The sequence below is a fragment of the Kribbella caucasensis genome (assembly GCF_004361855.1).
In the GTDB taxonomy this organism is placed as follows: domain Bacteria; phylum Actinomycetota; class Actinomycetes; order Propionibacteriales; family Kribbellaceae; genus Kribbella; species Kribbella caucasensis.
In genome coordinates, this window is sequence record NZ_SNWQ01000006.1 from 228,248 (window position 1) to 283,043 (window position 54,796).

Below are 54,796 nucleotides of genomic sequence, written 5' to 3' on the forward strand. Positions count from 1 at the left end.
CATGCGTGAAGGTGGCGCCGGGGATCCCGCACGACGCTGTACCCGACGGGGTCGAGGCGGAGTGGGTCAGCGATGCCGGGGAGGTCAAGGAGGCCGCGTTGTGGTCCGGCAAGCTGTACGGCGGTGTCGCACGGCGGGCGACCTTGCTGCCGAGTGGAGCGACCGTGGACACGGCCCCGGAGGCTGACGCGGGCCCTGTCGCGCAGTACATCTACGAGCCCGACGGTGCTGTGGTCCGCGCGGGCCTGGTGACTGCGGTCGCCGCTGCGGTCGACGGGTGGCTGCTGGATCCGCGGATCGCCTACGTGACCAGTCCGGTCTTGGTGGGGACGCCGCTGGCCAGTGCGTACGAGGTGGTGGAAACCCTGCCCTACAAGGAGAAAGCACTGAAGGCCTGGGTACGCGCCGAAGGCATCGGGACCCTGGAGATCAAGAAGCGCGGCGTCGACATCGACCCCGCCGTACTGCGGAAGAAGCTGGCACCGAAGGGGTCCGCGAGCGCCACCCTCATCGTGACGAGGGTCGGCCGGGACGCGGTCGCCTACTCCTGCCGCCGAATCAACCGGTGAGGTCGAGGCCGGTGCCGTTGGCGGCGCGGAGACTGAGGCGGTTCGAGTCGATCGTGTAGCTGACCTCGCCCTTCAGTGTGTCAAGGATCGCCTTCTCCAATGCAGCCGCGTCACCGTCGCACGCACGCCGCGTAGTACCGAGCTCCCCGAAGGTCAGTTTGCCGGCAGCCCGCGCCACGACACCCTGGAAGTCGTTGCAGCCGGTCGATCCGGTGACGCGCTCGCCGCTGATCGTGAGATGGGCGTTCTGCCCGCCCGGCGTCGAGGACGCGACCTCGCCGGTGATCAGCGTGTCGACCGTCCACCGAGTGCCGTCCAGCGCCAGATCCGGTTCGGCGATCTCACGGTCCTGCAGAACGATTGTGGTGTCACCCGCGGCGAGGTTGAGCTTGCCCGCATCGAGCTTCCAGGTCGGCTCCTTCTGCAAAACGCCCGCGAGCCACTCGTCTTGCGCATGGCGCGGCCCGTCACAGCCCATCTCGGTCATCGCCAGGCCGTCGGACAGCTTGAGCTTCCCGCCACCCGTCGACACCTGGCCGCTCATCGAGTTGCAACCGGCATCGGCCAGCAGCCGCCCGTCGTCCATGAACCGCAACTGGATCCGCGTCTTCGGCGCCAACTGCTTCGGCTCTCCACCCTCGGTCACCGCGGTCGACAGGTACGTCTTCCCCTTCAGCGAGGAACCGCCCACCCTGGCCTCATCCCCGCACGCGCCCAGCAGTAACACGAGCAGCCCGGCCGCCAGCACAGCGATCGCCCGATTCGTCACAGTCACACCCTGAGGACGCCGTTCGGCCCGCTCCCGTTGCACCCGTAGGGTTCCGAATGTGAGCGGACCTGAACTGGTGATCTTCGACAACGACGGCGTACTGGTGGACTCGGAGCGGCTGGCGAACACGATCCTGGCCGAACTGCTGACCGAGGCCGGTCTCCCCTACACCTTCGAGGAGGCCGTCCGCGACTTCATGGGCGGCAGCATGGCATCGATGCGCCGGCAGGCCGAGGCCAAACTCGGCCGCCCGTTGCCCGCCGAGCTGGAGGATCGCTACCACCAGCGCCTGTTCGACGGATTCGCGAACCTGCAAGCGATCGACGGCGTCGCCGAGGTGCTGGACCACTTGGATGCCACCGGCACGCAATACTGTCTGGCCTCCTCGGGGACGCACCGTCGGATCCACACGGCGCTCACGACGGTCGGGTTCTGGACCCGGTTCGAGGGGCGGATCTTCAGCGCCGAGGACGTCGCCCACGGCAAGCCCGCACCGGACCTGTTCCTGTACGCCGCGAGCACGCTCGCCGTGAAGCCGGCCGACTGCGTCGTCGTGGAGGACAGCCCGCTCGGGGTTGCGGCGGCCAACGCGGCGGGTATGAAGGTATTCGGGTTCGCGGCGATGACCGATCCGGCGAAGCTGTCGGCGGCGGACGCGATCTTCCACCAGATGACCGCCCTGCCGAGCCTGATCGAGGCCGCCTGAGACACTGGTAAGGCCATGTCTGAACCACAGAAGCGCGCCGAGGCGATCGTCGACCTCGCCGCGATCCGTCACAACGTCGCCACGCTGCGAACACGCCTGTCCTCGGCCCAGCTGATGACCGTGGTGAAGGCCGACGGCTACGGCCACGGGATGGTGCCGGTCGCCCGGGCCGCGCGGCAGGCCGGCGCCGACTGGATCGGCGCGGCGGTGCTGGAGGAAGCCCTCGACCTGCGCGCCGCCGGCGACACCGGCCCGATCTTCTGCTGGCTGACCACCCCTGGCGAACCGCTGGAGCAGGCCATTGCCGCCGGCATCGACCTGTCCGCGGGAGCGCCGTGGGAGATCGACGAGCTCGCCGCCGGCGTGACCGATCGGCCGGCCCGGGTGCACCTGAAGATCGACACCGGCATGAGCCGCGGCGGCGCCGTACCGGAGGAGTGGCCGACGCTGGTCAAGGCCGCTCTGAAGGAGGTGCGGGCCGGGCGGATCGAGATCACCGGGATCTGGTCGCACTTGTCCTCGTCCGACGAGCCGAAGAGTGCGGCGAACGAGGCCCAGGTGGCCACGTTCGCGTCCGCGGTCGACGTGGCGGAGTCCCTCGGAGTGGCTCCGGCGTTGCGTCACCTGGCCAACTCGGGCGGCACGTTGGCGTTGCCGGAGACGCATTTCGATCTCGTCCGGCCCGGAATCGCGACGTACGGGCTGTCTCCGTTCGGGCATGCGTTGCCGTCGAGCGAGCTGGGGTTGCGGCCGGCCATGACGTTGCGGGCCCGGTTCGCGATGGTGAAGCGGGTCCCGGCCGGCGCAGGGGTGTCGTACGGGCTGACCTGGACCGCGCCGAAGCCGTCGACGCTGGGGCTGATCCCACTCGGGTACGGCGACGGCCTGCCCCGGCACGCGTCGAACGGCGCACCCGTCCAGGTCGCCGGCGAACGGCACACCATCGTCGGCCGGATCTGCATGGACCAGTGCATGGTGAATCTCGGTGACGACGAGGCCGCGGCCGGCGACGAGGTGATCCTGTTCGGTCCCGGCGACCACGGTGAGCCGACCGCCGACGACTGGGCCGACGCCGCGGGCACGATCAACTACGAGATCGTCACCCGGCTCGGCGCACGCGTCCCCCGCCGGTACGTGAACGAGGAGACCGGCTGATGTCCAAGGCAGGGCGGACCGCAGGCCTGATCGGTGCCGCGGTCGGTGTGCTGGCCGCGGGCGCCGCCGCCGGTGTCGCGGTCGAGCGCCAGGTGATCGGCCGCCGCTCCGGGCAACGCGCCCAGCTGGAGGCCGAGCCGTTCGGATCACTCCGCGGTACGCCGTACGTGTTCACCGCCGACGACGGCGTCGAGCTGTACGTCGAGATCGACGAGCTGAAGCGGTCCCGCCGGCCCGAACCGCAGCGTCGCCGGCTCCGCAAGAAGCCGGCCGTTCCCGGGGATCTGACGCTGATCTTCGTCCACGGCTACGGGCTGAACATGGACTGCTGGCATTTCGAGCGCCGGGAGCTGGCCGGGATCGGCAAGATGGTGTTCTACGACCAGCGGTCGCACGGGCGGTCCGGCCGGTCGGAGAAGGAGAACGTCAGCATCGACCAGCTCGGCCGCGACCTGTACGGCATCCTGACCGAGTACGCGCCGACCGGTCCGGTGATCCTGATCGGGCACTCGATGGGCGGCATGTCGATCATGGCGCTGGCCGAGCAGCACCCGGAGTTGTTCGGCGACCGGGTGATCGGGGTCGGGCTCTGCTCGACGAGTGCGGGCGGTCTTGACGAGGTCCCGATGGCGTTGCCGGGCTGGCCCGGCCGGATCGTCCGCCGGCTCGCCACGCCGACCGTCGCCGCGCTGGCCCGGATCCCCGACGTGGTCGAGCGCAGCCGCAAGGCCGGGACCGACATCAGCTACCTGCTGACCAGGCAGTACTCGTTCGGCTCGGAGGTGCCGCCGGCGTTCACCGAGTTCGTCAACGAGATGATCGCCGCGACGCCGATCTCGGTGATCGCGGAGTTCTACCCGATCTTCGCGCTGCACGACAAGTACGACGCCCTGGAGCCGTTGCAGAAGGTGGAATGCGTGGTGATCGGCGGCGACTCCGACCACCTGACCCCGTTCCCGCATTCCGAGGAGATCGTCCGGCACGTCCCGGGCGCGGAGCTGGTCGAGGTGAAGAACTGCGGGCACCTCGGCCTGATCGAGCACCACCGCGAGTTCACCGCCGCCCTGCTCGGGATGATCGAGCGGGCCGAACAATCATTGGGACACAGATGACCGACCTGCACGTGGTGGACGCCACGGCCGAGCACGTCGACCAGATCGTGAAGGTGATCCACCACGCGTTCTCGGCCCGCCGCGTGCTCGACCCGCCGTCGACCGCGTTGTCCGAGAACGCGACCACGGTCGCGGCCGCCGTCGTGGCGTACGGCGGGTTGCTGGCCACGATCGACGGCGAGGCGGCCGGCGCGATGCTCTTCGACGAGTCCGGCGACGTGCTGAACCTGCGCCGGGTCTCGGTGAACCCGCGGTTCCAGGGCCGCGGCGTCGCCTCCGCGATGGTGGGCTGCGCCGAGGAGAACGCGCGCCGTCGTGGCCTGTCGCGGGTCCGGCTGGTCGCGCGGGTGGAGCTGCCGGACACGGTGGAGTTCTGGCGCCGGCGCGGGTACTCGGTGGTGTCGCGGGAAGGCCAGAACCTCAACTATGCCAAGGCGATGACGATCGAGCTGACCGTACCGACCGCCGACGACATGCGGGCGGCCGGAGAGGAGCTCGCGGGGCAGCTGCGGGCGGGCGACGTACTGGTGTTGTCCGGTGATCTTGGTGCGGGGAAGACGACGTTCACGCAAGGTCTTGGTGCCGGGTTGAAGGTGCGCGGGAACATCACGTCGCCGACGTTCGTCATCTCACGGGTGCATCCGTCGCTGGTCGCTGGTCCTGCCTTGGTGCATGTGGATGCTTATCGACTTGGTGGGATCGCCGAGCTGGACGATCTCGACCTGGACGCCAGCCTGGACGAGGCGATCACAGTGGTCGAGTGGGGGCATGGGCTGGCCGAGTCGCTGGCGCCGGATCGCCTCGACATCGTGGTGACGCGAGGCGACGACGACAGCGACGAGACGCGGGATCTGCGGATCAGTCCGGCCGGGGCGCGGTGGGCGGCGACCGGTCTTCGGTTGACCGCTCTGGAAAGGGGCTGACGTGCTGCTGGCTTTCGATACGTCGAGTGCTGCGGTCACTGTGGCGCTGGCCGATCCGGACACGGGCGCGGTCGTTGCTTCCTCCACTGTTGTTGATGCTCTGCGCCATGGTGAGCTGCTGGCGCCTGCGATCGCCGCAGCTCTTCAGGAAGCCGGTTGCCGGCCCGCCGATCTGACGCGCATCGCTGTCGGGGTTGGGCCCGGGCCGTTCACGGGATTGCGGGTCGGGCTGGTGACGGCGCGGACGATGGGGGACGCGCTGGGCATCGAGGTCGCCGGAGTCTGCAGCCTGGACGTCCTCGCACGGCAGTCGTCGCTCGCGCTGCCCGTCGCAGTCGCGACCGATGCCCGACGCAAGGAGATCTACTGGGCCCTGTACGACGGTCCCGCGGCTGATGGGAGTCGTCGGAGGCTCGAGGGGCCGGCGGTGAATCGTCCGGCCGATGTGGCTTCCGTGCTGGCCGGGTTGCCGGTGATCGGGCGTGGTGCGGTGCTCTATGCGGACGTACTCGGTCTCTCGGGCGGCGACGTGGACGAGTTTCCGTCGGCCGAGGTGCTCGCTGTTGGGGTGGCCACTGGGACGTTACCGGTGGTTGCGCCGGATCCGCTGTACCTGCGGCGTCCCGATGTCACGATGGCCGGCGCCCCGAAAAGCGTGCTGCCCAAGTGAGACCGGCGATCCGTCCCGCTGTCGCGGCCGATCTCGAGTCGGTGGTTTCGCTGGATGCCTTGTGCTTCAAGTCCTCCTCGGGCGCGTGGAGCGCGGTGTCCTGGGCGGACGAGTTCAGCCGGTCGGATCGGGTGGTGCTCGTGGCCGACGAGGGTGCTGTGGTCGGGTATGTGGTGTTGTTGGTGCCTCCGTTCGCCGAGGATCCGGTGGAGCTTCTGCGGATCGCGGTGACGCCGGCGGAGCGTCGTACCGGGATCGCCTCGCAGTTGATGTCGGCGGCGTTGTCGGTCTGCGCGGGGCGGGACATTCTGCTGGAGGTTGCTGCGGGCAACTTCGCGGCGGTGAAGCTCTACCAGGGTTACGGTTTCGGGGAGATCAGCCGGCGGGCCGGGTACTACGCCGGTGGCGAGGACGCTGTCATCATGCGACGGCAGGAGAAGGACAATGACTGAGAACGAGCCGCTGATCCTGGGGATCGAGACATCTTGCGACGAGACCGGGATCGGCATCGTCCGCGGCCAGACGTTGCTCGCCGATGCGGTCGCGTCGAGCGTCGACGAGCACGCACGCTTCGGCGGTGTCGTACCGGAGGTTGCTTCGCGCGCCCATCTGGAGGCGATGGTGCCGACCATCCGCCGCGCGTGCGAGACGGCCGGAGTCCAGTTGTCCGACGTCGACGCGGTCGCCGTGACGAGCGGACCGGGGTTGGCCGGCGCGTTGCTCGTCGGGGTCGCCGCCGCGAAGGGACTCGCCTTGGCGATCGACAAGCCCTTGTACGGCGTGAACCACCTCGCCGCACACGTTGCCGTGGACACGTTGGAGCACGGTGATCTGCCGAAGGGATGCGTCGCGATGCTCGTGTCCGGTGGGCACTCGTCGTTGCTCGCGGTCGAGGACATCACGGACGGCGTCCTGCCGATGGGCAGCACCATCGACGACGCGGCGGGCGAGGCCTTCGACAAGGTCGCGCGGGTGCTCGGCCTGCCGTTCCCGGGTGGTCCATATGTCGACAAGGCGGCACGAGATGGTGGGGATCGGCTGTACGTGACCTTCCCGCGCGGGTTGACGAGTCAGCGGGATCTGGAGCGGCATCGGTTCGATTTCTCCTTCTCTGGTTTGAAGACCGCGGTGGCTCGATGGGTGGAGGCCCGTCGCCGGGACGGTGAGGACGTGCCGGTGAACCACGTGGCCGCGGCGTTCCAGGAAGCGGTCTGCGATGTGCTCACGCGGAAGGCGATCGACGCCTGCAAGGATCGCGGTTACGAGCACCTGCTGATCGGTGGCGGCGTCGCGGCGAACTCCCGGCTCCGCCAGCTGGCCGAAGAACGGTGCACCGAGGCCGGGATCGCCGTACGGGTGCCGCGACCCGGGTTGTGCACGGACAACGGGGCCATGGTTGCCGCACTCGGTTCGGAACTCGTTCGGGCCGGGAAGTCCCCGTCTCCGTTGGACCTGCCGGCCGACTCGTCGATGCCGATCACGATGGTGGTGAACTGATGGTGCAGTGGGTGCATGAGGGGTACGTCGCTGACGACGATCCGGGGCGGCTCGACCTGGACGTGATCCACGGATTCCTGCGTACGGCGTACTGGTCGGCGGGGATTCCGCGGGACGTGGTGGCGCGGTCGGTCGAGGGCAGCCTTTGTCTGGGGGTGTATTCGCCTTCACCGGAGGGTCAGCAGGTGGGGTTCGCACGGGCGGTGACGGATCGGGCGACGTTCGCGTGGATCGCGGATGTCTTCGTCCTGCCGACGCATCGGGGACACGGCCTCGGCCGCTTCGTGGTGTCGACCTTGCTCGGTCATCCCGAACTGCAGGGCTTGCGGCGGACGATGCTGGCCACGGCCGATGCGCACGAGCTGTACCGGTCGTACGGGTTCGCAGACCTGCCGGATCCGAGCTGGTTCCTTGCGGTGAGCAAGGACGCGGCTGTGCTGTACAACCAGGCATGACCGGCTCGGGGGTTCCAATCCTTTGACGGCGCCGGGGGTCGACCTGGTGGCCGCGCCGAGCGACGCCACCGACCTGGTCCTGCTCGCCCACGGCGGCCTGGAACGGTCCCTCGCAGCACCTCGCGCCTGGCGACCCCCGATCCTTCGCATGTGGCCGTTGGCGCTCGCCGCCCGCTCCGCCGCACCTGACGCAGCGATCGGCCTGATGCGCTACCGATACCGCGGCTGGAACGCCCCCTCGGCCCATCCAGCGGAGGACCTGCGAACAGTCCTCGACCGCCTGACCACCCGCTTCAACCGCGTCCTCCTGATCGGCCACTCGATGGGCGGCCGCGCAATAATTGCCGCTGGCAACCACCCGCTGGTGTCCGGCGTTCTCGCCCTCGCTCCCTGGCTCCCCGATGGCGAACCACTGGTCGCCCTCCGAGGCCCCGTAGTACTGGCCCACGGCGACCTCGACCGCATCACCGACCCCCGCCAGACCGCCCAGTACGCCGCCCGCCTCCGAATCGCCGGTCACCCCGTCGGCCTCCTCACCGTAACCGGCGAAAAGCACGCCATGCTGCACCGATCCCCCGACTGGTCCGAACTAGCCCACCGCTTCGTCGACCACGCCCTGACCGCCACCCCTTGCGACTGGCTCAGCATCACGCCTTCCCGCGTAGACCCGCTACCCCACTGGAACCCCACCAGCTCACTCACCACCGGCATCCGCGACATCACCATCGCCCGCCTCCGTCTCCACGTCGTCTCCCGCCTCTAAATCCCTTATTTACAAGCCCTTCTGGCACCGAGCGGATTTGCCATGTCGCTCAGCGTAACATAAAGTCGATCACATGTTCGAAGGCGACTTGTCAGGGCTCACTGCGGCCGAGGTGCTCACCTCGGCCGCGGAGCATCACGCCGTGGCCCGCGAGCACGAGGTGAGTGTCCTTGTCCATGCCCAGCAGTTCGCCGCCCTCCACACCGTCGACAGGCTGCCTCGCCGCGACCGCGGCGGTCAGCGTGACCGGGCGCGTGGCCGGGAGCGGGGTGTGGTGCTGGGCGGTGCGGGCTGCCCCGAGATCGCGGAGTTCGCACCGGCCGAGTTCGGCGCCGTCGTCCTCGGCGTCTCCGCCGGCGTCGCCGCCGAATTCGTCGGCCAGGCCCTGGCCCTGCTGCACCGCCTCCCCCGCTGCTGGGCCATGGTCCAGGCCTACGAGGCAACCCCGTGGAAGGCCCGCAAGATCGCCACCGCCTGCCTCGACCTGTCCCTGGAGGCCGCCGCGCTCGTCGACCACGAAGTCGCCGGCATCATCGACTCGGTCACCCCGGCCCGGCTCACCACCATCGTCAAGGCCGCCCTCTGGAAAGCCGACCCCGAAGCCGCCGCAGCCGCCGCGAAACAAAAGCAACGCGAACGCGGCGTCTACGTTGGCCAGTCCGATGAGAACGGCACCAAGGCCATGTACGTGCTGGCCGCCTCCGGTGACGTGATCCGCTTCGACGCCACCATCAACTCGATCGCCGACGCCCTGAAGACCCTCGGCGACACCGACCCGCTGCGCCTGCGCCGGGCCAAGGCGATCGGCATCCTCGCCGACCCCGACTACGCCCTCGCCCTCCTCACCGCCGCCCAAGAAGCCCGCACCGCAGCCACCGCCCCCGCCAACCCGCCCCGGCCCGCAGACTCCGCCGATCCGCCCGCCGATGCCGCCGCGCCCGTCGATCCGGCCGCGCCCGCCAACCCCGCGCCCACGAACCCGGCGGCCGACCCCGCACCGTCCGCGGCTGCCGCCGCCTCGACCGACCCGGCAAGCGCCAGGCGCCCGGACTCCCCGGCCACCGCCGCCGCCCGCCCCAGTGCGTCCGCGCGCCCCGCGGCCGCGGTCGATTCCGCGGATCCTGCCCACACCGCGGACCCCGCCGACCCGGCGGACCCGGTCGACTCCACCGATCCCTCAACTTCTGCGAACCCCGCACGCCCCACCCGCCCCGCCGACGACCTGGCCGCCCCGGTCCATGCCGGACCCGCCGCCACCAACGACCCGGCCGATGCCGCGGCCCCGGTCGACCCGGTCGGTCCCGCTGAATCCGCGCACTCGACCGACCCCGTCGACGACCCCGACCTGGGCGAGTGGTGGATGCGGGAACCCGACGACGAGTCCGATCTCGACGCACCACACCCCAGCACCAGCGACCTGCCCGACCCCCTCGACACTCCACCCCGCCGACCACCAAGGGGCCCGGGAACTCCACCCACACCACCATCGACGACGATGACGCCGAGCCGATGGACACCGCCGCACGCCGCGCCCTCAACGCCACCCTCGCCCAACTCAACGGCGTCATCCCCGGCCCAACCTCCACCGGCCAGGCGCCAGGCGATCAGGGCAAAGGGGATCGCGGTGCGGCCGCACACGGCGGGCCTGCGCACGGTGGCACTGCTCAAGGTCGTGCGGCTCGGGGCGCGAGCAGTCGGATGGGCGGGACCGTGGTCTATGTGCACCTGACCGACCAGACCCTCGCCACCGGCACCGGCGTCCTGCGGGTGGAGAACCTCGGCCCACTCCTCGCCGACCAGCTCGCCGAACTCATCGGCCACCGGCCGTACGTGGTGAAGCCGGTGATCGACCTCAACCGCAACATCAGCGTCGACGCCTACGAGATCCCGGCCCGGATCCGGGAACGCATCAAGCTCACCTACCCGGTCGAGCAGTTCCCCTACGGCACCGCACACACCACCAACACCACCGACCTGGACCACATCCACCCCTACGATCCCCTCGGACCAACAGAGCAGACCTCCACCACCAACCTCGCCCCGCTGCGCCGGTTCACCCACCGCCTGAAAACGCACGGACGCTGGCAGGTCCGCCGCCTCGACGACGGTGCACTGGAATGGACCAGCCCACACCAGTTCACCTTCCGGGTCGACCACACCGGCACCCACCCGACCCGCACACCGCCAACCTGAGGCACCGAGCCGCACGAACAGTTCCGCCGTGCTCCTCCCCAAATGCCTGCACCCCTCCCACCACCAAAGCGGATTGGGCCGCAGACGTCTGCCGCCGACCACGTCTTGCGGGAGCTCTTCATTGGAAAGGCGATGACCGGAGCAGATGCGCGGGAGCCTTGCCGAATGCCATGCCGGAGGTCGGGCTTGTGAGCTTGCCCTTAGCAACAATCGGGCTTCACCTGGGTCTGTCGTGGGTCTGCCTGCAGGCAGCGGGGTGCACGATCTACTCGCGGCTGATGGGCCGGCCGAGTTCCTGAGCGTCGCCGCGGGTGAGCTCCAGGTCATCGACGTTGCCGGGGAGTGCGCCAGCTCTTGTTCGACCGGAAGGCATGCAAGTCGCCGTCGCGGCTACCAACGCGCTGTTCGCGACGCCGATAGGTTCGCTGATCGCTGGACACGGCGGGCGTATTGGAATCCTCCCGCAGCGCGGGGAAGGGCGCGGCAGGTATAGCCGGGACCGGGGTTCGCCACTTGGTCCCGGCAAACGGTCAGCGGCCGGCCGGATTCGTGGTCAAGCCTCATCCCCCGAGGTGAACGGCGTGCTGCACCCGCATGACGCCAACACGAAGTCCCCGCCCCTCATCCCATCACTCATCCTTCCGCCCTCGCCCCCCATCCCCCGCGCCCTCGGCCCTCGCCAGGACCTCGCCAGGACCTCACCCGGATCTCGGCCGGCGCCTCATCCCTCGCGCCCCTTCCCCGGACCTCGGCCGGCGCCCTCATCCCCGCGCCGTCGTCTTCGACCCATCCGGCTGGGCTTGAGGTGTGGGGCTCGCCGCTGACGGGTTGCCTCACCGCTAGCAGGCTGTTGGATCGGTGGCCCGTCGCAACCCGCCATTAGTCATGCAACCGGCCGGCGGCACCCCGCGGCCCCGGTCGCCGATCTGAGGTCTTCCTGGCGGGCAGGGGAAGGTTGAGGTGGGACGACGGCGGGGCGGGCGAGCGAAGACGGGGGCGCATCATGGGCGAGGGCGGGCCCATGTTGCGCCGGTGTCGGGGTCAGGACTTGGTGGGGGTGGCGGAGGAGTGGTGTTCGGTGATCAGCCATTGGTCGCCGATTTTCTCGTAGACGTAGGTGAAGCGGGCGGGGACCTTGGTCTGGGTGCCGCTCTTGTCGGTCACGGTGAAGGTGTAGTTGCCGCTTTGGGCGGCCGCGTCCTCGTCGATGATGCGGACTTGGGACTCGGTGATCGTCCCGGTCGGCTTCTTGGGGAGGAAGTCCTTGGCGAAGTATTCCTTGATCTCTTCGCGGTTGGTGCGGACGACGGGGCTCAGGGTCGGCAGCAGTACCCCGTTGTCGGCGTACAGGTCGGCCACACCCTGGGGTCGCCCTTCAGGGCGGTGTTCCACTGGTCGAAGAGAGCGGCGATCTCCTGCGTTGAAGGCCTAGCCGCGGGGGCAGTGCCCGCCTCGTCGGTGCTGCTGCAGGCGGTCAAGGCGGTCACGGCGACCAAAGCAATAGTGGTGATCGTCGCGAGGCGGATGCGGCGGGCAGTGGGGGCGGTGGGGGCGGTGGGGTTCCTCAATGGTGTTTCTCCTTGTCTGGTGACTTTCTCGATGCCTCCAGACTTCCGTTGCGCCATGCAACGATCAGCCAGGGAAAGGTGAGGATTCCCCAGGATCGTGTCAGCGTTTGGCGGGCGGTTGCCAGCCGCCCAGGCCGATCCCGGTACCAGGTGGGCCTGCTCGCCAGAATCGGTCGAAGGCGCGGCCGCGTTGCTCGTCCGTCATCCCGGCACCCTCGTCGCGGATCTCCAGGTCGACCGTCGGGCCGTGGCGGCGGGCTCGTAGTACGACGGTGCTGCCGGCGGGTTCGGCGCGGGCCAGGGTGAGCAGGCCTTCAACCATTCGGCTCATTCGGTGGATTTCGGCGTCTACGGTGGCGATCCGTCACTCAGCTGTGGGTCGTCGCTGGTGTCGCGGATGTTGTCGAGGGTCAGGCGCATGGCCGCGAGCGGCATACGGAGCTGGTGTGGGGCGTCGGCGACGAACGCGCGTTGCGAACCCAGCAGCGCGTCCGTCTGGCGGGCACTGTTGTTGAGCGTCCGCGCCAGCGTCGCGATCTCGGGCGGGCCCTTGGTCTCGGCGCGGGCCGAATAGTCGCCGTCGCCGAGGCGGCGGCCACCGCCTCCAGGTGCTTGAGCGGGCGGGCGATGGTGCTGGCGATCAGTACGGCGATCGCGGTCGCCGCCAGCAGAACCCCGCCGCCCACGAGCAGACGGAAACGCCAGATCTGCTCGATCTGCGCGTTGACCTCGGCGGCCGGCGATCGCACCGAGTTGCTGAGCAGCGACGGGGGCCGCGACAACTTGGTCCCGCATGCCGTACGCCGCGTGACCGCCCGGATCCGCGCCACCAACTCGCGCAACCCGAACGGCTTCGAACACGTAGTCGTCCACCTCGGCCGCAGGATGCGAGGCCAGGGCCTCAGCCCCAGTGGTCAGGTCTGCGAATCGGCAGAATTTGGCACAGATCCCGTCAGGACCCAATGGGTTGCCGCTGGGAGGTGCCGGGCAATGTCGAGGGCTGTGATGGGGCCCCGGGATGCAGCCAGTTGGGCAGCGGCCGCGTGCAGGTAGGCGCCGACGGACGCTGCGTCGATGGGGGTTAGACCGGCCGCCAAGAGGGAGCCGCAGAGGCCGGCCAGGACGTCGCCGGAGCCGGCGGTGGCGAGCCAGGGGGTGGCGTTGGTGTTGACCCGGAGCTGGCCGTCGGGGGCGGCGATGACGGTGGTCGAACCCTTCAACAGGACGGTCACGTCGTACCGCTCGGCGGCGAGGCGGGCGTGCTTCAACCGGGCGGCTTCGACGGTCGAGCGGTCTACGCCCAGGAGGCGGGCCAGCTCGCCGGCGTGCGGGGTGATCAGAACCTGGGTGTGGTCGCCGGATTCGTCCAGGGCCCGCACACCATCGGCGTCGAGGAGGACTGGTTCCTCGGCGTCGAGGAGTTCGCGGACCGCTGCGATGTCCAGTTCGTCGCCCAGGCCGGAGCCGATTGCCCAGGCCTGGACTCGGCCATCGCCGGCGACGACCTCGGGGTGGGAGGCCCGTACTTCGGCGGCGACGGCCGCGGGGCCGACGTACCGGAGCATGCCGAGCGGGCCGGACAGGGCGCCGGCGGTGGCGATGACGGCGGCTCCGGGGTACTGCGCGGATCCGGCGATCAGGCCTAGGACGCCGCGGGAGTACTTGTCGGACTCGGCGGACGGGGTCGGGTAGAGGTCGCGGATGTCTGCCGGTTGAAGGGCCGAGGCGGTCGCCGGTGGGAGATCGAGGCCGATGTCGATGAGGTGGACCGGGCCGCAGGCGGTCGCGGCGGGATCGATGAAGTGGCAGAGCTTGTGGGTGCCGAAGGTGACGGTGAGGGCGGCGTTCACGTGCGGGGCGGGGGTTTCGCCGGTGTCTACGTCGACGCCCGATGGGCTGTCGACGGCAACGATCGGGACGCCGTGATGTTCGGCCTGCTCTACCGCGGCGAGGGCGTCTGGGCGGAGGCCGGGGCGGCCGCCGATACCTACGATGCCGTCGACAACCACGTCTGCGGCGGCGATTTCAGCAAGACCACCCACTCGGCCACCGGCGGCTTTCAGTGCGGCGAGGCCGGAGGGATGCGCCTGGGAGGAAAGGAGGATCGCAGTTACCTGGGCGCCTCGACGGGCCAGCTGAGCGCCGGCGTACAGGGCGTCGCCGCCGTTGTCGCCGGATCCGATCAGGAGGACCACGCTTGCGCCGTACACGTGGCCGAGGAAATTGCCGATGGCAACGGCGAGGCCGGTGGCGGCGCGTTGCATCAGGGTGCCTTCGGGGAGCCGGGCCATCAGGTCGGCCTCGGCGGCGCGGACCTGGTCGACGGTGTGCGCGTACCGCATCTCAACCCTCCAGGACGACGACCGCCGACGCGATGCCGGCGTCATGGCTCAGCGACAGGTGCAGGCTCTGTACGCCCAGCTCGGATGCCCTCGAAGCGACCGTCCCGGTGATCTCCAGCCAGGGACGACCGCTGTCGTCGGTCCGGACCTCGGCGTCGTGCCACTGCATCCCTGCCGGTGCGCCGAGTGCCTTGGCGAGCGCCTCCTTGGCGGCGAACCGGGCTGCGAGCGAAGCCGGCGGTCTGACGGCCTCGGCCGGGGTGAACACCCGGTCCCGCAGTCCAGGCGTCCGCTCCAGCGTCTGCATGAACCGCTCGACATCCACCACGTCGATCCCAACGCCGACAATCATGCTCGTCAGAGTAGTCAGCTGGGTGGGGCTGTTGACTGGCGGATCCTCATCCGCACAGCCAGGTCCATCCGGAGGGCGGCCGGGGTGACGCCGCGGGCCAGGTCGAGGACCAGCTTGGTGGCGAGCTCGGCCATTTCGCGGAGCGGCTGGTGGACGGTGGTCAGGGTGGGCCCGACCCACTCCGCGACCGGGAGGTCGTCGTACCCGACCACCGACAGGTCCTTGGGGATCTCCAGGCCGAGCTCGCGGGCGGCCTGGTAGACGCCCAGGGCCTGCAGGTCACTGCCGGCGAAGATGGCCGTCGGGCGGTCCGGCAGCGTGAGCAGCGCCATCGCCTGCTCGTAGCCGCCGCTGACCTCGAAGTTGCCGTTCCGGATCAGGTCCGGGTCGACCGGGATCCCGGTCGACCGAAGCGCGTCGGTGTAGCCGTTGACCCGCATCCGGGAGCAGAGGGTCTCCTCCGGGCCGCCGATCATGCCGATCCGTTCATGGCCGAGTTTGCGCAGGTGCTGGGTCGCCATCCGGCCGCCGTTCCAGTTCGCGGAGCCGATCGACGGGACGTCCTCGCCCTCGTCGCCGATCGGGTCGACCACCACGAACGGGATCCGCCGCGCCTCCAGCTGAGCCCGCTGGTCATGGTCGAGATCGGAGAACACCATGATCACGCCGAGCGGCCGGCGCAGCAGGACGGACTCGATCCACTCCTGCCGCGGCCTCCGGGCGCCGCCGCACTCCGACAGCACCAGCTCGACGCCCTCGGCACGGACCACTTCCTCCACGCCGCGGATCAGCTCGACCGCCCACAACCCACCGATCTCGTGGAACACCAGGTCGATCATCAGGCTGCTCGCCGTACTGGTCGTGCGGCGACGGTAGCCATGGCGCTGGATGATGCTCTCGACCTTGGCCCGGGTCTCCTCGGCGACGTCGGCGCGGCCGTTCAGCACCTTCGACACGGTCGGCACCGAGACACCGGCCTGCTCCGCAATTTTCGAGATCGTCACCCGCTGACCCACGAGCCCTCCACGCTCCTCGTCCAGCCGTACAAGCGCCAGAGTACAGGTTGCCCTCGTCGCAGCTATCGGCAGAGGTCCCGAAATTTTCGAGAGTCGGGCTGAGATGTAGCCCACGTCGGCCCGGGGTGTGAGCCGGGGACGCGGCGTGGGAAGAATGGAGCCCATGCTGCAGCCGCCGCGGGAGGTGACTCCCTACACAGAGCTGGACCGGGCCGCCTGGGCCCAGTTGGCCGAGACGACCGAGTCACCGCTGACCGCCGAGGAGATCGAACGGCTGCGCGGCCTCGGCGACGAGATCGACATGGACGAGGTCCGCGAGGTCTACCTGCCGCTGTCCCGGATCCTGTCCCTGTACGTCCGGCACGCCCGCGCGCTGCACGCGGACACCGAGGACTTCCTCGGCCAGACCGCGACCCGGACCCCGTTCGTGATCGGCATCGGCGGATCGGTTGCCGTCGGCAAGTCCACCACCGCCCGGTTGCTGCGCGAACTGCTGGCCCGCTGGCCCGAGCACCCCCGGGTCGCACTCGTCACCACCGACGGCTTCCTCTGGCCGAACGCCGAACTGGAACGCCGCAACCTGATGCTGCGCAAGGGCTTCCCCGAGTCGTACGACCGGAAGGCCCTGCTGCGGTTCGTGGTCGAGGTGAAGTCCGGGATGGACACGGTCGAGGCCCCGGTCTACTCGCACCTGCACTACGACCGGATGAACGGCGTACGGACGACGGTCGAGCAGCCGGACATCCTGCTGCTCGAAGGGCTCAACGTGCTGCAGCCGGCACCCCGCCGCGCCGACGGCAAGAGCGGACTCGCGGTCAGCGACTTCTTCGACTTCTCCGTGTACGTCGACGCCGCGGCCGACGACATCCGCAGCTGGTACGTGCACCGCTTCCTCAAACTCTGGGAGACCGCGTTCCGCAACCCGGAGTCGTACTTCGTCCGGTACGGCGAGCTCAGCCGGCAGGAAGCGATCGCCAAGGCCGAGTCGCTCTGGGACACCATCAACGGCCCGAACCTGCGGGAGAACATCCTCCCCACCCGCTCCCGCGCCACCCTCGTCCTCCGCAAAGGCGCCGACCACACCGTCCGCTGGGTCAGACTCCGCAAACTCTGACCCCCACCCCACCACCCCGGTCAGGGGGAAGCTTTAACGGCCGGTACAATCGCGAGCGCCACCACAGCCGCCGTCAGTCCGAAGGCCAGGGAGTAGCCGGTGCCCGCGACGACGGCGCCGAAGACGATGGCGCCGATGCCCCAGCCGCCGTCGTACGCGAGGTTCCAGAGGGCGCTGACCTGGCCGTAGCGGGTCTTGGGGACGCGGTCGTACATGATCGCCAAGGTGAGGTTCTGCCCGGCGCCGAAGCCGGTGCCGAAGAAGGCCGCGCCGACGACGATCGCGACCGGGCTGGTGATGAAGATCAGCGAGCCGGCACCGAGGGCGGCGAGGACGAGGGCGGGAGCGAGGAGCTTCACCGGGCCGAGCCGGTCGCCGAATCGGCCGGCCAGCCAACGCGCGACGGGAGCGGTGGCGGCCTGGACCAGCAGGGCGGCGGCGACCAGCGAGTGGTTGTCACCGGCAACAGCCAGCGGCAGGAAGGTCACGCTGATCCCAGCGGCGACAGTCACCGCAGCGAAGACGAAGGTCGGCATCAGCAGCCCGCTCCCCCGCAGACCGCCGAGCACCTTGACGTGCTGCTCCTCGGCTTCCGTACTGCGCTTCGGCAGACCCGGCAGCGCGGCGAGACCAGCCAGCGACGCGATCGCTGCGAGGACGAAGAGTCCGCCGAAGCCGAGCCCTTCGATCAGGTAGACGCCGAGCGGTAGACCGATCACGGCCGGTACGCCGACCGCGATGCCGTAGATCCCGAATCCCTCACCCCGTCGGTGGGACGGGGTGATCTCGGCGACCAGGGCGACCGCGCCGACCACCAGGACGGCCAGCCCAGCGCCCCGGACAACGCAGACGGCGAGGACCAGCGGGAGGGACGCGGTCAGCATCAGGAGCAGTGAGGGGGCGCCGAGCAGGACCAGGCCGAGGCCGAGCGTGCCGCGGTAGCCGATCCGGGCGATCAGCTTGGGGATCACCAACTCGGTGGCGACCGCGGACAGCATCATGGCGCCTGTGGACAGGCCCGCGCCGACGCCGCCGGAGCCGTTCGCGGCCAGGTAGAGCGGGACCACCGAGGTGAGCAGGTACATGCTCAACCCGGAGCCGAACACCATCGCGAGCAACTGCGCGAACTGCGCCGTCACCAGTCGGGTGATTACAGGAGTGGTTGCTGCCGGAACCTCACATACGCTGCTCATGCCTCGACGGTAGGAGCGAACCGGTCTCCCCTACAGATCCAGTTTCAGGCACAGACAGAGGACCAATTCCGTCAGCCGCTCCGCTGCCACTCCTCATGCAACTCGACCGGCCGGAAGCCGAGCTTGGCGTTGACGGCGTTCATCGCCGTGTTCGCCTCGCCGTTCCAGGTGTGTACGACGAGCGGTTCCGGGTGACTGCGCTGCAGCTCGCGATGGTTGTGCGCCTTCAGCGCCAAGCCCAGCCGGTGGCCTCGATGAGCCGGTGAGACGAGCGTGCCCCACTGGAACACGTTGCCAGGATCGTGCTTGCCGACGTACAGCTCGGTGTGACCGGCCAGGCTGCCGTCCGGGGCGATCGCCACGGTCATCCAACCGTGCCGTCCCTGCGCGAGGCTCTGGTTCTCGACCGAGCGGACCCGGTCGGCATCCCAGACCGCCGCCTCCACCTCCAACTCGCCGTGGGGCGCCTCCAGGTTGAAGCTGGCCTGCAAAGCGGCGAAGGCGTCGACCAGATCGTCGGGACAGTGGTCCTGCCAACTGCGGAGGTGGTAGCCCTCGTGGTGCTGGGCGGCCTCCTCGGAGAGCTTGTCGAGGACATCCTCGGCCAGCGGGAGCTCGAGCACCCGGTGGACTTCGAAGTTCGCCGGGGTCAGCCCGAATGACCGGGCGAACGCCTGCGCCGGGGTATCCGTGTCATTGCCGAGCGGGATGTCGACCTGGGCCTGGACGACCGTGCGGCCGTAGTACGCGGCCCGCTCCTCGATCGCCTGGGCCAGAGCGCTGCCGTAGCCCTGTCTGCGGGCGTCTGCGCGGACTCCGATCCTCGCGCTGAGGGCGAAGGTGTTGTCCTTCAGCGGCACGTCGAGGAACATCGCACCCGCGACCGCCTGGGTCTCATTCCTGACGATCCAGATCTCCTTGGCCGCGTACTCGGTCGGCTCAAGCAGAGAGACGCGAAGCTCCTCCAGGGTCCACGTCACCGGATAGGGCCGCCCCTCGTCCATGGCCGCCCGAAACACGTCGTACCAGGCCGCGATGCCCTCGGTGTCGCGCGGGTCCACCCGCTCAGGAGTACTCACCGCCTCACTGTAGAGACGAAGGCCTGACGAGCTCCAACCTTTTAAGCGGTCGCGGTGAGGACGCCTAGGGCTCCTGCGACGCGGCCGTCGGCGGCTGCCAGGGCTTCGCGGGCGGCCGGTACGGGGGTGCCGGTGAGGAGGTGGACCAGGGCCGGCTTGAGTTCGCCGCCGGCGGCCTCGAGGGCGGAGGCGCAGGCGTCCGCGTCGGCACCGGTGGCCTCGGCCAGGATCCGCAGCATCCGGCCGCGCAGTTTGTTGTTGGTGGCAACCATGTCGACCATCAGGTTCGACCAGGTCCGGCCGAGCTTGATCATCAGCGTGGTGGAGAACGCGTTCAGGATCAGCTTCTGCGCGGTCCCGGCTTTCAACCGGGTGGAACCGGCGATCACCTCCGGCCCGGTGTCCGCCGCGATCAGGATGTCGGCCAACGGCGCCAGCGGGGCGTCCGGGTTCGACGTGACCAGCGCCGTCACAGCGCCGACCGCCCGCGCCGCCCGCAGCGCGCCTGCCACGTACGGCGTACTCCCGGAGGCGGCGAGACCGACGACGAAGTCCTGTCCGGTCACCTCGGTCGCGTCGGCGGCGCCACCCTCCTCGGAGTCCTCGACGTTCTCGACCGCACGCAGCAATGCCGCCATCCCACCCGCGTGATGGGCGACCACCAGATCGTCCGGCGCGTGGAAGGTGGGCAGCAACTCGGCGGCGTCCAGCACGGCCAGCCGGCCGGAGGTCCCGGCGCCGAAGTAGTGCACCCGGCCACCGGCCCGGATCGCCTCGACGGCGGCGTCGACCGCGCGGGCCAGCTCGGGGATCGTCTCGGCGACCGCGCCCGCCACCCGGGCATCCTCCGCGTTGACCATCCGGAGGATCTCGGTGGTGCCCACCGCATCGATCGCCAGCGTCCTGGGGTTGCGCTGCTCCGTGGGTGTGATCACGCCTACGAGGTTAGTTTCCTACTGAAGATATTTCAATTCTGTGGATCATTGACGGAACCCTTCACCCGGTGCCCACGGACCGCGATGGCGGTCTCCTCGAGCGCCTTGCGGGCATCCGGCATGACCGACTGGGCCACGCCGATGAACAGGCAGTCGATCACCATCAGCTGCGCGATCCGGCTCGACATCGCCCCGGACCGGTACGTCGTCTCGCGGGCCGCCGTGGTCAGCACCAGATCCGCGGCCTGCGCCAGCGGCGAGCGCGGGAAGTTCGTCACCGCGACCGTGGTCGCGCCGTGCTTGCCGGCCAGCTCCAGCGCCTCGATCACCTCGACCGTGGTCCCGGTGTGCGAGATCCCGATCGCGACATCGTCCTTGCCCAGCAGGGCCGCGCTGGTCAGTGCCACGTGCACGTCCGACCAAGCGAACGCGACCCGGCGGATCCGGTGCAGCTTCTGCTGCAGGTCGAGCGCCACGAACGAGCTGGCGGCCGAGCCGTACAGGTCCACTCGCGGCGCCTTGGCGACCGCGGCCACCACCTTGGCCAGCGCGTCCACGTCCAACTGCTGGGCGGTCTCCCGGACCGCCCGCTCGTCGGCGAACGCGACCTTGCCGACCACGTCGGCGAGCGAATCCCCGGGCTCGATGTCACCACCGACCTCGGGTCTCATGCTCTCCTGTGCCGACTGGGCCGCCAACTGCAGGCGGAGCTGCGGATAGCCGGGAACGCCGATCTGCTTGCAGAACCGGATGACCGTGGTCTCCGAGGTGGACGCCACCTCGGCCAGTTCGGAGATCGTCATCGCCGCCACTCCGCCCGGGTCCGCGAGGACCGCGTTCGCCACCCGCTGCTCGGCCGGCGCCAGCGCGGGCATCACCGCGCGGACCCGGACCAGCAGCGGCCCCGTGGGATCTGGAGAGGTTACTGATGTCATGACAGCACGGTACGGCGAATGAACACCGAGCGGTGTCACCGACGCGAAAGTCTCCAACCCAAGGCGACAAATGATTCCGGCGTTCGCTCTCCGTCGAAAACGACCTGGTCGCCGCTGGTGATCTTCACGCCGTCCACGTAGACGCCCCGGCCCTGGTACAGCGCGTCGGAGGTGTAGCGCCACCGGACCGTCTGGTCACCCGGAGCGAGGTCAGCGGACACCTGATGCCAGTGCCGCTCTCCTGATCCGCTGATCGTCCCGTCCGTGTCGATCACCGTGCCCCGGTCCTGCACGGTGAACGGCACCTTGGTCCAGGTGGTCCCGTCGGCCGAGCTCTCCAGGTACAGCAGGTCGGTGTCCTCGGTGTCGACGAACAGGTCGAACGCGAGCCGTCCACCCTCAGCCGGTACCGAGACCGGTACGCCGAGCGTCGTCGTACTGGCGTCCGTGGTGCCGGAGAACCACGCGTCCTTGCCGTGCCGCGGTCCCACGCCCAGCGACAACGCCAGCCCCTGTACGACGGCGCGCCGGGCCGGGTTGTTGCTGCCCCAGTTGCGGCTCGGGTGGACCCGGTTGGTCAGCAGGATCGCGAACGAGCGGGAGTCGAAGTCGATCACCAGCGAGGTCCCGGTGTAGCCGGTGTGGCCGGCCGTCCGGGGTCCGGACAGGCCGTTCATGTACCAGCGCTGGTTCAGCTCGAACCCGAGCCCGTGATCGTTGCCCGGGAAGGCCTGGTTGAAGTTCGTGATCATCGCGGTGACGGAGCTTTCCTTCAGGATGCGGGCCTGCCGGTAGCTGCCGCCGTTCAGGAACGCCTGCGCCAGCACGGCCAGGTCGTCCGCGGTGCTGAACACCCCGGCATGCCCAGCGACGCCATCCAGCGACCATGCGTTCTCGTCATGGACGGAGCCCCAGACCATCCCGCGCGGCGGCGACGCCTGGTACTCCGTCGCCGCGATCCGCGGCTTCTTCTTCTCATCCGGGTTGTAGCCCGTGTCGCGCATCTGCAACGGTTTGGTGATCCCGTCAGCGACCAGCTTGTCCAGCGTCTTCCCGGTCACCCGGTGGGCCAGCTCGCCGAGCGCGATCAGGTTCAGGTCGCTGTAGAGGTACTTCGTCCCCGCGGCGCTGGTCGGCGTCGCGGTGAGGGCCATCTGCATTCGCGAGGCCGGGTCCGGCTGGGCACTCCACAACGGCAGCCAGGCGGGCAGCCCGGTGGTGTGGGTCAGCGCCTGCCGGACGGTGATCGCCTGCTTGCCGTTGGCGGCGAACTCCGGAACGTAGGTGGCGATCGAGGTGTCCAGACCGACCTTGTTCTTCTCCACCAACTGCATCACCACGATCGAGCTGAACAGCTTCGACACCGACGCCATGTCGAAGATGGTGTCGGTGCGCATCGGAATCTGCTGATCGGCCGGCAACTCGGTGCCCGCGCCGTCGGCGTACTTGAGTGCCATCCCGGTCGCGGTCCGGGTGACGATCTTGCCGTCGTGGCCGAGCAGCGTGACCGCGCCGGCGTACAGGGGTTTCGCGGTCCCGTTCGGGCGGGTCCACGCGTCGACCTGGGCCAGTGCGGTGTCGATCGGCGCGGGATCGAGGCCCGCGTTCGCCGGGGTCGAGTCGCGCAACAGGGTGGACTTCGGCGCGTAGCCGTCGTACGGGCGGTCGAAACGTCCGGATTTGTTGCCGTTGGCAACTGCAGGGCTGGCCGTTGTAAGCATCAGGGTGGACACTATCGCGACGGCACCGAACGTACGCAGCCTCACCGGTGAGCTCCCTTGTACAACAGGTACTGCGCGCGGCGCGCGTTCCAGGCGGCGGTCTCGGACTGCCAGGCGCCGACGATCTCCTCCGCCGAAGCCCCGGCGGTGAACATCGTGCGGAACCGGTCCGACCCGGTCAGCAGGTCGATCCACCGGCCGGGAGGATTCTCCGTCCGCCAGGCGAACTGGGGGTACAGCCGCTTGGCTTCGACCATCATGTGAGTGGCCGCCAGAATCGGCTCCACTCGGTGCGGGTCGGTGATGTGTACCTGTACGCCGCCACAGAGCAGGTTGGCGTTCTTGCTGATGAACGGGGTGAAGTACGCCTCCCGGAACTCGATGCCGGGAACATTCTTGGTCGACAACGCCTCCGCCCAGCGGTAGTCGATGTACGGCGCGCCGATCAGCTCGAACGGCCGGGTGGTGCCGCGACCTTCGGACAGGTTGGTGGCCTCGAACAGGCAGGTGCCTTGGTAGAGCAGCGCGGTGTCCGGTGTCGGCATGTTCGGGCTCGGCATAACCCAGGTGAGGCCGGTCTCGGCGAAGAGCTGGTCCCGCTTCCAGCCCTCTACCTCGATCACCTCGAGCTCCTGTACGACCGGTCCGCCGGTGTCCAGCGCCAGGTATTCGGCGTTGAACATCCGGGCCAGCTCGCCGACCGTCATGCCGTGCTGCTGGATGATCTCCTCCTTGCCCACACCCGAGGTGTACCCGGGCTTGAGCATGGGGCCGCTGGCGAAGCCACCCACCGGGTTCGGCCGGTCCAGTACGACGAACTTGGCGCCGGTCCGGGCGGCGGCGACCATAGCCTCGTACATGGACCAGATGTAGGTGTAGAACCGCGCGCCGACGTCTTGGATGTCGAAGACCACCGTTTCCACACCGGATCTGGTGTAGAGGGTCTGCAGCTTGGCGGCGTTCGCGCCGTAGGCGTCGTAGACCATGATGCCGGTCCGCGGGTCGACGTGGTCGCCCTCGGAACCGCCGGCCTGCGCACTGCCGCGGAAGCCGTGCTCGGGTCCGAAGACCGCGACGACATCGACCTTGCCGGACGCGTGCATGGTGTCGACGATGTGGCTCAGGTCCTCGAGGATGCCGGTCGGGTTGCTGAACACTCCGACCTTCTGTCCGGCCAGCGCCCGCCACCCGTCGTTCGCGAGTGCTTGAGCGCCGGTGGACACTCTGCGCCCATGCCCTTGCGGTTCGACCGCTGAGGCGGCAGGTAGGTCGATCAAAGGGGCGGCGGCGAGCGCGCCGGCACCCGCCAGCAGGCTGCGTCGTTTCATCGTCACCAGCTCAATCCGTGGCCGAAGGGGTAGAGGGGTGTCTGCGGCTGACCGGCGACCGGGATGTCCACCGGGAGCTTGCCGGCCGGCGCGATCTGGCCGTACAGCACCTTGGCCAGCGACTCCATCGAGACCGCCGCGAAGCCGTAGGTGGCCAGGTACGTCGGCGCCTGGTCGAAGTAGGCGATGTCGTAGGGATCCCGGACGGCCACCACGATCACCGTCTTACCCGTTGCGAGCAGGTCCTTCACCAGCTTCTGCTGCTTGGCCAGCTTGTCGGTGACGGTCGTGTCCCAGGCCTTCGAGGTCAGTACGACGGTGACGTCGTTGGCCTGCGCCTTCGTCACGGCATCCGCGATCGCGGCGTCGGACGGTGCGGTACCGGTCTGCGCGACCGTGGTTGTGGCGCCGCGACTGGTCAGGCTGTTGGCGAGCGACTGGGTGGTGGTGACGCCGAAACCGGTGACGAGGATCTTCCGCGCCTCGTTGCTCAGCGGGAGCACGCCGGCGTTGTTCTTCACCAGGGTCACGCTCTTGTCGACGATCCGCTGCGCGGTGGCCAGGCTGGCCGGCGTACCGACCGTCGTCGCGACCTTCGCGGGGTCGACGAACGGGTTGAACAGAGTGCCGTTCTTCAGCTTGAGCAGCATGATCCGGAGCAGGCTCTCGTTGATCCTGCTCTCACTGATCCGGCCGGACTTGACAGCGTCGACCACCGCGTTGAACTGCACGTCCGGCGCCGGCGGCAGCAGCAACTGGTCCGCCCCGGCCTCGATCGCGCGGATCGCGACCTCGGCGTCGCCGTACTTGGCCCGGACCGCCGCCATCTCCAGCGCGTCGGTGATGATCAGACCCTTGAACCCGAGCTGCTGGCGCAGCACCCCGGTCAGGATCGGCTTGCTCAACGTGGCCGGGTCACCGGACGGGTCGAGCGACGGGACCACGATGTGCGCGGTCATGATCGAGTCGATCCCCGCCTTGATCGCGGCCTTGAACGGCGGCGCGTCGATCGTGTTCCACTCCTGAAGAGTGTGGTTGATCGTCGGCAGCGAGGTGTGGCTGTCGTCGCGGGTGTCGCCGTGACCCGGGAAGTGCTTCGCGGTCGCGGTGATCCCGGCGTCCCGCTGGTAACCCTGCACCTGGGCGGCCGTCATGTCCGAGACCAGCTGCGGGTCGGACGAGTACGAGCGGACCCCGATCACCGGGTTCAGCGCGTTCACGTTCACGTCGGCGACCGGGGCATAGTCCTGGCGGATCCCCATCGCCTTCAGTTCGCGACCGGTGATCCCGGCCGCGGTCCGGGCGTCCGCCGTACTGCGAGCCGCACCGTGCGCCATGTTGCCGCCGAACTGCGTCGCGGGTGGACCGATGCGGACGACGACGCCTTGCTCCTGGTCGGTGGCGATCATCATCGGGACGCGGAGCCCGGTGCTGGTCGCGACCTGCTGCAACTGGTTCGAGTACGTCGCCAGCTGGGTCGGGTTCTCCACGTTGCCGCGGGCGTTGAAGTAGATCCATCCGCCCGGCTTGTACTTCGCGACCACTTCGGCCGGTGTCGCCACGCCGTACAGGGTGGTGTTGCGTGCGTCCGGCAGGTTCGCGCCCGGCCCGTAGCCGAACAGGACGAACATCTGGCCGATCTTCTCCTCCAGCGACATCCCCTGCATCGCCTTCATGGCCTGTTGCAGGGGTGTCGCTGGTTCGGGTGGCGGCGCGCTGACGGCGACTCCCGGAGTGACGGTGGCTGTGATCGTTGCGAGGGTGGCGATTGCGAAGCGGCGCAAGGCGGACATGACCGGCCCCCAAATAGGTTATTGAATTACAAGGCTGATCCCCGGCCTCGAAAGTTACCCACGCCATCGGGGCCGGTCAAGGGAAACTCGTCATCTGCCTTGCGCCGGATTCTGTCAGTCCGCCAGACCCACCACCTGTTGCACCGACGGCCACGACTTCAGCGTCGTCAGCAACGCGTCGTCCTGGACCGTGGCCAGCGCCTCGGCGTACGCGTCCTCGAGTACGTCGGCGATGCGAACCGGCGTACCGAGAGTCGCCGACCGAACGGCCGCTTCAACCATCGCGATGCTGATCACGTTGGTGTGCACCTCGGCCTGCGGTACGGCGGACTCGCGCACCGCCTGGACGAATTCGGCCAGCGAGCCGTCGATCTGTTCGGGCTCGTCACCAACCTCGGCCGGTATCGCCGTCCCGTCACCGAGCGCGGCCACCGGGGCGTTGTCGCCGTCCCAGGTCGCCGTTCCCTGGGCGGAACTGGCTCGCCACTTGCCGTTCCAGGACGTCTCCAGGCCGGGCGCGCACCAGCTTCCGGTGAAGGTGAACCTGGTCCCGTCGGCGAAGGTGAAGATCGCGGTCGCCGACGCGTTGCCGTCGAACCAGCTCCAGCCGGGGTTGAACGAGTCGCAGTACACCGAGACCGGCTCGGAACCGATCAGTTTGCGGCTCAGGTCGAACTGATGGATCGCCATGTCGACCAGCAACGGCTCGGCCATCTGCGCCCGGAACCCGGTGAATCGCGGCGCCTTGAAGAACTCACAGCTCAGCGACCCGATCGGACCGAGTCCGGCGAGCTGTTTGCCGAAGGCGTTGCCGGTCCGGAAGTACCGGCGCGACTGCGACACCATCAGCAACTGCCCGCTCACCTCGGCAGCCGCGACCATCGTCAGGCACTCGCGGACGGTCTCGGCGAGCGGTTTCTCGCAGAGCACCGGCAGCCCCCGGCGCAGCGCGTCGATGCTGACCTTGGGGTGGGCGACCGGGACGGTCACGTCGATGACCGCCTCGGCCCCGGTCGCCCCGACCAAGTCGCCGATGGACTTCGCCACCGGCACGTCGGCATACCCGTGCTCATCGGCCGCCGCGCGAGCCAGGTCAACATCGAGGTCGACCAGCCCGGCGAGGACGACGTCCGGGTTGGCGGAGATGGTGCGCAGCCAGGCTCGACCCATGCCGCCCGCACCAACCTGAAGAAGTCGCAGAGGTTCAGGCATCGGCAGGTTCCTCGATCGGTCCCTTGTAGCCGTGGCCCTGGAAGAATTCGCCGGTCTCGTAGCGGAGCAGGGTCGGCACTGCCCGCTCTGGCCGGTCGCTATTCACCCAGGTGACCCCGTTCGCGATCACCTTGCGGATGTCCTTGTGGTGGTAGACCGGGTAGTCCTGGTCACCGGGCGAGAAGAAGAAGATCTTGCCGTGGCCGCGACGGAACGTGCACCCGGACCGGAACACCTCGCCGCCGCTGAACGACGACACGAAGACCAGTTCGTCCGGGGTCGGGATGTCGAAGAACTCGCCGTACATCTCCTGCTGCTCGATCACGATCGGATGCGGGACGCCCTGCGCGATCGGGTGCGTCGGATTGACCGTCCAGACCAGCTCACGGTCCTGTTCGCTGCGCCAGCGCAGGGTGCAGGTGGTCCCCATCAGCCGGCCGAAGATCTTCGACCAGTGGCCGGAGTGCAGCACGATCAGGCCCATCCCGGACAGCACGTGCTGGTAGACCCGCTCCACCACCTTGTCGTCCACCTCGCCGTGCGCGGCATGGCCCCACCAGACCAGTACGTCGGTCTCGGTCAGCACGTCCTCGGTCAGGCCGTGCTCTGGTTCATCCAAGGTGGTGGTGCTGACGGACGCCGCGTCGCCGAGATTCTCTCGAATCCCCGCGGCGATGGTGCTGTGCATGCCGTCGGGGTAGATCTCGGCCACGTGCGGCTCGACCTGCTCGTGCCGGTTCTCGCCCCAGACGAGTACGCGAATCGTCATACCGGTTCCTTTGCTGTGTTTGTCATTTGATGGCCCCGCCGATGGCGCCGGCGGCGATGTACTTCTGCGCGGCGATCAGCAGCACGATGGCCGGGATCGCCGAGAGCACCGCGGTCGCCATCACCGCGTTCCAGTTCTGCACCTGGGTGCCGAGGTACTGGTAGATCCCCAGCGTGACCGGGCGGACGCCGCCCTTGGTGGTCAGCGTGAGGGCGAAGAGGAAGTCGCTCCAGGAGAAGAGGAAGGTGAACAGCCCGGCCGTGATCAGGGAGTTCTTCGAGATCGGCAGCACGATCGACACGAACGCCCGGAGCAGGCCGGCGCCGTCGACCCGGGCCGCCTCCACCAGCGACTGCGGCACCGACACCATGAAGGAGCGCAGGATCAGGATCGCGAACGGGATCCCGCTGCTGCAGTTGGCCACGATCAGCCCGGGGATCGAGTTCAGCAGGCCGAGATTCTCGTACGCCGTGTAGAGGGCGTTGGCGATCACGATGCCCGGGATCATCTGGGACACCAGGATGGCCAGCAGCCCGATCCCGACCCAGCGGGACCGGAACTGGGCCAGCGCGTAGGCACACGGCGCCGAAACCAGCAGGCTGAGCACGACGGTCCCGCACGCGATGATGACGCTGGTGATGAGGTTGTCACCCTGCTCGCTGATGGCCCGGCGGTAGCCCGCGAAGCTCGGGTCCAGCGGCAGGAAGCTCGCGGTCAGCGTGTTCCCCGACGGCTGCAGGGACGCGTTCAGCATCCAGTAGACCGGGAACAGCATCACGCACAGGATCAGTACGCCGATCGCGGTGTACACGGTGCGACGCAGTTGCGACTCGTGCATCACGGCTCCTTACTCGTCGACGGCACGCCGGGTGCCGCGCAGGTAGAGGACCGCGAACACCAGCGAGATCGCGATCAGGATGTTGCTCAGCGCCGCCCCCTGGCCGAACTTGAAGTCGATGAACGACCGCTCGTACGACTGGGTGGCCAGCGTCTGGGTGGCGTTCGCCGGACCGCCGCCGGTCATACCGAGGATGACGTCCAGCACCTTGACCGTGTAGACGACCCCGAGCATCAGCAGCACGCTGGCGACCGCCCGCAGGTTCGGCCAGGTGATGTGCCGGAACGCATTCCACCCGGTGGCGCCGTCCAGTGCCCCCGCCTCGTACAGCTCGCCGGGGATCTCCTTCAGGCCGCTGTAGAGCAGCGTCACGTTGAACGGGATGCCGATCCAGATGTTCACCCCGATCACGGCGATCAGCGCGAAGCTCGGCGAGTTGAGCCACGGCACCGGTTCGTCGATCACGCCGAGCCAGGCCAGGCTGCGGTTCAGGATGCCGCTGTCCTGCTCGAGGATCGACCGCCAGGTCGCGCTGGACACGATCAGCGGCAGCAGCCAGGGCAGCAACAGCAACGACCGCAGGATCCCGCCGAGCGCGAACCGCTTGTTGAAGAACAGCGCCAGCGCGAGCCCGATGACGAACTGGAAGACGATCGAGCCGATGGTGAACAGTGCCGTGTTCACCATCGCCTTGGAGAACAGCTGGTGTTCCACCACCGCCACGTAGTTGTCCAGCCCGACGAACGGAGCCGCGCCGGTGAAGAAGGTCTTGAGCGTGTAGTCCTGCAGGCTCATCAGCAGGTTCTTCACCACCGGATAGCCGAACAGCGCGATCATCGCGGCGGCGGCCGGCAGCACGAACAGGATCTTGGTCAGGTCCTCACCGCGGTGCCGCCGGCCGCGCCGCCTGCGGGATGGTTCCGCAGAGGGCGCGTCGGAGGTACCGGCCTTGGTGAGCGTGGGTGCGTGCACCATCTCGGTCGTCTCCCCGCCCGGATCAGCCGCCGGAGGCCTTCTTGAAGGCGTCCTGCGCTGTTGCCTGGCCGGTCAGCGCGAGCTGGATCGCCTGGTAGATCACCTTCGCGGCGTCCGGCCACTTGTCGCCGAGCTTGCCGGTCCGGGACCGGGCGTTGGCGACCTGCTCGGAGAAGGCCTTCATCGACGGAACTTCCTTGACGTGCTCCGGGCCGAGCGCGGTCCGGGTCGGCACGGTGAACCGGGACTTGGCCCAGCGCATCTCGTTCTCGTCCGAGGTCAGGCACTTCACGAAGTCGGCGGCCTTCTGCTGCTTGGCCTGTTCCTTGTTCAGCGGCACCGTCCAAGCCTCACCGCCGAGCGGCGCGATCGGGGTCTGGCCGGTCTTGTTCACCGGGAACTGGACGACCTCCCACTTGACCTGCGGCGTCTCGTTCAGCGACGGGATGTTCCACGGCCCGTTCACCATCATCGCGGCCTTGCCGGCGACGAACTGGTCCTTGACGTCACCCTGGGTCCAGTTGATGACGCTCTTGGACGCGGACCCGGACTGCACCAGGTCGACCCACAACTGCAACGCCTCGGCCACCTGCGGGCTGGTCAGGTCGGTCTCGTCACCACCGTTGGTCCACATCGGCGGCAAGAACTGCCAGGAACCCTCGTACGTCGCGTTCGCGTTGAACGCCATCCCGTACCGGCCCGGCTTGGTCAGCTTCTTCGCCGCGGCCTTGAGCTCGTCCCACGTCTTCGGCGGCTGCACACCTTCGTCGGCCAGGATCTTGGTGTTGTAGAACAGGGCGATCGTGTTGGTCACCGGCGCGAGCCCGTAGAGCTTTCCGTCGTACGAGCCGGCGTCGACGATGCCCTGGGCGAACCCGTCGCCGCTGAGCCCCATCTCGTTGAGCGGCGCCAGCGCACCGGTCGCGGCGATCTGCTGTACGTCGGGGTTGTCCAGCATCAGCACGTCGGGCAGCGTCTTCGACGACGCCTGCTGCAGCACCTTCTGGATCAAGGTGTCACCAGGCACCGTCTCCCGCTGCAGAGTGATGCCCAGCTGACTGGCGCAGGCGTCGAGCCCCTGCTGCACGAGCGTCTTGTCCGGGTCGTTGTTGTAGTAGTCGAGGATGGACAGGCTGGTGACGGTGTCACCCGACGAGGACGATGATCCACCGCCGTCACCGCAGGCGGCGAGCGCGAGCGACAACGCCGTCGCACCGGCCAGGGCGGCGGAGATCCGCTTGGAGAACATGGGCATTCGGCTCCTTCGAGGAATGGGTGAGGCCCTCGGCGCCTGACCGGGGCGGTGGGGTGGGCTCGAATCGACACCGCTGATCTAAGCGGTTAACCGGGTGGCCCGAAAGATTGCCGGTGTGCTTGTGTGCAGATCGGTAAAGCGGTTAACTGGGGTGTTCCAGGACTATGTTCCGTAGGTCACACTGCTGTCAAGAGTTCGGCCGCAGATTCAGGGAGGGGACTGTCCGATGGTGACCATGCGAGACGTGGCTCAGCGGGCGGGCGTGTCGATCGCGACCGTCTCCTTCGTGCTGAATGACACCAAACCGGTGACCGCGGCGACCCGGCGCCGGATCGAGCAGGCGATGTCCGAGCTCGGCTTCCGCCGCAACGTGGTCGCCCGCGCGCTGGCCAGCCGGCGGACGCACATCATCGCGATGGCGTATCCGGCGCTCGACCACAAGTTCGGCTTCACCGCGGCGGAGTTCTTCACCAGCGCCGCCGACGCCGCCCGCAAACAGGACTACCACCTGGTCCTCTGGCCGGTCGGCAACGACGGGACCGAGCTGACCGAGCTGGTCGGCCAGGGACTCGTCGACGGAGTCGTGCTGATGGAGGTCCAGCTCGACGACCCCCGGGTCGGGATCCTGCAGGAGACCGGTACGCCGTTCGCGCTGATCGGCCGGACCACCGAGCTGGCCGGCCTGGACCACGTCGACATCGACTTCGACACCACCGTCGAGGAGGCTGTCGGCTATCTCCACGGTCTCGGCCATCGGCGTCTCGCCCTGATCTCGGGCAACCTGAAGGATCCCGTGTTCCGGACCTACGGCCCCTACGTTCGGTCCGAGGCCGCCTATCGCCGCGTCGCGGCGGAGTACGGGCTCGAAACCGTCGTACTGGAATCGGGCGGCTCCACCCGAGCCGGCCAGGAAGCGGCCGCTCAGTTGATCCGCGAACACCCGGAGACGACCGCCGTCCTGGTGGTCAACGAGTTCGCCGCCCTCGGCGTGCTCTCCGGCCTGACCCGCCTCGGCCACAACGTCCCCGCCGACATCTCGGTCCTCCCACTCCTGATGTCCCCCGAGACGGCGGCCATGTCCGACCCCGAGCTCACCATCATGCGCACCCCCGGCCCCGAACTCGGCCAACTCGGCACCGAGGCCCTGATCCGCCAACTAGAAGGCGCCACTCCCCTCCCACCCCAGCTAATCCCCGCCACCCTCCACCCCGCCGGCTCAACAGCCCCACCAAGATCACCAGGAGACCGGTAGGCAGGCGAGGCGCGGGCCGGCGGTGCCGTGGTGGTCGGTTGGTTCTTGGTGGATGACGATCGAGCGGTTGCCGGGCTGCGGGATGAACGGGACGGCGGCGATTGCGTGGCCGGTCCCGCCGCTCGTGGTGGTGAAATCGAGCCAGACCTCCGTAGTCGGGTCGACGCGGGGTGGGACCACGCCGGCGACGGTGTCGGTGTTGTAGTGCGGGCCAGCCGCGGCACCGTTGCCCTCTACGCACGGTCCGACATGCAGGTGGGCACCGAACCTGCGGCCTGCCTCGGAACGGTCGATGCCGTAGAGATTCAGGCGGACCGCGCTTCGGCCGTCGCCTGACACCATGCGGAACACCGCATAGGCGCCGTCGAGCGGCCCCGCGGTCGCCGGCGCCAGATCCCGGACTGCGCCTTGCTCGACCACGACATCGGCACCCGAGTCGTCGCCGGATTGCGCCCAGGCCATCGGCACGACGGCCAGCGCGGAGACGGCGAGTACGGCCGTCGTGGTCAGAACATTACGGACTGCTGCTGTCATGACTCCCCCTCGACGTCCATGCTGGAAGCACGGATCACTACAACAGACGGGACACTGTCGCGGGCCGGGTGACAGCGAAACCACTGGATGCGGCTGCGAATTTACCCGCCGACGGCGCGCGGCTGGACGCCGACGCGCTGCTCGGGATGGTGATCAGCTCGCGGCGGTGTCTTGGTCGTCGGGGGTGGAAAGTTCCTCGGCGGCCCAGCGGTCGAGCAGGCCGGCGACCCGGTCGAGAACGTCGCGGGCCATCCCGTACTCCCGCTCGCCGAACTCCTCGGCGAACCGCTGCTCGAGCTCCCTGAGGCGGTCGTAGCCGTGGCTAGCGACCCCCACCCCGTGCTCGGTGTAGGTGACCAGCTTGGCCCGCCGGTCCTCCGGGTCGGGGCGCATCTCGAGGATGCCCAGATCGACCATTTCGCGGATCACCTCGCCCATCGACTGACGGGTGATCCCGGCCCGCGCAGCCATGTCCGCGGCCCGGGATCCGTCCGGGGCCAGCGTCGCGAAGACCGAGTTGTGGGCCGGTTTGATCTCCGGATGACCGCGGCGGTGCTGGGTCCGCACCAGGTCGGCCTGCAGCGCCCGGTTGGCCCGGTCGGCCAGCGCGATGAACGGCTTCTGATCGAGCCGTCGCAGATTGACCCTTGACATCGGTAAGGATTCCTTCCAATATTCAGACAGGAATCCTTACAGTATCAGGGGGATCAATGAACACCAAGGAGCTTCGCCCACTCGTCTCGGGTCTGTTCGCTCGCAGCCGTAGCAGGACGACCCGGGTCGCCGTGGAGCAGGAACTCCTCGTCGCCGACGCCGCGACGGGAGCCGCAGTACCGATCGAGCGGGTGCGCCACGCGGCTAGGACGGCGGCAGCCGCGCAGTACCTGGGGTTCGAACCCGGCGGTCAGCTCGAGCTGAGCCTGCCCTGCGCCCCCGACCTGGCCACCCTCACCCGGACCCTCGGCACGCTGACCGACGACCTCCGGCGCCACCTCGCCGCGGCGGACATCCGCACCCAGGCACTCCCCGTCGACCCGCGCACCGAGGACCAGGTCCCGCTGCAGCTGACGAGTCCGAGGTACGTCGCGATGCAACGTCACTTCGACACCATCGGCCCGGCCGGCCGGCGGATGATGCGCCGTACCGCCTCCACTCAGGTGTGCCTCGACTGGTGGCCCGGTCGTGACGGCGCCGAACAGTGGCGGGTCCTCAATCTCGCCGGGCCGTTCCTGGCCGCGGCGTTCGCGAGGAGTTCGGGACCCGACGGGAGGCTGACCACCTGGCTCGACGTCGACCCCGCCCGGACCGGCTTCGACGACCGCTTGCTGCACGGTGACAACCCGGTCGCGGCGTACACCTCGTTCGCAGCTGGGGCGACAGTCTTCACGACCGGCGGACCGGCCGAGCACCTCACCACGTTGTTCCCGCCCGTCCGCCCTCGCGGGAACTACCTCGAGGTCCGTTTCCTTGACGTCCAAGAGCCCGTCGCGGCTGGGTACATAGTCGCGGTTCTGGCCAGCCTGCTGTACGACGACGAGATCCGCCGCCGCACGCTCCGAGCGCTCGAGCCCAACCGCCCTCACCTGGCTGAACACTGGCGCGCGGCTGCCGCAGGGGATATCCCTACCGCCGTTCGCGGTCGCGAGCTGGTGCCGGTACGAGACTTGGAGCTCGTCGCATGAACGGCGTCTTGTTCGTCACCGACCCGCTCACCGGGCTGCAGGCCGACATCGACGCGAGCATCGGCCTGATGAGCGCCACCCAGGACCTGGGCTCTGACGTGTGGTGCTGCGAGCCGGAAGAGCTTGCCGTGATCGACGGCCACGTGCGTGCACGCGCTCGTCGGATCCGGCTGCGGCCGCGACGTCCGGCGGGCCGCGACCACCGTTGGATCGTCGACTCGACCTGGTGGGACGAGCTCGACGTCGCGGTGGTCGAGGTCGACGAGTTCGATCTCGTGCACCTGCGCATCGATCCGCCGGTCGACGCGCGCTATCTGCACACGACGTACCTGCTCGACCTGGTTGAGGAAGCGGGCACCCGCGTGGTCAACCGGCCCGAAGGGGTCCGCGCGATGCACGAGAAGCTCATCGCGCTGCGGTTCCCCGAGCTGTGCCCACCGACGTACGTCGGCGCCGACCCCGCCAATCTCCGCGAGTTCGTCGCCAAGATCGGTACGGCGGTCGTCAAGCCGGTCGACGGCTTCGCCGGACTCGATGTCTGGCTGGTCGACGACAACCATGCCGCGATCGCGTTACTGGAGTCGGCCACCCACGGCGGGCACCGCCAGGTGATCGCCCAGCAATACCTGCCGGCCGTTGCGCACGGCAACAAACGGCTGTTCCTGCTCGACGGCGAGATCGTCGGCGCGGTACTGCGCCGGCCGGCCGTCGACGACTTCCGGATCGGCCCACCGGTCGCATCCGCCGAGATCGACGAGGCCGACCGGGCGATCGTCAACGCGCTCCGCCCACACCTGGTCCGCAACGGCCTCGCCATCGCCGGCCTCGACGTCATCGGCGGCCGGCTGATCGAGGTCAACGTGACCTGCCCGGGCGGGATGCACAAGACCGACGCCCTGCTCGGCACCCGGCTCAGCGAAGCCATGGTGCGCCGTCTCACCCAACCAACCCGTTACTGCGAAGGAGTTCCGGCATGACCACCGTGACCATCGTCTGCATCGCCCTGCTGGGCGTCCTGCTCTTCCTCCTCGGCGCCAACGTCAGCCGGAACCGGGCGATCCGGGGCGCCGGCAACCAGGCGCCGACCGATCCCGCCGACAAGCTCCTGATCGCGATCCGGGCCCATGGCAACGCAGCGGAGTACATCCCGACGATGATCGTGCTGCTGCTGGTCTGCTCCGCGCTCTCCGACAGCTGGCTCGTCGACGCCTTGGCGGTCGCGTCCCTCGTCGTCCGGACCGTCCACGCCGTCGGAATGCTCACCGCCAAGACGCTCGCCGCACACGGCCCGCTGCGCGACATCGGCGCGATGGGCACCTACGCCGTCGGCGTCACCCTCGGCATCACCGCCATCGCAACGATCTGATCGCGCGATGACGCGACGTCCCGTCATCGGGTTGGTGGGCAGCACGTACGTCGTTCCGCGGTTCTGGGGCGAGCTCCCGGTGACCGGCACCCCGACGTCGTACGCCGACGCCGTACTCGCCGCCGGGGGCACACCGGTCGTCCTGGTCGGCCAGTGCGCCACCGTGTCTCTCGACGCCGTCGACGCCCTGATCCTCACCGGTGGCGGCGACGTCGACCCAGCCCGGACCGGCACCGACCACTGGCCGGCCTTGGGCGTCCAATGGCACCCCGAGCTCAACGACCCAACCGGCCCAGCTCTGTTCAGCTGGCTGGTGGGTTCGCTGATTAGAGCTTGAGGGAGGTCGCGACCGTTTCGGCGAGGGAGTGGGCGATGTCGTGGGCGGTGTCAGAGGACTCGGCCTCGACCATGACCCGGACCAGCGGCTCTGTGCCGGAGGGTCGCAGGAGGACCCGGCCGGTGTCGCCCAGGCGGGCGGTTGCGGCGGCGACCGCGGCCTGTACGGCGGGGTCGGTGCCGGCGCGGGCCTTGTCGACGTTGGGGACGTTGACGAGGACCTGCGGGAGACGGGTCATCACGCCGGCCAGGTCGCGGAGGGACTTGCCGGTCTGGGCGAGGCGGGCCAGCAGCATGACCGCGGTGAGGGTGCCGTCGCCGGTGGTGGCGTGGTCGGACAGGATCACATGCCCGGACTGCTCACCGCCGAGCTTGTGGCCGCCGGCCTTCATCGCCTCCAGCACGTACCGGTCGCCGACCTTGGTCTGCTCGACCGCGATCCGCTCCCGGACCATCGCCTGGACGAAGCCCAGGTTGCTCATCACGGTCGCGACCACGGTGTCGTTGGACAGTTTGCCGCTGTCCCGCATCGCCAGCGCCAGGATCGCCAGGATCTGGTCGCCGTCGACGAGTTCACCGGTGCCGTCCACGGCCAGGCAGCGGTCCGCGTCGCCGTCCAGGGCGATCCCGAGGTCGGCGGCGTGGCCGATCACCTCGCGGCGGAGGCCGTCCATGTGGGTGGAACCGCAGTTCAGGTTGATGTTCAGGCCGTCCGGCTGGGCGGCGTACGTGATCACCTCGGCGCCGAGCCGGCGCAGCGCCTCGGGCGCGGTCAGCGAGGCGGCGCCGTTGGCGCAGTCGATCACGACCTTGAGGCCGTCGAACCGGTTCGGGGCGGAGCGGACCAGGTGCGCCACGTAGGTCTCGAAACCGCGGCCGTCGTCGAGCACGCGGCCGACGGCGGACCCGGTGGGACGCTGCCACTTCTCGTTCATCCGGGCCTCGATGGCGTCCTCGATCGCGTCGTCGAGCTTGATTCCGCCGCGGGCCAGGAACTTGATGCCGTTGTCCGGCATCGGGTTGTGGCTGGCGGACAGCATCACGCCGAGGTCGGCGCCGGTCGAACCGGTCAGGTGGGCGACCGCGGGGGTCGGCAGCACGCCGAGCCGGACCACGTCGACGCCCGCGCTGGCCAGACCGGCCACCACGGCTGCTTCGAGGAACTCTCCACTGGCACGCGGATCCCGGCCCACAACGGCGCGCGGCCGGTGCCCTTCGAAGGCACCGGCCTCGCCGAGTACGTGAGCGGCGGCGACCGAGAGGTCGAGCGCCAGCTCCGCGGTCAGGTCCACGTTCGCCAGGCCACGGACTCCGTCCGTGCCGAACAAACGGCCCATCAGATGATCAGCGCTTGCTGTACTGCGGAGCCTTACGGGCCTTCTTCAGACCGGCCTTCTTCCGCTCCTTGATCCGCGCGTCGCGGGAGAGCAGACCGGCCTTCTTCAGACCCGGCCGGTTCGCCTCCTCGTCGGCGGCGTTCAGGCAGCGGGCGACACCCAGCTGCAGCGCACCGGCCTGGCCGGTGATGCCACCGCCGTTGATCCGGGCGATGACGTCGTACGAACCCTCGAGGCCGGCGACCACGAACGGCTCGTTGACGTGCTGCTGGTGCACCTTGTTCGGGAAGTACACGTCCAGCGGCTTGCCGTTGACGGTCCAGTTACCCGAACCCGGCACCAGGCGCACGCGCGCCACGGCCTCCTTGCGGCGACCGGTCGCACCGGCCGGGTTGATCACCGCGACGCGACCCGTCTCGGCGCGCTGCTCCGGAGCCGGACTCGTCTCGGAGGTGTAGGCGACCGGGCCCTCGTTGTCGATGGGGACCTCGGGGTCAAACTCTTCGGTCTCGGTGGTGATGTCGCTCACGCTGGGAATCCTCGTTTACCTGGTTCGTCGATCGCTTACTGGGCGATCTGGGTGATCTCGAACGGCTTCGGCTGCTGGGCGCTGTGCGGGTGCTCCGGACCGGCGTACACCTTCAGCTTGGAAAGCGACTTCCGGCTGAGCCGGTTCTTCGGCAGCATGCCCCAGACAGCCTTCTCGACGGCCTTGCGAGGGTCCTTGGCCAGGATCTCGCCGATCGGCGTGGCCGTCAGACCACCCGGGTGACCCGAGTGGCGGTACGCCATCTTGTCCGTGCGCTTGGTGCCGGACAGGGCGACCTTGGAGGCGTTGACGACGATGACGAAGTCCCCACCGTCCACATGTGGCGCGAACGTCGGCTTGTGCTTGCCGCGCAGCAGGGTTGCGATCTGGACGGCGAGCCGACCGAGCGTGACGTCGGTGGCGTCGATCACGTGCCACTCACGAGTGACGTCAGCAGGCTTCGGGCTGTACGTGCGCACGGTCGTTGACCTTCGTTTCTCAGAGGTTGACAAAACTGGAGTGTCGGCGTGCGTCCCACCGTGACCGGCGGGAAACTGGTACGCACAACAGCAGCCCAGAATACCGGCGGTGACACGTCGCGGTCAAAGTGAGCGCAACCCACCTAGGGACCCCGGCTTGGAAGCGGACTCCGACAGCACTAGTTTAGCGGTGAAGATTGAAGTCCGAACCGCGTCCCGCCGGCTGACGGTAACCCTCACTCACCGGGCGATGACGCCAGTTTCCGAAGAGGGCATCGTGACCGAACAGTCGCTCACCGTCCGGGACAACCGGACCGGCAAGGACTACGACCTTGCCATCACCGACGGCACCATCCGCGCCGCGGATCTGAAACAGATCAGCGCCTCCGACGGCGACGGAGGGCTGGCCACCTACGACCCCGGTTTCGTCAACACCGCCTCCTGCCGCTCCTCCGTCACCTACATCGACGGCGACAAGGGCATCCTGGAGTACCGCGGCTACCCGATCGAGCAACTCGCCGAGCAGTCCAACTATCTCGAGGTCGCGTACCTGCTGGTGAACGGCACGCTGCCGAACAAGGCGGAGTACGAGGCCTGGGTGCACGACGTGACCTATCACACGTTCGTGCACGAGAACCTGAAGACCTTCATGCAGGGCTTCCGGTACGACGCGCACCCGATGGGCATGCTGCTCGCCTCGGTCGGTGCGCTGTCCACCTTCTACCCCGAGTCGCGCGACATCTTCGACGAGGAGTCCCGGGCCCTGCAGATCCGCCGGCTGATCGCCAAGATGCCGACCCTCGGCGCGTTCGCTTACCGGCACGCCCAGGGCAAGCCGTACGTCTACCCGGACAACGAGCTCAGCTACGCGGCGAACTTCCTGTCCATGCTGTTCAAGATGAGCGAGCCGAAGTACGCCGCCGACGACCGGCTGGTACGCGCGCTGGAGATCCTGTTCATCCTGCACGCCGACCACGAGCAGAACGCCTCCACCAACGCCGTCCGGGCGATCGGCTCGACCCAGGTCGACCCCTACAGCGCGGTCACCGGCGGGATCGCCGCCCTGTACGGCCCGCTGCACGGCGGCGCCAACGAGGCGGTGCTGAAGATGCTGCGCCGGATTGGCACGGTCGGCAACGTGCCGTCGTTCATCGAGGGCGTGAAGAACGGCGAAGAGCGGCTGATGGGCTTCGGCCACCGGGTCTACAAGAACTACGACCCGCGGGCCAAGATCATCAAGAAGGCCGCCGACGACGTGTTCGAGGTGACCGGGATCAACCCGTTGCTGAAGATCGCCGTCGAGCTGGAGAAGATCGCGCTGGAGGACGAGTACTTCGTCTCCCGCAAGCTCTACCCGAACGTCGACTTCTACTCCGGCCTGATCTACGAGGCGCTGGAGTTCCCGCCGGAGATGTTCACCGTGCTGTTCGCCATCCCACGTACGTCGGGCTGGCTGGCGCAGTGGGCGGAGATGCTCGGCGACGGCGACCAGAAGATCGCCCGGCCGAAGCAAATCTACACCGGCGAACGCGGCACGCCGTACGTCCCCATGGGCGACCGCTGACCCACCCCGCGACAACGGCCTCCCGACACGTTCGGGGGGCCGTTCGCGTTCCCTGGCACTGATCCGTCAGGCCGGCTGGTTGAGCCGGAACAGTGTCGACATCCTCCGGATCAGCCTCGGGCTGGTCTTCCTCGCCTTCGGGGTACTGAAGTTCTTCCCCGGCGCCAGCCCGGCCGAGGAACTGGTGATGCGCACGATCGACAGGCTCACCTTCGGCATCATCAGCGGGCAGCCGGCCGTGCTGCTCACCGCCGTGATGGAGTGCTTCATCGGGATCACGCTGGTCAGCGGGAAGCTGCTGCGGACCGGACTGCTGGTGCTGGGGATGTCGCTGGTCGGCATCATGTCGCCGTTGGTGCTGTTCTTCGGGGATCTGTTCCCGGGGACGCCGACGCTGGAGGCGCAGTACGTGTTCAAGGACATCGTGCTGGCCGCCGCCGGGCTGGTGATCGCGGCGAAGGCACTGGCCGCGGCACCGCTGAAGGGGCTGCGGGTTTGAGGAATTGGGGACGTCCCCGGTCCGGCCTCACCGCCACGGACCGGGGACGTTTCTGCGGTTCTGCGGGCTATGACGCGGCCGGGTTCGGCGCCGGTTCCCGGAGTACTGCGATCAACTCGTCCAGCTGGCCGCGGGCGCGGGCCATCTTGACGTGGTCGATGTAGTCGCGCGACTCGACGATCAGGCCGTCGCGGACCCGCAGTACGAAGACGCAGGGCACGCGGAACGGCTCTCCGGTTTCGATCACTGTGCCGGCGTAGTCGAACTCCGCGACGATCACCTCCGGATCGGTCGTCTCGTGGATCCGGACGTTGTCGGGCTGGTACTCGACCACGCCCGCGACCCGAGGGCCGGTGCCGCCGAAGTGGTCGCGAAGGGCGTCACGGGTGAGCAGCGGGTGATCGCCGTACGGCGACATCGGGTGCCGGACGTCGGTCTGCTCGGCGTAGAGCGTGGGGAGAACGGCGAAATCGCGGTCGGCGACTCCGTGGACCAGGCGCAGCAAGACCTCACTGGGCGTCATTCGGGGCCCCTTCTGGAATGGTTAAACGAAGTGACGACTCCGAATATACGGAGTGACAACTTCGGTTACAACCACAAGGCGCCGAGCGGCGTCTCCTAGGCTGTGCAGCGAGAAGGAGGGTGGGCCGGTGCGAGCTGATGCGCGGGACAACCGGTTGCGGATCCTGACCGCGGCCGAGGAGGTGTTCGGCGCCTCGCCGGCGGCCTCGACCGAGGACGTGGCGAAGCTGGCCGGGGTCGGGATCGCGACCGTGTTCCGGCACTTCCCGACCAAGGTGGAACTGCTCGAGGCGGTCTACACGCTGCGGCTCGAACGGCTTCGTGATCGTGCCGCCGAGCTGGCCGTTGCGGCGGATCCGGGTGAGGCGTTCTTCGAGTTCTTCGGGCAGGTCGTGGCGGAGGCGGGCTCGAAGCTGGCGATCGCGGAGGCGCTGACCGCCGCGGGGTCTGTCGCCGGCGAGGATGCGCGGCGGGCTGGGGCGGGGTTGCGGCAGGCGTTCGGGGAGTTGCTCGATCGGGCCCAGCAGAGCGGTGCGGTGCGGGTGGATGCGGCGCTGCCCGAGGTGTATGCACTGCTGATCGGGGCTTCCCGAGGGGCGACGGCGACCGCGCTCGAACCGGAGGTGCGGAATCGGATGCTGGCACTCGTGTACGACGGCCTGCGTCCGGGACGTAGCTCTTGAAGCGGTGGCGGACGTGGTCGCGGCGTAGCTCTTAACGAGCTCGTTCGACCCTGCCTTCGTCCCAAACGGGCTCGGTGGACTCGTAGACGGAGCCGTCGGCGCCGAAGACCAGGTAGCGGTCGAAGCCGCGGGCGAACCAGCGGTCGTGGGTGACGGCCAGGACGGTGCCGTCGAAGGCGTCCAGGCCTTCCTCCAGGGCCTCGGCGGACTCGACGTCGAGGTTGTCGGTCGGCTCGTCGAGGAGCAGCAGGGTCGCGCCGGAGAGCTCGAGCAGGAGGATCTGGAACCGCGCCTGCTGGCCGCCGGAGAGACTGTCGAAGCTCTGCTCGGCGGCGTGCGCGAGTTCGTACCGATCCAGCTTGCGGGAAGCGAGCTCGCGGCCCATGCCGTCGCGGTGGTCGTCACCCCGGTGCAGGATCTCCAACAGGGTGCGACCGGCCAGCTCGGGGTGCTCGTGCGTCTGCGCGAACCAGCCGGGCCGGACCCGGGCACCGAGTTTGGCGTTACCGGTGTGCGCGACCGACGGGATCGCGACGTCTCCGACCGGCTGGTGTTCGACGTCCGGGTCGGAGCCGCCGTTCGCGAGCAGGCGGAGGAAATGGGACTTGCCCGAGCCGTTCGAGCCGAGGACGGCCACGCGTTCGCCGTACCAGACCTCCAGGTCGAACGGCTTCATCAGGCCGGTCAGCTCCAGCCCGGTGCAGACCACCGCGCGCTTGCCGGTGCGGCCGCCGGTGAGTCGCATGCTGACCTTCTGCTCGCGCGGGATCGCCTCCGGCGGCCCGGCCTCCTCGAACTTGCGCAACCGGGTCTGGGACGCCCGATAGCGAGACGCCATGTCTGAGTTGTACGCCGCCTTCTGCTTGTACATCAGCATCATCGTGCGCAGTTTGGCGTGCTCCTCGTCCCAGCGCAGGCGGAGTTCCTCGAACCGTTCGAACCGGTGCCGCCGCGCCTCGTGGTACGTGCGGAAACCACCGCCGTGTGTCCAGGCGGTGTTGCCCGCGGCACCTAATTCGACAGTGACGATCCGGGTCGCGGTCTCGGCCAGCAGCTCGCGGTCGTGGCTGATGTAGAGCACGGTCTTCGGCGTCGTCTTCAGCTGCTCCTCGAGCCAGCGCTTGCCCGGGACGTCGAGGTAGTTGTCCGGCTCGTCCAGGACCAGTACCTCGTCCGGACCGCGCAGCAACGCCTCCAGCACGAGCCGCTTCTGCTCACCGCCCGACAGCGTCCGCACCTCGCGCCAACGGCACCGGTCGAAGGGGATGCCGAGCGCGGCCATGGTGCAGACGTCCCAGAGCACCTCGGCGTCGTACCCGCCGACCTCGCCCCAGTCCGAGACCGCCTGGGCGTACCGCAGCTGGGTCTTCTCGTCCTCGGCCTCCATCATCGCCAGCTCGGCCTTGTCCAGCTTCGCCGCGGCCGCCTGGATCGCGGCCGGAGCGACCCCGAGCATCAGGTCCCGGACCGTCGACGAGTCCCGCACCGAGCCGACGAACTGCCGCATCACGCCGAGCCCACCGGACCGCCCGATGCTCCCGCTGTGCGGCTTCAGGTCGCCGGCGATGATCCGGGTCAAGGTCGTCTTGCCCGACCCGTTCGCCCCGACCAGCGCCACCTTGGCCCCGTCCCCGACCCGGAACGTGATGTCGTCCAGCAACACCCGCCCGTCCGGCAACTCGTACCCGACACCGGCCACGTCCACATGCCCCATCCCCCCAGTCTGGCCGCCAACCCCATGCCACCGCGAACCGTTATCGTCTGCTCCGACTCGAGGGAGGACCATGAGCGAGGCTCCGGCTGCCACCACGGCGACCCGGCCGCACGAGCGCCCGGAGCGCGGATCGGCGCGGGGATGAACGGGCTTTCGTATGCCGCGGTGGAGGCTGAGTTGCAGCGGTCGCTGGACCGGCTGTACGGCGCTGATGCCGAGGCTGTCGCGGCTGCCCAAGGCCGGTTGCGGCCGATGGCGGAGCGGGTCGAGGACGAGACGGAACGGCAGCGGGCCGTCCGGCGGATCGAGGCTTTGCCGAAGTTGCTCGCGGGCCCGCCGGCACCGTCCAGTCCGGAGTTCCTGGCGGCCCAGCGGTTGTTCGCGGCGGCGGTTCGGTCGGAAGCACCGGACCCGGCGCGAATCGCGGAGGTGGAGCAAGCCGTCCGGGCGCTGCGGAGCAGGCGATGGAGGAGGCCTTCGCCGACACCTGGACCTACCGCAACGACGTCGTCGTCCTGGAGGACCTCGGCCTGCGCGAGGTGGCTCCGGAGGTGCTGGCCGCGGACGGTATCCAGATCTACGACGGCTACAACGCCGGCAACGACCGGATGCTCCAGGGTCTGGCGGAGATCACCAGGCTGCAGCCCGATCAGGTCCGCGCGGAGATCGAGGGCACCGAGCGGACGCAGCGCTTCAACAAGATCGGCGACCTGGTGATCGACCATCGGCTCGACGGTCTGGTTCCGGATGCGCACCGCGGCCAGGTCCAGGACAAGCTGACCGCGGGACTGAAGATGGAACTCGCCGACCTGCGGACCCCTGAGCTCAGTGGCGTGTTCAGCAAGGAGGAACGGGCTGTCATCGGCACCGACACCGCTGAGGCGGCGATCGGGCGCGTCGAACAGGCGGTGACGGAGGTCGAGAACCACTACCGCGGCTGGCAGGAGCAGAACGGGACCTCCGCCGAGCCACCCCGGATGCGGATGTCCAGGGGTGACCTCATCCGGATGCACCGGGAGAACAAGGCCCGGCAGGAATCCGCCGTTCCGGCGGCGACCGCGGCAGTGGTCCAGGATCCGGAGATCGCCCAGCTGCGGAAGTTCCTGGACGTACCTGGGTCGCGGCAGAGCGCAGGTCTGTCGGCCGCCGAGCAGGCAGGGGTCCCCGACAACGTCCGCCGGCTGCACGACAGGCCCGGGCGCGGACCTGCCGTGGAGTGAGTCACCAGCCGGTCAGGTGGTCCAGGTAGGTGCCGCTGGTCGGGCGGAGGTTGCCGATCATGAACAGCTTCAGCGGGGCGGCGTACAGGCCGTAGGTGCGGCTGCCGGTGAAGAAGCCGGCGTCGGCGCAGCCGTCGTACTGGACCCAGACCTCGCGTTGCCCCTGGGCCGTGTCGAAGAGCAGCACGATCAACTCCTGTGGGCGGGCCTGTTCCGGGGCGCACTTGAAGACCGGGAGGGCCGGGTTGCGCTCGGGCAGGATCTTGATGGAGTCGACGACCTGCTGCGCTTCGGCCGCACTGAAGAAGTGGGAGCCCAGGAGCGCCGTACCACCGCTCACGAGCCGGTAGCGGCAGGCGAGGAGACCGTACACAGGCGACTCGAGGTCAAGGCCCCGGACAGCCGGCGGTTGCGTGTAGTTCTGGGTGCTGATGCCCGGGTCACGGTCCGCGCAGGTCGTTCCGTCCGTCTGGGGAGCTTGCGCCTTCTCCTCCCCGCTTCCTGCGCCGGCGCTGCTGTTGTCGGCACTGGTGGCGACCGGTGACGGGCCGCCCACAGCGGTCCACACGCCGCCGATCCCGCCCACGACCAGCACGGCGGCCGCCGCGGCGATCAGGTTGTGCCGCCGCTTCCGCACCCGTCGGCGGGCCTCGTTGGCCATCCCCCGGGCCTGCAGCGCGCGGACGCCGTCGGCCTTGGTCTGGAAGGCGTCGGCGAACTTGGGGCCGAGCTCATGCTCAGGTCCGTTCTCGGAGTCAGGCATCCTCGGCTCCTTCCTTGCTCAGCGTGTTCTTCAGTACTGCCAGCGCCCGGTGCACATGCGATCTCGCCGTCGCCTCCGCGCAATGCAGCAGTACCCCGATCTCGGCGTACGAGAGCTCCTCGTAGAACCGGAGTACCACTGCCGCCCGCTGCCGGTCCGGGAGGGTCTTGCACAACTCCCAGACTGCCTCGGCGTCCGCCCGGGCGGCGTGTCCGTCCGGGGAGGGCGGCACGGTCCGGTCCGGATCCGCCGCAGGTGATTCGCGGCGACGGAACCGGCGCCACCAGGAGATGTGCGCGTTCACCACCATCCTTTTCACGTACGCCTCTGGGTCGTCGGCCCGGCTCACCCGGCTCCAGCGCGCACAGGCCGTCGTCAGCGCGTCCTGTACCGCGTCCTCGGCCAGGGTCCGGTCCCCGGTCAGCACATAGGCGAACCGCAGCAGCGCGTCGGCCCGTTCGGTGACGAACAGCTCGAAGTCGAGTGCGCTGGTCTCTGCCTCTGCGGCTGCCAAGGCGACCTCCATACCCTCAGGACGGCGAAGTGCCCGGATTCGTTGCAGTAGCTTTCAGCACCCGGAAGCCCTTGGCGCTCGCGACCCGCTGACAGGGATAGCCCTGTTCGGTCAGCCACCGCTGCAGCGAGTCACCGCCCAGGTTCTTCCCGACCACCAGCCAGGCCACGCCACCTGGTTTCAGCCGGCCGAACCAGCGCAGCAGCATCCTGTGCAGCTCCGGCTTGCCGATGTGGATCGCCGGGTTCGACCAGAGCTGGTCGAACCGCAGGTCCTCCGGTACGTCGTCCGGCAGCACCGGGTGGACCCTATCGGCGACCCCGGCTGCCTTCGCGTTCTCCGTGGTGAGGTCCAGCGCCCGGGTGTTCACGTCGACGCCCCACACCTGCGCTTCCGGTACTTCGACCGCCAGTGCACACGCGATCGGCCCGTACCCCACTCCGAGGTCGAGGAACGTTCCACCGGTTGTGGGCGGCTCCACTTCGCGCAGCAACACCGCAGTACCGATGTCCAGGCGGTCCCTGGAGAAGACGCCGGTCGCAGTGGTGAACGTGTAGTCCCGTCCCCAGATCCGGGCCTGCACTGTACGGCGCACGTCGGCTGAGGTGGGTTCGGACGAGAAGTAGTGGTCAGCCACGCTGGTGCACCTCTCCCCTGACTTGGCGAGCCTGCAATGCCCGCGCGGCCAGTTCGTCGTCGGCGGGGTACCGCACTTCCTCCAGGGTGAGCCCGTGCGGGGGCAGGACGGAAACGGCCGAGTCGCGGACCTTCCCCGCGAGCACACCGGCCGGCCAGTCGACATCGCGCCGGCCGTCACCGACCGGGATCATCGAGCCGACCAGGGCCCGCACCATCGAGTGACAGAACGCGTCGGCGACCACCGTGCCCTCCAGCAGCCCCGGTGACACCCGAGCCCAGGAGAACTCCAGCAGCGCCCGGACCGTACTGGCGCCCTCGCGTTTCTTGCAGAAGGCGGCGAAATCGTGTTCGCCGAGGAGTTGGTGGGCGGCGGTGTTCATCCGGTCGACGTCCAGCGGACGTACGACTCGCAGTACCTCGGTACGGCGCAACGGGTCCCAGCCGGCCGGGTCGTCACACAGCCGGTAGACGTAGCGCCGGGCGAGAGCGGAGAACCTCGCGTCGAAGCCCTCTGGTGCCTCCGTGACGGCCGTGACGGACACGTCCTCGGGCAGGACGCCGTTGAGCCTTCTGAGCAGGTCTCTGCCGGTTACAGGGCTGTCGAGGTCCACATGAGCGACCTGGCCGCGCGCGTGTACGCCGGTGTCGGTTCTGCCGGCGCAGGTGATGACCGGGGGCTCCGCGACCCGCAGTACGGTCCGCAGGGCCTCTTCCAGGGCTCCCTGCACGGTCCTGAGGCCCTCCTGACGGGCCCAGCCGTGGAAAGCCGTGCCGTCATACCTCAGGTCTATCCGCCAACGCACAGGGCAATCTAACGCAACAGCGCCCCTCCACCCGAAAAGGGCGAAGGGGCGCTGCTGATGCTGAGGTGTTACTTGTCCTCGGCGGCCTTGGTCTCCTCGACCTTGGCGTCCTGAACGTCCTCGACGACGTCCTCGACCTTGGTCTCGTCCTTGACCTCGTCCTGCACGTCCTCGGTCTTGGCCTCGTCCTTGGCCGCGGCCTTCTTGGCGGCCGCCTTCTTGGCCGGAGCCTTCTTCGCGGCGGACTTCTTGGCCTTCGGCGAGTCGGCCAGCGCCTCGACCAGCTCGATCTTCACCATCGGGGCGTTGTCGCCCTTGCGCGGACCGAGCTTGGTGATCCGGGTGTAGCCGCCCGGCCGGTCGGCGTACCGCTCGCCGATCTCGGTGAAGAGCACGTGCACGACGCTCTTGTCCTTGATCCGCTTCATCACCTGGCGGCGCGAGCTCAGGTCACCACGCTTGGCCTTGGTGATCATCGACTCCGCCAGCGGCTGCAGGCGCTTGGCCTTGGTCGCGGTGGTGGTGATCGCGCCGTGCTCGAACAGCGCCGTCGCGAGGTTGCTGAGGATCAGCTTCTCGTGCGCCGGGCTGCCGCCGAGGCGGGCACCCTTGGTGGGGGTTGGCATCTTGTCTTACTCCAGGAAATCTCAGGCCCGGTGCGGGCCTTGGGATGGGCCGTGCGTGCTCAGTACTGCTCGGTCTCGGCGAAGCTCTCGTCCTCGTCCTCGGCGTCGTCGCCGTACGCCTCGGCGGCGGCGCGCAGGTCGAAGCCGGGGGGCGAGTCCTTCAGCGACAGGCCCATCTCGGCCAGCTTCAGCTTGACCTCGTCGATCGACTTGGAGCCGAAGTTGCGGATGTCCAGCAGGTCCTGCTCGCTGCGCGAGATCAGCTCACCCACGGTGTGGATGCCCTCGCGCTTGAGGCAGTTGTACGACCGGACGGTCAGCTGCAGGTCCTCGACCGGCAGGGCCAGGTCGGCGGCCATCTGCTCGTCCACCGGCGACGGGCCGATGTCGATGCCCTCGGCCTCGACGTTCAGCTCGCGGGCCAGGCCGAACAGCTCGACCAGGGTCTTACCGGCCGACGCGACGGCGTCGCGGGGCAGCATCGACGGCTTGGTCTCGACGTCGACCACGAGGCGGTCGAAGTCGGTGCGCTGCTCGACCCGGGTCGCCTCGACCTTGTAGGTGACCTTGAGGACCGGCGAGTAGATCGAGTCGACCGGCATCCGGCCGATCTCGGCGTCGGCGGACTTGTTCTGGATCGCGGAGACGTAACCGCGGCCCCGCTCGACGACCAGCTCCATCTCGAGCCGGCCCTTCTCGTTCAGGGTGGCGATCTTCAGGTCCGGGTTGTGCACCTCGACACCGGCCGGCGGCGCGATGTCGGCGGCGGTCACGTCACCGGGCCCCTGCTTGCGCAGGTACATGGTGACCGGCTCGTCGTGCTCGGAGGAGACGACCAGGTCCTTCAGGTTCAGGATCAGCTGGGTGGCGTCTTCCTTGACCCCGGCAACCGTCGAGAACTCGTGCAGCACGCCGTCGACCTTGATGCTGGTCACGGCGGCGCCCGGGATGGACGACAGCAGGGTGCGGCGGATGGAGTTGCCGAGGGTGTAGCCGAAGCCCGGCTCGAGCGGCTCGATCACGAACCGCGAGCGGTGCTCGTCGACAACCTCTTCGGTCAGGGTGGGGCGCTGGGCAATTAGCACTTCGGTGTTCCTTGTCTGTCGCGACGACCACTATTTGAGGTCGCGATGTGAAGAAACCGGCCGGGCCCGCCGGCGGCTCGTGAGCCGCCGGCGGGGTCCGGATCAGTTCTTCGAGTAGAGCTCGACGATCAGGTGCTCGGCGACCTGGGTGTCGATCTGTGCCCGGGTGGGCAGCTGGTGGACGAGGATCCGCAGCCGGTCCGGCAGCGCCTCGAGCCAAGCCGGGACGACGCGCTCGGCGTGCGTCTCCCGGGCGATGATGAACGGCGTCGTCTCGGCCGACTTCTGCTTGACGTCGATGACGTCGTGCGCAGCCACCCGGTACGACGGGATGTTCACCTTGATGCCGTTCACGGTGAAGTGACCGTGCACGACGAGCTGACGTGCCTGCCGGCGGGTCCGGGCCAGGCCGGCGCGGTAAACCACGTTGTCCAGCCGGGACTCCAGGATGATCAGCAGGTTGTCACCGGTCTTGCCGGAGCGCCGCGAGGCCTCCTCGTAGTACCGGCGGAACTGCTTCTCCAGCACGCCGTACGAGTAGCGGGCCTTCTGCTTCTCGCGCAGCTGGAGCAGGTACTCGCTCTCCTTCGGACGGCCGCGGCCGTGCATACCCGGCGGGTACGGACGACGCTCGAACGCCTTGTCGCCACCGACGAGGTCGACCCCGAGACGGCGCGACTTCTTGGTCATGGGTCCGGTGTAACGGGCCATTATGTGTGCTCCTCTCGGAAGATCAGACCCGGCGCCGCTTGGGCGGGCGGCAGCCGTTGTGGGCGGTCGGGGTGACGTCCTGGATGGTGCCGACCTCGAGGCCGACGGCACCCAGCGAACGGATCGCGGTCTCACGGCCGGAGCCGGGACCCTTCACGAACACGTCGATCTTGCGCATGCCGTGCTCCATCGCGCGCCGGCCGGCCGCCTCGGCGGCCATCTGCGCGGCGAACGGGGTGGACTTGCGCGAACCCTTGAAGCCGACGGTGCCCGCGGAAGCCCACGAGATGACCGCGCCGGTCGGGTCGGTGATCGTCACGATCGTGTTGTTGAACGTGCTCTTGATGTGCGCGTGGCCGGCGGCCACGTTCTTCTTCTCCTTGCGGCGCACCTTCTTCGCGCCGGCCGCGGTGCGGCTCTTGGGAGGCATAGGTCAGATACTCCTGGGGTGGTCGAAAGTCATCCGGGTCACTTCTTCTTCTTGCCGGCGATCGCCTTGCGACGACCCTTGCGGCTGCGGGCGTTGGTCCGCGTGCGCTGACCACGCACCGGCAGGCCGCTGCGGTGCCGGCGACCCTGGTACGACCCGATCTCGATCTTTCGGCGGATGTCCGCGGTCACCTCGCGACGGAGGTCACCTTCGATCTTGTAGTTGCCTTCGATCCAGTCCCGGAGCTTCACCAGCTCCTCGTCGCCCAGTTCGTGGACGCGCTTGTCACCGGAGATCCCGGTGGCTTCGAGCGTCTTCAGGGCGCGAGTACGACCTACACCGAAGATGTAGGTGAGAGCGACCTCGATGCGCTTGTCGCGCGGCAGGTCGACCCCTACGAGGCGTGCCATGTGGCGGTGTTCCTTTCGTCGGCAGAGGTGTGGTGGCGCGCCGCGTCCTTGCCCGCCTCGGTGAGTTTGTTCACCGGCAAGGCCCCGGCCTCTGTTCCGGGGGCGACGTCCGGCTTGTTGCTGGTGCCGGACGAGCGTGCGCGCTGTGGTGCGAAAGTGCAGATGCTGCTCGAGGTAAGGCTGGTCAGCCTTGCCGCTGCTTGTGCCGCGGGTTCTCGCAGATCACCATGACCCGGCCGTGACGGCGGATCACCTTGCACTTGTCGCAGATCTTCTTGACGCTCGGATTGACCTTCATCGAGCTTCTTTCTTCGACAGGTGGCTTGGTTACTTGTACCGGTAGACGATGCGACCCCGGGTGAGGTCGTACGGCGACAGCTCCACGACGACCCGGTCCTCGGGGAGGATCCGGATGTAGTGCTGCCTCATCTTGCCGCTGATGTGCGCGAGCACCTTGTGCCCGTTGGACAGCTCAACACGGAACATCGCGTTCGGCAGGGCCTCGACGATGGTGCCCTCGAGTTCGATAACTCCCTCTTTTTTGGGCATGTCCTCGCACTTCTGTAGACGACTACTGATGGTTGGGTGTTGCCAGTGGCTCGCAACCCCGGCGAGAACCACCCTCCCAACGGCGTACGGAACGTACACGTCGAGCAGCCGCGGGCAGCACGAGCAGAGGCTACAAAGAGCCAAGGAAAGAGTGTACGCCACCTACCGGCCGGAAACCCAATCGGGCCCTCACGCGGAGCGAGTGAGCTCCAGCGCGGCCAAATGGTCGGCGCCCCAGGCGTCCAGCGGGGCCAGCGCCTCGTTCAGCGACTCACCCAGTGTAGTCAGCGAGTACTCCACCTTCGGCGGCACCTGGTGGTAGACCTCGCGGTGCACGATGTCGCGGCTCTCCAGCTCCCGCAGCTGCTGGATCAGCATCTTCTCGGTGACGCCCGGGATCTCCTTGCGCAGCTCCCCGAACCGGCGCGGCCCGTGGTGCAGCGCCCAGAGGATGCGCGGTTTCCACTTCCCACCGATCACGTCCGAGGCGGCGTCGAGACCACAGCTGTACGGCATCGCGGCGACCATCGTCACTTACCTTTCAGTCAGTACCTGACCAATTAGTGGGTACTTGTCCACTTTAAAGTACTCCGGCCAGGCTGGTCCCCATGAAGACACCGATCACCGTCCTCGGTCTCGGCGCGATGGGGACCGCCCTCGCCCGGGCCTTCCTGGCCGCCGGCCACCCGACCACCGTCTGGAACCGCACCCCCGGCCGCTCCCCCGAACTCGACGACCTCGGCGCCGGCCGGGCGAAGACCGTCGCGGACGCGATCGCGGTCAGCCCTCTGGTCGTCGTCTGCCTACTCGACGACGCCTCCGTCCGGACCACCCTCGAACCGGCCGCCACCGAGTTGTCCGGCCGGACCCTGGTCAACCTCACCAACGGAACCCCGCTCCAGGCCCGCCGGGCCGCCGAATGGGCCGCCCAGCAGGGCGCGGAGTACCTGGACGGCGGGATCATGGCGGTCCCGTCGATGATCGGCGGACCGGCCGCGTTCGTGCTCTACAGCGGTTCACCGGTCGCGTTCGAGCGCTATCAGACCGACTTGGCCGCCCTCGCGCGTCCGCAGTACGTCGGCAGTGACGCGGGTCTGGCCGCGTTGCACGATCTGGCCCTGCTCAGTGCGATGTACGGCATGTTCGGCGGGGCCGAGCACGCCCTCGCACTGATCTCCACCGAGAAGATCTCACCGACCGCGTTCACCGGCGAACTGCTCGTCCCCTGGCTGACCGCGATGATGGCGTCACTCCCCGGCATCGCCAACGATCTCGAGTACGGCGCCGCGCCGGGTGCGGCCGGCTCGAACCTGGCCATGCAGGCGGCCGGTTTCGTCAACCTGATCGACGCGTCCGAGGAACACGGGGTGGATCCGCTCCTGCTGACCCCGATCCGGGACCTGCTCGACCGCGCGGTCGCCGCGGGTCATGGCGATGAGGATCTGGGGGCCATGGTCCGGCTGCTGCTCAAGACGGCCGGGTAGCGGCCCATTGCTCGCCTGCCTGCCAGATGTGTTCCGGCATCAGGTCCAGCAGGTCGCAGGCGGCGTCGAGCTGCGCCAGCGCAGTACTGGTGCCGCGGTAGGCGGGCAGGACCGCGACGAAACGCCGCCCTTCGCAGCTGAAGCCGAAGGGCGGCACCTGCGCGAGCGCCTCCACGGCCTGCGGGTGGAGCACCTCCAGCGCGTGGTCCTCCCGGCCGTTGAACAGGCAGTAGGCCTCGGTCAGCTCAGGGACGTCCAGTGGCAGCGGCAGCAGACTGGCCGCGGCGAGTGGCGCCAACGAGGACGGCAACACCTGCAACGGCGGTAGCGGTCGCTCCACCTCGAGATCGAGGAAGTCGAACCCCAGCCGGCGACGGCGTACCCGGTGCTGGAACCGGCCGGTGATCAGCTGACGGCCACGATGGCGGCCGGTGGTGACGTCGAAGACCTCCGCGGCCGGATCGACGTCGAAGGGTGGGAACGGCCAGCGCTCGAGCACGGCCGGGTCGGACGCGCTGAACTGCCAGCCCAGCTGGCGAATCGCGTCGCTCCAGGCCTTCCGCTCGCGGCCGTCGGCGATCCGGCTGTACACGGTGAATCCGATCAGGACCAGGAACCAGCCGAGCACCATCCAGCCGACCCAGCGCGGTTCGAGCAGCAGACCGGCGATCACCAGCGGCGCGGCGACCGCGAACCACAGCACGTAGACCAGCGTCGAGCCCTGCCGCAGTTGCCAGACCAGGGCCGGGCGCAGGCGCGGCCGCAGGGTCCGGCGACTGACCGGGGCGGAGGTCAACGTCGCTTTCCGAGGCTGCCCAGGGCGATGAACGCCCACGGAATCAGCAACCAGACCGGCCAGAAGTACGGCCAGTGGCCACCGCTGCCGAGCCCGATCACGAACCAGATCACCACGTTGATCAGCACAACGCCGGTGAAACCGCCGATCGCCTGCCGGGCGTTCGGCTCGTTCTGCTTCTTGCGCTCCGGGAACTGCCCCGGCTCGGGCGCCGGCTTGGCGTCCTTCACCACTTCAGGCGTCGAGTACGTCCTGGCCGGCGGCAGATCGCGCACCAGGGGTTCCAGCTCACCGTAGGTCTGCACGGAGTAGAGCTGGTCGAGCCGGGAGGTGAACTCCGGCTGGTCCAGCCGCCCGTCGGCGAAGGCGTCCCGCAACCGGCCGGCGATCTTGTCCCGGTCGGCCTCGGTGAACCGCTGGTGAGGCTGGTACTGAGGCATGTCTCAAGTGTGCCTCAGCCGAGGATCGCCGGTCGTCCCCCGATGGATGGACCCGGTTGATCAGTCGGCGAGCGCGCCGCAGCTGACGCCGAGCTTCGCCAGCTCGGTCTCGCCGCCGTCCAGGGCGGTCAGCACCCAGCTGCCCTGCGGGGTCAGGGTGAAGCTGTGCTCGGTGTGGACCGCGGCCTTGCCGTCGTCGGTGACGACGGTCCAGTCGTCCTCGAGCGTGTGGTTGTCCTGCTTGCCCAGCGTGAGCATCGGCTCCACCGCGAGCGCCATCCCCTCGACCAGCTTCGGGCCACGTCCGGCCCGGCCCAGGTTCGGCACGTTCGGTGGCTGGTGCATCGCCGACCCGATGCCGTGCCCGACGAAGTCCTCGACGATCCCGTACGACGAGTTGGCGCGGACGTGGTTCTCGATCGCGGCCGAGATGTCGTACAGCCGGCCACCGAGTTTCGCGGCGGCGAACCCACGCCACATCGACTCCTCGCAGACCCGGGCCAGGTCGAGCAATTCCTGATCCACCGTGCCGACCGGCACCGTGATCGCGGCGTCGCCGTGCCAGCCGTCGACGATCGCGCCACAGTCGATC

Annotated in this window: 64 protein-coding genes (2 of these 64 cut by a window edge); 23 read left to right on the forward strand and 41 right to left on the reverse strand. The window is 68.7% G+C overall.

All coding sequences use genetic code 11. The features are described 5' to 3' along the window. Window positions 1–569, forward strand: the 3' portion of a protein-coding gene (locus tag EV643_RS14740; protein ID WP_133800627.1) for a class I SAM-dependent methyltransferase. Its footprint begins 598 nt before the window's first position; only the last 569 of its 1,167 coding nucleotides appear in the window; its start codon lies off the left edge, out of view; its stop codon occupies window positions 567–569. Here EV643_RS14740 and EV643_RS14745 read toward each other — a convergent pair. Further along, window positions 559–1,338, reverse strand: coding sequence for an META domain-containing protein (locus EV643_RS14745; RefSeq protein WP_238165586.1), 780 nt, complete (start codon window positions 1,336–1,338; stop codon window positions 559–561). The two genes, EV643_RS14740 and EV643_RS14745, sit on opposite strands and share 11 nt — an antisense overlap. Before the next feature lie 58 nt (window positions 1,339–1,396). Here EV643_RS14745 and EV643_RS14750 point away from each other — a divergent pair, with 58 nt between their 5' ends. From EV643_RS14750 to EV643_RS14800, 11 genes are all read left to right on the forward strand, one after another. After that, window positions 1,397–2,044: an HAD family hydrolase gene (locus EV643_RS14750; RefSeq protein ID WP_238165587.1), complete on the forward strand. Its 648-nt coding sequence runs from the start codon at window positions 1,397–1,399 to the stop codon at window positions 2,042–2,044. Window positions 2,045–2,059: 15 nt separating this feature from the next. Next, window positions 2,060–3,199 carry an alanine racemase gene (alr, locus tag EV643_RS14755; protein WP_133800628.1) on the forward strand — a complete coding sequence of 380 codons (1,140 nt, stop codon included), beginning with the start codon at window positions 2,060–2,062 and terminating at the stop codon, window positions 3,197–3,199. Beyond that, window positions 3,199–4,311: an alpha/beta fold hydrolase gene (locus tag EV643_RS14760; RefSeq protein ID WP_133800629.1), complete on the forward strand. Its 1,113-nt coding sequence runs from the start codon at window positions 3,199–3,201 to the stop codon at window positions 4,309–4,311. Before alr ends, EV643_RS14760 begins: the two co-directional genes overlap by 1 nt. Next, window positions 4,308–5,234, forward strand: a complete 927-nt coding sequence (tsaE, locus tag EV643_RS14765) for a tRNA (adenosine(37)-N6)-threonylcarbamoyltransferase complex ATPase subunit type 1 TsaE (RefSeq protein WP_133800630.1) — start codon at window positions 4,308–4,310, stop codon at window positions 5,232–5,234. The genes EV643_RS14760 and tsaE overlap by 4 nt, the downstream gene beginning before the upstream one ends. A gap of 1 nt (window position 5,235) precedes the next feature. Beyond that, on the forward strand, window positions 5,236–5,904 hold the full coding sequence (gene tsaB, locus EV643_RS14770; protein WP_133800631.1) for a tRNA (adenosine(37)-N6)-threonylcarbamoyltransferase complex dimerization subunit type 1 TsaB: 669 nt from the start codon (window positions 5,236–5,238) through the stop codon (window positions 5,902–5,904). After that, the gene (locus tag EV643_RS14775) at window positions 5,901–6,356 is read left to right on the forward strand and encodes a GNAT family N-acetyltransferase (protein WP_133800632.1); all 456 of its coding nucleotides are present in this window, start codon (window positions 5,901–5,903) and stop codon (window positions 6,354–6,356) included. Before tsaB ends, EV643_RS14775 begins: the two co-directional genes overlap by 4 nt. Then, window positions 6,349–7,401: a tRNA (adenosine(37)-N6)-threonylcarbamoyltransferase complex transferase subunit TsaD gene (gene tsaD / locus EV643_RS14780; RefSeq protein ID WP_133800633.1), complete on the forward strand. Its 1,053-nt coding sequence runs from the start codon at window positions 6,349–6,351 to the stop codon at window positions 7,399–7,401. Before EV643_RS14775 ends, tsaD begins: the two co-directional genes overlap by 8 nt. Beyond that, window positions 7,401–7,856, forward strand: coding sequence for a GNAT family N-acetyltransferase (locus EV643_RS14785; RefSeq protein ID WP_133800634.1), 456 nt, complete (start codon window positions 7,401–7,403; stop codon window positions 7,854–7,856). The genes tsaD and EV643_RS14785 overlap by 1 nt, the downstream gene beginning before the upstream one ends. A gap of 22 nt (window positions 7,857–7,878) precedes the next feature. Beyond that, window positions 7,879–8,619, forward strand: coding sequence for an alpha/beta hydrolase family protein (locus EV643_RS14790; protein ID WP_133800635.1), 741 nt, complete (start codon window positions 7,879–7,881; stop codon window positions 8,617–8,619). A gap of 73 nt (window positions 8,620–8,692) precedes the next feature. Further along, a complete protein-coding gene (locus tag EV643_RS14795; protein WP_133800636.1) occupies window positions 8,693–10,348 on the forward strand; it encodes a hypothetical protein in 1,656 nt (551 codons plus the stop codon). Beyond that, entirely contained in the window at window positions 10,318–10,812 is a 495-nt protein-coding gene (locus tag EV643_RS14800) for a hypothetical protein (RefSeq protein WP_133800637.1), read from the forward strand. Before EV643_RS14795 ends, EV643_RS14800 begins: the two co-directional genes overlap by 31 nt. A gap of 1,041 nt (window positions 10,813–11,853) precedes the next feature. Here the strand turns inward: EV643_RS14800 and EV643_RS44850 are convergent. From EV643_RS44850 to EV643_RS14830, 6 genes are all read right to left on the reverse strand, one after another. Next, window positions 11,854–12,204 (reverse strand): SgcJ/EcaC family oxidoreductase, encoded by a 351-nt coding sequence (locus tag EV643_RS44850; RefSeq protein ID WP_238165588.1) that lies wholly within the window; start codon window positions 12,202–12,204, stop codon window positions 11,854–11,856. A 276-nt stretch (window positions 12,205–12,480) separates the two neighbouring features. Further along, window positions 12,481–12,711: a sensor histidine kinase gene (locus tag EV643_RS14810; RefSeq protein WP_133800638.1), complete on the reverse strand. Its 231-nt coding sequence runs from the start codon at window positions 12,709–12,711 to the stop codon at window positions 12,481–12,483. A 17-nt stretch (window positions 12,712–12,728) separates the two neighbouring features. After that, window positions 12,729–13,253, reverse strand: coding sequence for a HAMP domain-containing protein (locus EV643_RS44855; RefSeq protein WP_202869557.1), 525 nt, complete (start codon window positions 13,251–13,253; stop codon window positions 12,729–12,731). Window positions 13,254–13,294: 41 nt separating this feature from the next. Beyond that, complete coding sequence (locus tag EV643_RS14820) at window positions 13,295–14,722, reverse strand: NAD(P)H-hydrate dehydratase (protein WP_133800639.1); 1,428 nt, start codon at window positions 14,720–14,722, stop codon at window positions 13,295–13,297. 1 nt (window position 14,723) lies between these two features. Next, on the reverse strand, window positions 14,724–15,074 hold the full coding sequence (locus tag EV643_RS14825; RefSeq protein ID WP_133800640.1) for a holo-ACP synthase: 351 nt from the start codon (window positions 15,072–15,074) through the stop codon (window positions 14,724–14,726). A 14-nt stretch (window positions 15,075–15,088) separates the two neighbouring features. After that, on the reverse strand, window positions 15,089–16,090 hold the full coding sequence (locus tag EV643_RS14830; RefSeq protein ID WP_238165589.1) for a LacI family DNA-binding transcriptional regulator: 1,002 nt from the start codon (window positions 16,088–16,090) through the stop codon (window positions 15,089–15,091). 163 nt (window positions 16,091–16,253) lie between these two features. Here EV643_RS14830 and coaA point away from each other — a divergent pair, with 163 nt between their 5' ends. Further along, entirely contained in the window at window positions 16,254–17,204 is a 951-nt protein-coding gene (gene coaA / locus EV643_RS14835; RefSeq protein WP_370452281.1) for a type I pantothenate kinase, read from the forward strand. A 20-nt stretch (window positions 17,205–17,224) separates the two neighbouring features. Here coaA and EV643_RS14840 read toward each other — a convergent pair whose 3' ends face one another. The 12 genes from EV643_RS14840 to EV643_RS14895 form a co-directional block, all read right to left on the reverse strand. Further along, complete coding sequence (locus EV643_RS14840; RefSeq protein WP_133800643.1) at window positions 17,225–18,397, reverse strand: MFS transporter; 1,173 nt, start codon at window positions 18,395–18,397, stop codon at window positions 17,225–17,227. 71 nt (window positions 18,398–18,468) lie between these two features. Further along, window positions 18,469–19,476 (reverse strand): GNAT family N-acetyltransferase, encoded by a 1,008-nt coding sequence (locus tag EV643_RS14845; protein WP_133800644.1) that lies wholly within the window; start codon window positions 19,474–19,476, stop codon window positions 18,469–18,471. Between the two features lie 41 nt (window positions 19,477–19,517). After that, the gene (locus EV643_RS14850; protein ID WP_133800645.1) at window positions 19,518–20,411 is read right to left on the reverse strand and encodes an N-acetylmuramic acid 6-phosphate etherase; all 894 of its coding nucleotides are present in this window, start codon (window positions 20,409–20,411) and stop codon (window positions 19,518–19,520) included. Window positions 20,412–20,443: 32 nt separating this feature from the next. After that, window positions 20,444–21,346 carry a MurR/RpiR family transcriptional regulator gene (locus EV643_RS14855; protein WP_133800646.1) on the reverse strand — a complete coding sequence of 301 codons (903 nt, stop codon included), beginning with the start codon at window positions 21,344–21,346 and terminating at the stop codon, window positions 20,444–20,446. A 35-nt stretch (window positions 21,347–21,381) separates the two neighbouring features. Continuing rightward, the gene (locus EV643_RS14860) at window positions 21,382–23,112 is read right to left on the reverse strand and encodes a serine hydrolase domain-containing protein (protein WP_238165590.1); all 1,731 of its coding nucleotides are present in this window, start codon (window positions 23,110–23,112) and stop codon (window positions 21,382–21,384) included. Continuing rightward, entirely contained in the window at window positions 23,109–24,395 is a 1,287-nt protein-coding gene (locus EV643_RS14865; protein WP_202869558.1) for an exo-beta-N-acetylmuramidase NamZ family protein, read from the reverse strand. The genes EV643_RS14860 and EV643_RS14865 overlap by 4 nt, the downstream gene beginning before the upstream one ends. Before the next feature lie 2 nt (window positions 24,396–24,397). Next, entirely contained in the window at window positions 24,398–26,188 is a 1,791-nt protein-coding gene (locus tag EV643_RS14870) for a glycoside hydrolase family 3 protein (protein ID WP_133800648.1), read from the reverse strand. Window positions 26,189–26,302: 114 nt separating this feature from the next. Beyond that, entirely contained in the window at window positions 26,303–27,400 is a 1,098-nt protein-coding gene (locus tag EV643_RS14875) for a Gfo/Idh/MocA family protein (protein WP_133800649.1), read from the reverse strand. Beyond that, complete coding sequence (locus EV643_RS14880) at window positions 27,393–28,169, reverse strand: ThuA domain-containing protein (RefSeq protein ID WP_133800650.1); 777 nt, start codon at window positions 28,167–28,169, stop codon at window positions 27,393–27,395. The genes EV643_RS14875 and EV643_RS14880 overlap by 8 nt, the downstream gene beginning before the upstream one ends. Window positions 28,170–28,191: 22 nt before the next feature. After that, window positions 28,192–29,007, reverse strand: a complete 816-nt coding sequence (locus tag EV643_RS14885) for a carbohydrate ABC transporter permease (protein WP_133800651.1) — start codon at window positions 29,005–29,007, stop codon at window positions 28,192–28,194. 9 nt (window positions 29,008–29,016) lie between these two features. Further along, entirely contained in the window at window positions 29,017–29,982 is a 966-nt protein-coding gene (locus EV643_RS14890; protein WP_133800652.1) for a carbohydrate ABC transporter permease, read from the reverse strand. Between the two features lie 22 nt (window positions 29,983–30,004). Continuing rightward, window positions 30,005–31,231, reverse strand: a complete 1,227-nt coding sequence (locus EV643_RS14895; protein WP_133800653.1) for an ABC transporter substrate-binding protein — start codon at window positions 31,229–31,231, stop codon at window positions 30,005–30,007. Between the two features lie 232 nt (window positions 31,232–31,463). Between EV643_RS14895 and EV643_RS14900 the strand changes: the two genes are divergently transcribed. Further along, window positions 31,464–32,489 carry a LacI family DNA-binding transcriptional regulator gene (locus EV643_RS14900; RefSeq protein ID WP_133800654.1) on the forward strand — a complete coding sequence of 342 codons (1,026 nt, stop codon included), beginning with the start codon at window positions 31,464–31,466 and terminating at the stop codon, window positions 32,487–32,489. Here EV643_RS14900 and EV643_RS14905 read toward each other — a convergent pair. Then, the gene (locus tag EV643_RS14905) at window positions 32,472–33,023 is read right to left on the reverse strand and encodes a superoxide dismutase family protein (RefSeq protein ID WP_133800655.1); all 552 of its coding nucleotides are present in this window, start codon (window positions 33,021–33,023) and stop codon (window positions 32,472–32,474) included. The genes EV643_RS14900 and EV643_RS14905 overlap by 18 nt on opposite strands. A 153-nt stretch (window positions 33,024–33,176) precedes the next feature. After that, the gene (locus EV643_RS14910) at window positions 33,177–33,677 is read right to left on the reverse strand and encodes a MarR family winged helix-turn-helix transcriptional regulator (protein WP_133800656.1); all 501 of its coding nucleotides are present in this window, start codon (window positions 33,675–33,677) and stop codon (window positions 33,177–33,179) included. A 56-nt stretch (window positions 33,678–33,733) separates the two neighbouring features. Between EV643_RS14910 and EV643_RS14915 the strand changes: the two genes are divergently transcribed. Genes EV643_RS14915 through EV643_RS14930 form a run of 4 tightly spaced genes read left to right on the forward strand, consistent with a single transcriptional unit; the run spans window position 33,734 to window position 36,408 of the window. Then, complete coding sequence (locus tag EV643_RS14915; RefSeq protein WP_133800657.1) at window positions 33,734–34,705, forward strand: glutamate-cysteine ligase family protein; 972 nt, start codon at window positions 33,734–33,736, stop codon at window positions 34,703–34,705. Then, the gene (locus tag EV643_RS14920) at window positions 34,702–35,682 is read left to right on the forward strand and encodes an ATP-grasp domain-containing protein (protein WP_133800658.1); all 981 of its coding nucleotides are present in this window, start codon (window positions 34,702–34,704) and stop codon (window positions 35,680–35,682) included. The genes EV643_RS14915 and EV643_RS14920 overlap by 4 nt, the downstream gene beginning before the upstream one ends. Further along, a complete protein-coding gene (locus tag EV643_RS14925; RefSeq protein ID WP_133800659.1) occupies window positions 35,679–36,071 on the forward strand; it encodes an MAPEG family protein in 393 nt (130 codons plus the stop codon). The genes EV643_RS14920 and EV643_RS14925 overlap by 4 nt, the downstream gene beginning before the upstream one ends. A gap of 7 nt (window positions 36,072–36,078) precedes the next feature. Next, window positions 36,079–36,408, forward strand: a complete 330-nt coding sequence (locus EV643_RS14930; RefSeq protein ID WP_133800660.1) for a gamma-glutamyl-gamma-aminobutyrate hydrolase family protein — start codon at window positions 36,079–36,081, stop codon at window positions 36,406–36,408. Here the strand turns inward: EV643_RS14930 and glmM are convergent. The 3 genes from glmM to rplM are packed head-to-tail and all read right to left on the reverse strand — an operon-like array spanning window position 36,398 to window position 38,752. Further along, window positions 36,398–37,744, reverse strand: a complete 1,347-nt coding sequence (gene glmM, locus EV643_RS14935) for a phosphoglucosamine mutase (RefSeq protein ID WP_133800661.1) — start codon at window positions 37,742–37,744, stop codon at window positions 36,398–36,400. The genes EV643_RS14930 and glmM overlap by 11 nt on opposite strands. Before the next feature lie 7 nt (window positions 37,745–37,751). Then, a complete protein-coding gene (rpsI, locus tag EV643_RS14940) occupies window positions 37,752–38,273 on the reverse strand; it encodes a 30S ribosomal protein S9 (protein WP_133800662.1) in 522 nt (173 codons plus the stop codon). A gap of 35 nt (window positions 38,274–38,308) precedes the next feature. Next, entirely contained in the window at window positions 38,309–38,752 is a 444-nt protein-coding gene (gene rplM, locus EV643_RS14945) for a 50S ribosomal protein L13 (protein ID WP_133800663.1), read from the reverse strand. A 250-nt stretch (window positions 38,753–39,002) separates the two neighbouring features. Here rplM and EV643_RS14950 point away from each other — a divergent pair, with 250 nt between their 5' ends. Continuing rightward, the gene (locus EV643_RS14950) at window positions 39,003–40,316 is read left to right on the forward strand and encodes a citrate synthase (protein WP_133800664.1); all 1,314 of its coding nucleotides are present in this window, start codon (window positions 39,003–39,005) and stop codon (window positions 40,314–40,316) included. 79 nt (window positions 40,317–40,395) lie between these two features. Then, the gene (locus tag EV643_RS14955; protein ID WP_238165591.1) at window positions 40,396–40,815 is read left to right on the forward strand and encodes a DoxX family membrane protein; all 420 of its coding nucleotides are present in this window, start codon (window positions 40,396–40,398) and stop codon (window positions 40,813–40,815) included. 67 nt (window positions 40,816–40,882) lie between these two features. On the opposite strand, the gene EV643_RS14960 is transcribed toward EV643_RS14955, so the two are convergent. Beyond that, complete coding sequence (locus tag EV643_RS14960) at window positions 40,883–41,338, reverse strand: nuclear transport factor 2 family protein (RefSeq protein ID WP_133800666.1); 456 nt, start codon at window positions 41,336–41,338, stop codon at window positions 40,883–40,885. 127 nt (window positions 41,339–41,465) lie between these two features. Here EV643_RS14960 and EV643_RS14965 point away from each other — a divergent pair, with 127 nt between their 5' ends. Beyond that, a complete protein-coding gene (locus EV643_RS14965) occupies window positions 41,466–42,020 on the forward strand; it encodes a TetR/AcrR family transcriptional regulator (protein ID WP_133800667.1) in 555 nt (184 codons plus the stop codon). 31 nt (window positions 42,021–42,051) lie between these two features. Here EV643_RS14965 and EV643_RS14970 read toward each other — a convergent pair whose 3' ends face one another. Further along, entirely contained in the window at window positions 42,052–43,734 is a 1,683-nt protein-coding gene (locus tag EV643_RS14970) for an ABC-F family ATP-binding cassette domain-containing protein (protein ID WP_133800668.1), read from the reverse strand. Between the two features lie 464 nt (window positions 43,735–44,198). On the opposite strand from EV643_RS14970, the gene EV643_RS14975 reads away from it, so the two are divergent. Beyond that, window positions 44,199–44,954 carry a hypothetical protein gene (locus tag EV643_RS14975; protein ID WP_133800669.1) on the forward strand — a complete coding sequence of 252 codons (756 nt, stop codon included), beginning with the start codon at window positions 44,199–44,201 and terminating at the stop codon, window positions 44,952–44,954. 1 nt (window position 44,955) lies between these two features. Here EV643_RS14975 and EV643_RS14980 read toward each other — a convergent pair whose 3' ends face one another. The 12 genes from EV643_RS14980 to EV643_RS15035 form a co-directional block, all read right to left on the reverse strand. Further along, window positions 44,956–45,717 (reverse strand): hypothetical protein, encoded by a 762-nt coding sequence (locus EV643_RS14980; RefSeq protein WP_133800670.1) that lies wholly within the window; start codon window positions 45,715–45,717, stop codon window positions 44,956–44,958. Next, entirely contained in the window at window positions 45,710–46,231 is a 522-nt protein-coding gene (locus EV643_RS14985; protein ID WP_238165592.1) for a SigE family RNA polymerase sigma factor, read from the reverse strand. Before EV643_RS14985 ends, EV643_RS14980 begins: the two co-directional genes overlap by 8 nt. Before the next feature lie 16 nt (window positions 46,232–46,247). Next, a complete protein-coding gene (locus EV643_RS14990; RefSeq protein ID WP_133800672.1) occupies window positions 46,248–46,868 on the reverse strand; it encodes a class I SAM-dependent methyltransferase in 621 nt (206 codons plus the stop codon). Then, on the reverse strand, window positions 46,861–47,673 hold the full coding sequence (gene truA, locus EV643_RS14995; protein ID WP_133800673.1) for a tRNA pseudouridine(38-40) synthase TruA: 813 nt from the start codon (window positions 47,671–47,673) through the stop codon (window positions 46,861–46,863). Before truA ends, EV643_RS14990 begins: the two co-directional genes overlap by 8 nt. Before the next feature lie 68 nt (window positions 47,674–47,741). Beyond that, on the reverse strand, window positions 47,742–48,299 hold the full coding sequence (gene rplQ / locus EV643_RS15000) for a 50S ribosomal protein L17 (RefSeq protein WP_133800674.1): 558 nt from the start codon (window positions 48,297–48,299) through the stop codon (window positions 47,742–47,744). 59 nt (window positions 48,300–48,358) lie between these two features. Continuing rightward, on the reverse strand, window positions 48,359–49,384 hold the full coding sequence (locus EV643_RS15005; protein ID WP_133800675.1) for a DNA-directed RNA polymerase subunit alpha: 1,026 nt from the start codon (window positions 49,382–49,384) through the stop codon (window positions 48,359–48,361). A gap of 102 nt (window positions 49,385–49,486) precedes the next feature. Continuing rightward, window positions 49,487–50,095 carry a 30S ribosomal protein S4 gene (rpsD, locus tag EV643_RS15010; RefSeq protein WP_133800676.1) on the reverse strand — a complete coding sequence of 203 codons (609 nt, stop codon included), beginning with the start codon at window positions 50,093–50,095 and terminating at the stop codon, window positions 49,487–49,489. A gap of 22 nt (window positions 50,096–50,117) precedes the next feature. Beyond that, complete coding sequence (gene rpsK / locus EV643_RS15015; protein ID WP_012923659.1) at window positions 50,118–50,525, reverse strand: 30S ribosomal protein S11; 408 nt, start codon at window positions 50,523–50,525, stop codon at window positions 50,118–50,120. 38 nt (window positions 50,526–50,563) lie between these two features. Further along, window positions 50,564–50,935: a 30S ribosomal protein S13 gene (gene rpsM, locus EV643_RS15020; RefSeq protein WP_012923660.1), complete on the reverse strand. Its 372-nt coding sequence runs from the start codon at window positions 50,933–50,935 to the stop codon at window positions 50,564–50,566. Between the two features lie 184 nt (window positions 50,936–51,119). Then, a complete protein-coding gene (gene rpmJ / locus EV643_RS15025) occupies window positions 51,120–51,233 on the reverse strand; it encodes a 50S ribosomal protein L36 (RefSeq protein ID WP_008361054.1) in 114 nt (37 codons plus the stop codon). 29 nt (window positions 51,234–51,262) lie between these two features. Then, a complete protein-coding gene (gene infA, locus EV643_RS15030) occupies window positions 51,263–51,484 on the reverse strand; it encodes a translation initiation factor IF-1 (RefSeq protein ID WP_012923661.1) in 222 nt (73 codons plus the stop codon). 189 nt (window positions 51,485–51,673) lie between these two features. After that, window positions 51,674–52,012 carry a winged helix-turn-helix transcriptional regulator gene (locus EV643_RS15035; RefSeq protein ID WP_133800677.1) on the reverse strand — a complete coding sequence of 113 codons (339 nt, stop codon included), beginning with the start codon at window positions 52,010–52,012 and terminating at the stop codon, window positions 51,674–51,676. An 80-nt stretch (window positions 52,013–52,092) separates the two neighbouring features. Here EV643_RS15035 and EV643_RS15040 point away from each other — a divergent pair, with 80 nt between their 5' ends. Next, window positions 52,093–52,968: an NAD(P)-dependent oxidoreductase gene (locus EV643_RS15040; RefSeq protein WP_133800678.1), complete on the forward strand. Its 876-nt coding sequence runs from the start codon at window positions 52,093–52,095 to the stop codon at window positions 52,966–52,968. On the opposite strand, the gene EV643_RS15045 is transcribed toward EV643_RS15040, so the two are convergent. The 3 genes in view from EV643_RS15045 to map are tightly spaced (at most 60 nt apart) and all read right to left on the reverse strand, a layout consistent with a single transcriptional unit that may run on beyond the window. Then, window positions 52,952–53,764, reverse strand: a complete 813-nt coding sequence (locus tag EV643_RS15045; protein ID WP_133800679.1) for a type III secretion system chaperone family protein — start codon at window positions 53,762–53,764, stop codon at window positions 52,952–52,954. The two genes, EV643_RS15040 and EV643_RS15045, sit on opposite strands and share 17 nt — an antisense overlap. Next, window positions 53,761–54,204, reverse strand: coding sequence for a DUF1707 SHOCT-like domain-containing protein (locus tag EV643_RS15050; protein WP_133800680.1), 444 nt, complete (start codon window positions 54,202–54,204; stop codon window positions 53,761–53,763). Before EV643_RS15050 ends, EV643_RS15045 begins: the two co-directional genes overlap by 4 nt. A gap of 60 nt (window positions 54,205–54,264) precedes the next feature. After that, window positions 54,265–54,796, reverse strand: the 3' portion of a protein-coding gene (gene map / locus EV643_RS15055) for a type I methionyl aminopeptidase (RefSeq protein ID WP_133800681.1). Its footprint extends 293 nt past the window's final position; only the last 532 of its 825 coding nucleotides appear in the window; the start codon falls outside the window, past its right edge; it ends in the stop codon at window positions 54,265–54,267.

Coding starts and splice junctions, on each gene's coding strand:
- EV643_RS14870 (WP_133800648.1), bottom strand. CDS start 26,188: ATGTCCGCCTTGCGCCGCTTCGCAATCGCCACCCTCGCAACGATCACA.
- tsaD (WP_133800633.1), top strand. CDS start 6,349: ATGACTGAGAACGAGCCGCTGATCCTGGGGATCGAGACATCTTGCGAC.
- EV643_RS14880 (WP_133800650.1), bottom strand. CDS start 28,169: ATGACGATTCGCGTACTCGTCTGGGGCGAGAACCGGCACGAGCAGGTC.
- rpmJ (WP_008361054.1), bottom strand. CDS start 51,233: ATGAAGGTCAATCCGAGCGTCAAGAAGATCTGCGACAAGTGCAAGGTG.
- EV643_RS14875 (WP_133800649.1), bottom strand. CDS start 27,400: ATGCCTGAACCTCTGCGACTTCTTCAGGTTGGTGCGGGCGGCATGGGT.
- EV643_RS14970 (WP_133800668.1), bottom strand. CDS start 43,734: ATGGGGCATGTGGACGTGGCCGGTGTCGGGTACGAGTTGCCGGACGGG.
- glmM (WP_133800661.1), bottom strand. CDS start 37,744: ATGGGCCGTTTGTTCGGCACGGACGGAGTCCGTGGCCTGGCGAACGTG.
- EV643_RS14825 (WP_133800640.1), bottom strand. CDS start 15,074: ATGATTGTCGGCGTTGGGATCGACGTGGTGGATGTCGAGCGGTTCATG.
- EV643_RS14930 (WP_133800660.1), top strand. CDS start 36,079: ATGACGCGACGTCCCGTCATCGGGTTGGTGGGCAGCACGTACGTCGTT.
- EV643_RS15035 (WP_133800677.1), bottom strand. CDS start 52,012: ATGGTCGCCGCGATGCCGTACAGCTGTGGTCTCGACGCCGCCTCGGAC.
- EV643_RS14980 (WP_133800670.1), bottom strand. CDS start 45,717: ATGCCTGACTCCGAGAACGGACCTGAGCATGAGCTCGGCCCCAAGTTC.
- alr (WP_133800628.1), top strand. CDS start 2,060: ATGTCTGAACCACAGAAGCGCGCCGAGGCGATCGTCGACCTCGCCGCG.
- EV643_RS14920 (WP_133800658.1), top strand. CDS start 34,702: ATGAACGGCGTCTTGTTCGTCACCGACCCGCTCACCGGGCTGCAGGCC.
- EV643_RS15050 (WP_133800680.1), bottom strand. CDS start 54,204: ATGCCTCAGTACCAGCCTCACCAGCGGTTCACCGAGGCCGACCGGGAC.
- EV643_RS14905 (WP_133800655.1), bottom strand. CDS start 33,023: ATGACAGCAGCAGTCCGTAATGTTCTGACCACGACGGCCGTACTCGCC.
- tsaE (WP_133800630.1), top strand. CDS start 4,308: ATGACCGACCTGCACGTGGTGGACGCCACGGCCGAGCACGTCGACCAG.
- EV643_RS14925 (WP_133800659.1), top strand. CDS start 35,679: ATGACCACCGTGACCATCGTCTGCATCGCCCTGCTGGGCGTCCTGCTC.
- EV643_RS14855 (WP_133800646.1), bottom strand. CDS start 21,346: ATGACATCAGTAACCTCTCCAGATCCCACGGGGCCGCTGCTGGTCCGG.
- EV643_RS14810 (WP_133800638.1), bottom strand. CDS start 12,711: ATGAGCCGAATGGTTGAAGGCCTGCTCACCCTGGCCCGCGCCGAACCC.
- EV643_RS14900 (WP_133800654.1), top strand. CDS start 31,464: ATGGTGACCATGCGAGACGTGGCTCAGCGGGCGGGCGTGTCGATCGCG.
- EV643_RS14890 (WP_133800652.1), bottom strand. CDS start 29,982: ATGGTGCACGCACCCACGCTCACCAAGGCCGGTACCTCCGACGCGCCC.
- EV643_RS15040 (WP_133800678.1), top strand. CDS start 52,093: ATGAAGACACCGATCACCGTCCTCGGTCTCGGCGCGATGGGGACCGCC.
- EV643_RS14760 (WP_133800629.1), top strand. CDS start 3,199: ATGTCCAAGGCAGGGCGGACCGCAGGCCTGATCGGTGCCGCGGTCGGT.
- rpsK (WP_012923659.1), bottom strand. CDS start 50,525: ATGCCTCCCAAGAGCCGCACCGCGGCCGGCGCGAAGAAGGTGCGCCGC.
- EV643_RS14895 (WP_133800653.1), bottom strand. CDS start 31,231: ATGTTCTCCAAGCGGATCTCCGCCGCCCTGGCCGGTGCGACGGCGTTG.
- coaA (WP_370452281.1), top strand. CDS start 16,254: ATGCTGCAGCCGCCGCGGGAGGTGACTCCCTACACAGAGCTGGACCGG.
- EV643_RS14865 (WP_202869558.1), bottom strand. CDS start 24,395: ATGAAACGACGCAGCCTGCTGGCGGGTGCCGGCGCGCTCGCCGCCGCC.
- EV643_RS14915 (WP_133800657.1), top strand. CDS start 33,734: ATGAACACCAAGGAGCTTCGCCCACTCGTCTCGGGTCTGTTCGCTCGC.
- EV643_RS14785 (WP_133800634.1), top strand. CDS start 7,401: ATGGTGCAGTGGGTGCATGAGGGGTACGTCGCTGACGACGATCCGGGG.
- EV643_RS14795 (WP_133800636.1), top strand. CDS start 8,693: ATGTTCGAAGGCGACTTGTCAGGGCTCACTGCGGCCGAGGTGCTCACC.
- infA (WP_012923661.1), bottom strand. CDS start 51,484: ATGCCCAAAAAAGAGGGAGTTATCGAACTCGAGGGCACCATCGTCGAG.
- rplQ (WP_133800674.1), bottom strand. CDS start 48,299: ATGCCAACCCCCACCAAGGGTGCCCGCCTCGGCGGCAGCCCGGCGCAC.
- EV643_RS14820 (WP_133800639.1), bottom strand. CDS start 14,722: ATGCGGTACGCGCACACCGTCGACCAGGTCCGCGCCGCCGAGGCCGAC.
- EV643_RS14885 (WP_133800651.1), bottom strand. CDS start 29,007: ATGCACGAGTCGCAACTGCGTCGCACCGTGTACACCGCGATCGGCGTA.
- EV643_RS14960 (WP_133800666.1), bottom strand. CDS start 41,338: ATGACGCCCAGTGAGGTCTTGCTGCGCCTGGTCCACGGAGTCGCCGAC.
- EV643_RS14840 (WP_133800643.1), bottom strand. CDS start 18,397: ATGAGCAGCGTATGTGAGGTTCCGGCAGCAACCACTCCTGTAATCACC.
- rpsD (WP_133800676.1), bottom strand. CDS start 50,095: ATGGCCCGTTACACCGGACCCATGACCAAGAAGTCGCGCCGTCTCGGG.
- EV643_RS14800 (WP_133800637.1), top strand. CDS start 10,318: ATGGGCGGGACCGTGGTCTATGTGCACCTGACCGACCAGACCCTCGCC.
- EV643_RS14950 (WP_133800664.1), top strand. CDS start 39,003: ATGACGCCAGTTTCCGAAGAGGGCATCGTGACCGAACAGTCGCTCACC.
- rpsM (WP_012923660.1), bottom strand. CDS start 50,935: ATGGCACGCCTCGTAGGGGTCGACCTGCCGCGCGACAAGCGCATCGAG.
- EV643_RS14975 (WP_133800669.1), top strand. CDS start 44,199: ATGGAGGAGGCCTTCGCCGACACCTGGACCTACCGCAACGACGTCGTC.
- EV643_RS14910 (WP_133800656.1), bottom strand. CDS start 33,677: ATGTCAAGGGTCAATCTGCGACGGCTCGATCAGAAGCCGTTCATCGCG.